The organism is Streptomyces coerulescens, from assembly GCF_042657965.1.
Lineage (GTDB): Bacteria > Actinomycetota > Actinomycetes > Streptomycetales > Streptomycetaceae > Streptomyces > Streptomyces coerulescens.
On the sequence record NZ_JBHSKM010000025.1, the window covers coordinates 1 to 56,687 of the forward strand.

The 56,687-nt window shown below is 71.6% G+C and carries 46 protein-coding genes; 30 read left to right on the forward strand and 16 right to left on the reverse strand.

The features are described from left to right. The 5 genes from ACFPQ9_RS32080 to ACFPQ9_RS32100 all read left to right on the forward strand — a co-directional run. On the forward strand, positions 1–510 hold a 510-nt coding region (locus tag ACFPQ9_RS32080), incomplete at its 5' end, for an alpha-glucosidase C-terminal domain-containing protein (RefSeq protein WP_465269589.1). A 5-nt stretch (positions 511–515) separates the two neighbouring features. Further along, on the forward strand, positions 516–2,234 hold the full coding sequence (treS, locus tag ACFPQ9_RS32085; protein WP_380861346.1) for a maltose alpha-D-glucosyltransferase: 1,719 nt from the start codon (positions 516–518) through the stop codon (positions 2,232–2,234). A gap of 41 nt (positions 2,235–2,275) precedes the next feature. After that, on the forward strand, positions 2,276–3,637 hold the full coding sequence (locus tag ACFPQ9_RS32090) for a maltokinase N-terminal cap-like domain-containing protein (protein ID WP_380861348.1): 1,362 nt from the start codon (positions 2,276–2,278) through the stop codon (positions 3,635–3,637). A 4-nt stretch (positions 3,638–3,641) separates the two neighbouring features. After that, the gene (gene glgB, locus ACFPQ9_RS32095; protein ID WP_380861350.1) at positions 3,642–5,858 is read left to right on the forward strand and encodes a 1,4-alpha-glucan branching enzyme; all 2,217 of its coding nucleotides are present in this window, start codon (positions 3,642–3,644) and stop codon (positions 5,856–5,858) included. Positions 5,859–5,973: 115 nt separating this feature from the next. Then, positions 5,974–7,878, forward strand: a complete 1,905-nt coding sequence (locus ACFPQ9_RS32100; RefSeq protein WP_380861352.1) for an AMP-dependent synthetase/ligase — start codon at positions 5,974–5,976, stop codon at positions 7,876–7,878. A 6-nt stretch (positions 7,879–7,884) separates the two neighbouring features. Here the strand turns inward: ACFPQ9_RS32100 and ACFPQ9_RS32105 are convergent, their stop codons facing one another. Together ACFPQ9_RS32105 and ACFPQ9_RS32110 are read right to left on the reverse strand one after the other, a co-directional pair. Then, on the reverse strand, positions 7,885–8,436 hold the full coding sequence (locus ACFPQ9_RS32105) for a fibronectin type III domain-containing protein (RefSeq protein WP_380861354.1): 552 nt from the start codon (positions 8,434–8,436) through the stop codon (positions 7,885–7,887). Positions 8,437–8,446: 10 nt separating this feature from the next. Continuing rightward, positions 8,447–9,049, reverse strand: a complete 603-nt coding sequence (locus tag ACFPQ9_RS32110) for a hypothetical protein (protein ID WP_380861356.1) — start codon at positions 9,047–9,049, stop codon at positions 8,447–8,449. A 311-nt stretch (positions 9,050–9,360) separates the two neighbouring features. Between ACFPQ9_RS32110 and ACFPQ9_RS32115 the strand changes: the two genes are divergently transcribed. The 4 genes from ACFPQ9_RS32115 (at position 9,361) to ACFPQ9_RS32130 (ending at position 14,097) form a co-directional block, all read left to right on the forward strand. Further along, positions 9,361–10,755, forward strand: a complete 1,395-nt coding sequence (locus tag ACFPQ9_RS32115; protein WP_380861358.1) for an NAD(P)/FAD-dependent oxidoreductase — start codon at positions 9,361–9,363, stop codon at positions 10,753–10,755. A 68-nt stretch (positions 10,756–10,823) separates the two neighbouring features. After that, complete coding sequence (locus ACFPQ9_RS32120) at positions 10,824–13,067, forward strand: FUSC family protein (RefSeq protein WP_380861360.1); 2,244 nt, start codon at positions 10,824–10,826, stop codon at positions 13,065–13,067. Positions 13,068–13,117: 50 nt separating this feature from the next. Then, positions 13,118–13,339, forward strand: a complete 222-nt coding sequence (locus ACFPQ9_RS32125; protein WP_380861362.1) for a hypothetical protein — start codon at positions 13,118–13,120, stop codon at positions 13,337–13,339. Positions 13,340–13,641: 302 nt separating this feature from the next. Continuing rightward, positions 13,642–14,097 carry a cyclic nucleotide-binding domain-containing protein gene (locus ACFPQ9_RS32130; protein WP_380861364.1) on the forward strand — a complete coding sequence of 152 codons (456 nt, stop codon included), beginning with the start codon at positions 13,642–13,644 and terminating at the stop codon, positions 14,095–14,097. Positions 14,098–14,100: 3 nt separating this feature from the next. Here the strand turns inward: ACFPQ9_RS32130 and ACFPQ9_RS32135 are convergent, their stop codons facing one another. Further along, positions 14,101–15,399 (reverse strand): MFS transporter, encoded by a 1,299-nt coding sequence (locus tag ACFPQ9_RS32135; RefSeq protein WP_380861366.1) that lies wholly within the window; start codon positions 15,397–15,399, stop codon positions 14,101–14,103. 79 nt (positions 15,400–15,478) lie between these two features. Further along, positions 15,479–16,093 (reverse strand): LysE/ArgO family amino acid transporter, encoded by a 615-nt coding sequence (locus ACFPQ9_RS32140; RefSeq protein WP_380861368.1) that lies wholly within the window; start codon positions 16,091–16,093, stop codon positions 15,479–15,481. 66 nt (positions 16,094–16,159) lie between these two features. Between ACFPQ9_RS32140 and ACFPQ9_RS32145 the strand changes: the two genes are divergently transcribed. Further along, a complete protein-coding gene (locus tag ACFPQ9_RS32145; RefSeq protein ID WP_380861370.1) occupies positions 16,160–17,068 on the forward strand; it encodes a LysR family transcriptional regulator ArgP in 909 nt (302 codons plus the stop codon). A gap of 67 nt (positions 17,069–17,135) precedes the next feature. On the opposite strand, the gene ACFPQ9_RS32150 is transcribed toward ACFPQ9_RS32145, so the two are convergent. Next, complete coding sequence (locus ACFPQ9_RS32150) at positions 17,136–17,843, reverse strand: TetR/AcrR family transcriptional regulator (RefSeq protein WP_380861372.1); 708 nt, start codon at positions 17,841–17,843, stop codon at positions 17,136–17,138. A 146-nt stretch (positions 17,844–17,989) separates the two neighbouring features. On the opposite strand from ACFPQ9_RS32150, the gene ACFPQ9_RS32155 reads away from it, so the two are divergent. Both ACFPQ9_RS32155 and ACFPQ9_RS32160 read left to right on the forward strand, forming a co-directional pair. Further along, positions 17,990–19,207, forward strand: a complete 1,218-nt coding sequence (locus ACFPQ9_RS32155) for a saccharopine dehydrogenase family protein (RefSeq protein WP_380861374.1) — start codon at positions 17,990–17,992, stop codon at positions 19,205–19,207. A 107-nt stretch (positions 19,208–19,314) separates the two neighbouring features. Then, positions 19,315–19,548, forward strand: coding sequence for a WhiB family transcriptional regulator (locus ACFPQ9_RS32160; RefSeq protein WP_380861376.1), 234 nt, complete (start codon positions 19,315–19,317; stop codon positions 19,546–19,548). Between the two features lie 33 nt (positions 19,549–19,581). Here ACFPQ9_RS32160 and ACFPQ9_RS32165 read toward each other — a convergent pair whose 3' ends face one another. Genes ACFPQ9_RS32165 through ACFPQ9_RS32175 form a run of 3 tightly spaced genes read right to left on the reverse strand, consistent with a single transcriptional unit; the run spans position 19,582 to position 22,865 of the window. Then, positions 19,582–21,405, reverse strand: a complete 1,824-nt coding sequence (locus tag ACFPQ9_RS32165; RefSeq protein WP_380861378.1) for a sensor histidine kinase — start codon at positions 21,403–21,405, stop codon at positions 19,582–19,584. Further along, positions 21,402–22,097, reverse strand: a complete 696-nt coding sequence (locus tag ACFPQ9_RS32170; RefSeq protein ID WP_380861380.1) for a response regulator — start codon at positions 22,095–22,097, stop codon at positions 21,402–21,404. Before ACFPQ9_RS32170 ends, ACFPQ9_RS32165 begins: the two co-directional genes overlap by 4 nt. 27 nt (positions 22,098–22,124) lie before the next feature. Then, entirely contained in the window at positions 22,125–22,865 is a 741-nt protein-coding gene (locus ACFPQ9_RS32175; protein WP_380861382.1) for a L,D-transpeptidase family protein, read from the reverse strand. 78 nt (positions 22,866–22,943) lie between these two features. On the opposite strand from ACFPQ9_RS32175, the gene ACFPQ9_RS32180 reads away from it, so the two are divergent. Continuing rightward, complete coding sequence (locus ACFPQ9_RS32180; protein WP_380861384.1) at positions 22,944–23,294, forward strand: DUF488 domain-containing protein; 351 nt, start codon at positions 22,944–22,946, stop codon at positions 23,292–23,294. Between the two features lie 11 nt (positions 23,295–23,305). Here the strand turns inward: ACFPQ9_RS32180 and ACFPQ9_RS32185 are convergent, their stop codons facing one another. Both ACFPQ9_RS32185 and ACFPQ9_RS32190 read right to left on the reverse strand, forming a co-directional pair. Continuing rightward, positions 23,306–24,979 (reverse strand): FAD-binding dehydrogenase, encoded by a 1,674-nt coding sequence (locus tag ACFPQ9_RS32185; RefSeq protein WP_380861386.1) that lies wholly within the window; start codon positions 24,977–24,979, stop codon positions 23,306–23,308. Positions 24,980–25,073: 94 nt separating this feature from the next. Next, positions 25,074–25,703, reverse strand: coding sequence for a TetR/AcrR family transcriptional regulator (locus ACFPQ9_RS32190; RefSeq protein ID WP_380861388.1), 630 nt, complete (start codon positions 25,701–25,703; stop codon positions 25,074–25,076). Positions 25,704–25,835: 132 nt separating this feature from the next. Here ACFPQ9_RS32190 and ACFPQ9_RS32195 point away from each other — a divergent pair, with 132 nt between their 5' ends. From ACFPQ9_RS32195 to ACFPQ9_RS32210, 4 genes are all read left to right on the forward strand, one after another. Then, entirely contained in the window at positions 25,836–26,465 is a 630-nt protein-coding gene (locus tag ACFPQ9_RS32195) for an alpha-ketoglutarate-dependent dioxygenase AlkB (protein ID WP_380861390.1), read from the forward strand. Positions 26,466–26,573: 108 nt separating this feature from the next. Beyond that, on the forward strand, positions 26,574–27,788 hold the full coding sequence (locus ACFPQ9_RS32200; RefSeq protein ID WP_380861392.1) for an acyltransferase family protein: 1,215 nt from the start codon (positions 26,574–26,576) through the stop codon (positions 27,786–27,788). Between the two features lie 50 nt (positions 27,789–27,838). Continuing rightward, positions 27,839–28,585: an MBL fold metallo-hydrolase gene (locus ACFPQ9_RS32205; protein WP_380861394.1), complete on the forward strand. Its 747-nt coding sequence runs from the start codon at positions 27,839–27,841 to the stop codon at positions 28,583–28,585. Between the two features lie 40 nt (positions 28,586–28,625). Beyond that, positions 28,626–29,861, forward strand: a complete 1,236-nt coding sequence (locus tag ACFPQ9_RS32210; RefSeq protein ID WP_380861396.1) for a DUF4032 domain-containing protein — start codon at positions 28,626–28,628, stop codon at positions 29,859–29,861. Between the two features lie 2 nt (positions 29,862–29,863). Here ACFPQ9_RS32210 and ACFPQ9_RS32215 read toward each other — a convergent pair whose 3' ends face one another. Continuing rightward, a complete protein-coding gene (locus tag ACFPQ9_RS32215; RefSeq protein ID WP_380861398.1) occupies positions 29,864–30,736 on the reverse strand; it encodes a universal stress protein in 873 nt (290 codons plus the stop codon). A 192-nt stretch (positions 30,737–30,928) separates the two neighbouring features. Between ACFPQ9_RS32215 and ACFPQ9_RS32220 the strand changes: the two genes are divergently transcribed. From ACFPQ9_RS32220 to ACFPQ9_RS32235, 4 genes are read left to right on the forward strand one after another with little or no spacing between them, the layout of a single operon-like run. After that, complete coding sequence (locus tag ACFPQ9_RS32220) at positions 30,929–32,605, forward strand: NAD(P)/FAD-dependent oxidoreductase (RefSeq protein ID WP_380861400.1); 1,677 nt, start codon at positions 30,929–30,931, stop codon at positions 32,603–32,605. Next, a complete protein-coding gene (locus ACFPQ9_RS32225) occupies positions 32,602–34,041 on the forward strand; it encodes an ATP-binding protein (RefSeq protein WP_380861402.1) in 1,440 nt (479 codons plus the stop codon). The genes ACFPQ9_RS32220 and ACFPQ9_RS32225 overlap by 4 nt, the downstream gene beginning before the upstream one ends. Continuing rightward, entirely contained in the window at positions 34,038–34,391 is a 354-nt protein-coding gene (locus ACFPQ9_RS32230) for a UBP-type zinc finger domain-containing protein (protein ID WP_380861404.1), read from the forward strand. Before ACFPQ9_RS32225 ends, ACFPQ9_RS32230 begins: the two co-directional genes overlap by 4 nt. 42 nt (positions 34,392–34,433) lie before the next feature. Continuing rightward, positions 34,434–37,376, forward strand: coding sequence for a helix-turn-helix transcriptional regulator (locus ACFPQ9_RS32235; protein ID WP_380861406.1), 2,943 nt, complete (start codon positions 34,434–34,436; stop codon positions 37,374–37,376). Between the two features lie 6 nt (positions 37,377–37,382). Here ACFPQ9_RS32235 and ACFPQ9_RS32240 read toward each other — a convergent pair whose 3' ends face one another. From ACFPQ9_RS32240 to ACFPQ9_RS32255, 4 genes are all read right to left on the reverse strand, one after another. After that, the gene (locus tag ACFPQ9_RS32240) at positions 37,383–38,573 is read right to left on the reverse strand and encodes an SGNH/GDSL hydrolase family protein (protein WP_380861408.1); all 1,191 of its coding nucleotides are present in this window, start codon (positions 38,571–38,573) and stop codon (positions 37,383–37,385) included. Then, positions 38,570–40,945 carry a glycosyl hydrolase family 95 catalytic domain-containing protein gene (locus ACFPQ9_RS32245; RefSeq protein ID WP_380861410.1) on the reverse strand — a complete coding sequence of 792 codons (2,376 nt, stop codon included), beginning with the start codon at positions 40,943–40,945 and terminating at the stop codon, positions 38,570–38,572. Before ACFPQ9_RS32245 ends, ACFPQ9_RS32240 begins: the two co-directional genes overlap by 4 nt. Before the next feature lie 62 nt (positions 40,946–41,007). Beyond that, entirely contained in the window at positions 41,008–42,816 is a 1,809-nt protein-coding gene (locus tag ACFPQ9_RS32250) for an alpha-galactosidase D (protein ID WP_380861412.1), read from the reverse strand. A gap of 23 nt (positions 42,817–42,839) precedes the next feature. After that, on the reverse strand, positions 42,840–44,027 hold the full coding sequence (locus ACFPQ9_RS32255; protein WP_380861414.1) for an ROK family transcriptional regulator: 1,188 nt from the start codon (positions 44,025–44,027) through the stop codon (positions 42,840–42,842). 250 nt (positions 44,028–44,277) lie between these two features. On the opposite strand from ACFPQ9_RS32255, the gene ACFPQ9_RS32260 reads away from it, so the two are divergent. The 7 genes from ACFPQ9_RS32260 to ACFPQ9_RS32290 all read left to right on the forward strand — a co-directional run bounded on the left by ACFPQ9_RS32260 (position 44,278) and on the right by ACFPQ9_RS32290 (position 52,937). Continuing rightward, positions 44,278–45,528 (forward strand): serine hydrolase domain-containing protein, encoded by a 1,251-nt coding sequence (locus tag ACFPQ9_RS32260; protein ID WP_380861416.1) that lies wholly within the window; start codon positions 44,278–44,280, stop codon positions 45,526–45,528. 89 nt (positions 45,529–45,617) lie between these two features. Beyond that, positions 45,618–47,009 (forward strand): CAP domain-containing protein, encoded by a 1,392-nt coding sequence (locus tag ACFPQ9_RS32265; protein ID WP_380861418.1) that lies wholly within the window; start codon positions 45,618–45,620, stop codon positions 47,007–47,009. 63 nt (positions 47,010–47,072) lie between these two features. Next, positions 47,073–47,750: an AIM24 family protein gene (locus ACFPQ9_RS32270; RefSeq protein WP_380861420.1), complete on the forward strand. Its 678-nt coding sequence runs from the start codon at positions 47,073–47,075 to the stop codon at positions 47,748–47,750. A gap of 204 nt (positions 47,751–47,954) precedes the next feature. Then, positions 47,955–49,007, forward strand: a complete 1,053-nt coding sequence (locus tag ACFPQ9_RS32275; RefSeq protein ID WP_380861422.1) for a tetratricopeptide repeat protein — start codon at positions 47,955–47,957, stop codon at positions 49,005–49,007. Beyond that, a complete protein-coding gene (locus tag ACFPQ9_RS32280) occupies positions 49,004–50,074 on the forward strand; it encodes a polyprenyl synthetase family protein (protein WP_380861424.1) in 1,071 nt (356 codons plus the stop codon). Before ACFPQ9_RS32275 ends, ACFPQ9_RS32280 begins: the two co-directional genes overlap by 4 nt. 137 nt (positions 50,075–50,211) lie before the next feature. Next, positions 50,212–51,171 carry a threonine/serine dehydratase gene (locus ACFPQ9_RS32285; protein ID WP_380861426.1) on the forward strand — a complete coding sequence of 320 codons (960 nt, stop codon included), beginning with the start codon at positions 50,212–50,214 and terminating at the stop codon, positions 51,169–51,171. 158 nt (positions 51,172–51,329) lie between these two features. After that, positions 51,330–52,937 carry a serine/threonine protein kinase gene (locus ACFPQ9_RS32290; protein ID WP_380861428.1) on the forward strand — a complete coding sequence of 536 codons (1,608 nt, stop codon included), beginning with the start codon at positions 51,330–51,332 and terminating at the stop codon, positions 52,935–52,937. Here the strand turns inward: ACFPQ9_RS32290 and ACFPQ9_RS32295 are convergent, their stop codons facing one another. Beyond that, entirely contained in the window at positions 52,938–54,374 is a 1,437-nt protein-coding gene (locus ACFPQ9_RS32295; RefSeq protein WP_380861430.1) for a serine hydrolase domain-containing protein, read from the reverse strand. A 178-nt stretch (positions 54,375–54,552) separates the two neighbouring features. On the opposite strand from ACFPQ9_RS32295, the gene ACFPQ9_RS32300 reads away from it, so the two are divergent. Continuing rightward, the gene (locus tag ACFPQ9_RS32300; RefSeq protein WP_380861432.1) at positions 54,553–55,524 is read left to right on the forward strand and encodes an LLM class F420-dependent oxidoreductase; all 972 of its coding nucleotides are present in this window, start codon (positions 54,553–54,555) and stop codon (positions 55,522–55,524) included. A gap of 97 nt (positions 55,525–55,621) precedes the next feature. After that, positions 55,622–56,665, forward strand: a complete 1,044-nt coding sequence (locus ACFPQ9_RS32305; protein ID WP_380861434.1) for a hypothetical protein — start codon at positions 55,622–55,624, stop codon at positions 56,663–56,665. Positions 56,666–56,687: the final 22 nt, after the last annotated feature.

A 56,687-nucleotide genomic window follows, 5' to 3' on the forward strand; every position in this document is an offset into this window, starting at 1 on the left:
ACCCTGTCCCCCACCTGGGGCATCTACAGCGGCTACGAACTCTGCGAGAACACCCCGCTACGCAAGGGCAGCGAGGAATACCTCGACTCCGAGAAGTACCAGCTACGCCCCCGCGACTGGGCGGCCGCCGAACGCGAAGGCCGCACCATCACCCCCCTCCTCACCCGCCTCAACGCCATCCGGCGGTGCCACCCCGCCCTCCACCGGCTGCGGAATCTCCGCTTCCACCAGGCCGACAACGACTCGATCATCGCGTACAGCAAACGCACGGGTCCGGACACGGTTCTGGTGGTCGCCAACCTCGATCCGCACCACACCCAGGAGGCCACGGTCTCGTTGGACATGCCGCAACTCGGCCTGGACTGGGACGCCTCTCTGTCCGTGCACGACGAACTGACGGGCGAGACCTACCGCTGGGGCCGGACCAACTACGTACGCCTCGAACCCGGCAGTTCGCCCGCGCACGTGTTCCACGTCCAGGCTTGGCCGGCGCAGATCGGAGGGTCCTGAGCGTCATGACCGTCAACGAGCCCGTTCAGGACACCTTCGAGGACACCCCTGCCAAGGATCGTGACCCCGACTGGTTCAAACGCGCCGTCTTCTACGAAGTCCTGGTCCGCTCCTTCCAGGACAGCAACGGCGACGGCGTCGGCGACCTCAAAGGCCTGACCGCCAAACTCGACTACCTGCAATGGCTCGGCGTCGACTGCCTGTGGCTGCCGCCCTTCTTCAAATCCCCCCTCCGCGACGGCGGCTACGACGTCTCCGACTACACCGCCGTCCTCCCCGAATTCGGCGACCTCGCCGACTTCGTCGAATTCGTCGACGCCGCCCACCAGCGCGGCATGCGCGTCATCATCGACTTCGTCATGAACCACACCAGCGACCAGCACCCGTGGTTCCAGGAATCGAGAAAAGACCCCGACGGCCCCTACGGCGACTACTACATGTGGGCCGACGACGACAAGGCGTACTCCGACGCCCGCATCATCTTCGTCGACACCGAGGCCTCCAACTGGACCTTCGACCCGGTCCGCAAGCAGTACTACTTCCACCGCTTCTTCTCCCACCAGCCCGACCTCAACTACGAGAACCCGGCCGTCCAGGAGGAGATCCTGGCCGCCCTCCGCTTCTGGCTCGACCTCGGAATCGACGGCTTCCGGCTCGACGCCGTGCCCTACCTCTACTCGGAAGAGGGCACGAACTGCGAGAACCTTCCCGCCACCCACGCATTCCTCAAGCGAGTCCGCCGCGAGATCGACGCGATGTATCCCGACACGGTGCTGCTGGCGGAGGCCAACCAGTGGCCGGAGGACGTCGTCGACTACTTCGGCGACTACAGCAGCGGCGGCGACGAATGCCACATGGCCTTCCACTTCCCCGTCATGCCGCGCATCTTCATGGCCGTACGACGGGAATCCCGCTATCCCGTCTCGGAAATCCTCGCCAAGACCCCGGCCATTCCCTCCGGCTGCCAGTGGGGCATCTTCCTGCGCAACCACGACGAGCTGACCCTCGAAATGGTCACCGACGAGGAACGCGACTACATGTGGGCGGAATACGCGAAGGACCCCCGCATGCGCGCCAACATCGGCATCCGCAGGCGCCTCGCCCCGCTCCTCGACAACGACCGTCACTCGATCGAACTCTTCACCGCCCTGCTGCTCTCCCTGCCGGGCAGCCCGATCCTCTACTACGGCGACGAGATCGGCATGGGCGACAACATCTGGCTCGGCGACCGCGACGCCGTCCGCACCCCCATGCAGTGGACCCCGGACCGCAACGCCGGCTTCTCCACCTGCGACCCCGGCCGGCTCTGCCTGCCGACGATCATGGACCCGGTCTACGGCTACCAGGTGACGAACGTCGAGGCGTCCATGGCCTCGCCGTCCTCGCTCCTGCACTGGACCCGCCGGATGATCGAGATCCGCAAGCAGAACCCCGCGTTCGGACTCGGCACCTACACCGAACTGCAGTCGTCGAACCCGGCCGTCCTCGCCTTCCTGCGCGAATACGAGGACGACCTGGTGCTGTGCGTGCACAACTTCGCCCGCTTCGCACAGCCGACCGAGCTCGACCTGCGCGAGTTCAACGGACGCCACCCGGTCGAGCTGTTCGGCGGGGTGCGTTTCCCGGCCATCGGCGAACTGCCGTATCTGCTGACCCTCGGGGGCCACGGCTTCTACTGGTTCCGGCTCACCCGAGTCGCATCCCGCATCGGCCGACGACTTTGAGCGTGAGCTTCGAGCGTGTGCCGAGGAAAGGACGCGTCACCATGCAGAAGACCGCATCTCCCCGACCCACCCGAACGGTCGACGCCAGCCCCATGGCCTCGCTGGCCGGGCTGCTGCGCGAGTGGCTGCCACGCCAGCGCTGGTTCGCGGGCAAGGACCGGCCCGTCACCGACCTCGCGCTGCTGTCGATGACGGAGCTGTTCCCGGGCTGTCTGCATCTGCTGGTGCACGCCGGTCACTCGGCGGTGCCCTCGCCCGGCGGCGCGCCCCCGGCCGGAGACTGCTATCAGCTGCTGCTCGGCGTACGGCAGCATCTGTCGCCACGCCTCGGGAAGGCACTCATCGGCAGGGCGGAGGAAGGTCCGCTCGCCGGTCTGACGGTCTTCGACGCGCTCCAGGACCCGCGTTCGGCCCAGCTGCTCCTGGACCGGCTGCGGCACCCCGGCACGGCCGGCCCGCTGCGCTTCGAGGGGGACCCGTCGGTGCCGGTGCCGGCCGGACTCGTGCCGCGGCTGCTGGACGCCGAGCAGTCCAACTCCTCGCTGGTGTACGGCGACGCGTTCATCCTGAAGCTGTTCCGGCGCATCCAGCCCGGCGTCAATCCCGACCTGGAGCTGTCCGGGGCGCTGGCCCAGCAGGGCTGCGGCCGTGTACCGGCTCCCGTGGCGTGGTTCCGCACGACGCACCCGTGGGAGGCGACGCTGGGCGTTCTCCAGCCGTTCCTGCGGGACGCCTCCGACGGCTGGACGCTGGCGCTCGGCGCGCTGGCCTCGGGTGACGACTTCACCACGGAGGCCCGTCAGCTGGGGCGGGCGACGGCGGAGGTGCACCTGGCGCTGGCGTCGGCGTTCCCCTCCGGGGCGCACGCGGAGAACTCCCGTACGGCGGCGGCGATGACCGAGCGCCTGGAGCTCGCCGCGCACTTCGTCCCCGCGCTCCAGCCCCATGTCCCCGGGCTGCGCACCGCCTTCGGCGCCCTCGCCGCCTGCGACCCCGGGCCGGCCGCCCAGCGCATCCACGGCGACCTGCACCTGGGTCAGGTGCTGCGGGCCGGCCGGGAGTGGTTCGTCATCGACTTCGAGGGCGAACCGTCCCGACCGCTGGCCGAGCGGCGTGGTGTGCACTCACCGGTGCGCGACATCGCCGGCATGCTGCGCTCCTTCGACTACGCAGCCCGCCAGCGCAGGCCGTGGCGGCCGGAGTGGGCGCGCCGCTGCCGGGAGGCCTTCTGCGCGGGCTATGCCGCCCGCGCCGGCTGGGACCCGCGCAAGAAGCACGGACTGCTCCGTGCCTACGAGACCGACCGCGCCGTGTACGAGGTGCTGTACGAGGCCCGGCACCGCCCCGACTGGTTGCCCGTACCGATGGCGGCGATCGAACGCCTCGCCGTGAGAGGAGCCTGACCCCATGGCCCTGCACGAGACCTCGCGGCCCGAGTCGGCCGGCGCCGGCCGGCTCGTCACCGCGCCCGTCCTCGATACGGCCGAGCGTGAGCGCCTGCTGTCGGGCGCCCACCACGATCCGCACGCCCTGCTCGGGGCGCATCCGGTCCCCGGCGGGATCGCGTTCCGGGCGCTGCGCCCGTTCGCACGTGCGGTGAGCGTCGTGGTCGAGGGCGAGCGCACCGCGCTGGTCTCGGAGGGCGGCGGTCTGTTCTCCGCCGTACTCGCCGTGGACGCGATCCCCGCGTACACGCTGCTGGTGTCGTACGCCGAGGACGGGTCGGACGAGCGTGAGGTGCACGACCCGTACCGCTTCCTGCCCGCCCTCGGCGAGTTCGACCTGCATCTGATCCGGGAGGGCCGGCACGAGGAGCTGTGGAAGGCGCTCGGCGCCGAGCCGATGACCCATCAGGGCGTGTCCGGCACCCGCTTCACGGTGTGGGCGCCGAACGCGCGGGGTGTGCGGGTCGCCGGGGACTTCACGTGCTGGGACGGGACCGCGTTCCCGATGCGGTCGCTCGGGGCGTCGGGGGTGTGGGAGCTGTTCCTGCCCGGCATCGGCGAGGGCACCCGGTACAAGTTCGAGATCACCTCCCGGCACGGTCACCGCTTCCTCAAGGCGGACCCCATGGCACGCCGTGCGGAGGTCCCGCCGGACACGGCGTCGATCGTGCACGCCTCGCACTACGAGTGGGGCGACGAGCAGTGGATGGCGCACCGGGGCGACGTCCCGGTGCACCAGGCCCCGTTCTCGGTCTACGAGGTCCATCTCCCGTCCTGGCGGCCGGGCCTGACGTACCGGGAACTCGCCGAGCAGCTCCCGGCGTACGTCAACTACCTCGGCTTCACACACGTCGAGTTCATGCCGGTCGCGCAGCATCCGTTCGCCGGTTCCTGGGGCTACCAGGTCACCGGCTTCTACGCGCCGACCGCGCGGCTCGGCTCACCGGACGACTTCAAGTACCTCGTCGACGCCCTGCACCGGGCCGGTATCGGGGTGATCGTGGACTGGGTGCCCGCCCATTTCCCGAAGGACGACTGGGCGCTGGCCCGGTTCGACGGGGAGCCGCTGTACGAGCCCGGGGACGAGCGGCGGGCCGAGCATCCGGACTGGGGGACGTACGAGTTCGACTACGGGCGGACCGAGGTACGCAACTTCCTCGTCGCCAACGCCACGTATTGGTGCGAGGAGTTCCACATCGACGGGCTCCGGGTGGACGCCGTCGCCTCCATGCTCTACCTCGACTACTCGCGGGACTCGGGGCAGTGGGCGCCGAATGTGTTCGGCGGGCGGGAGGACCTGGCCGCGATGGCGTTCCTCCAGGAGATGAACGCCACGGTGTACCGGCGCAACCCCGGGGTCGTCACGATCGCGGAGGAGTCGACCGCCTGGGACGGGGTGACCCGGCCGACCGACAGCGGTGGGCTCGGGTTCGGGCTGAAGTGGAACATGGGCTGGATGCACGACTCGCTCCAGTACATCGCCAAGGAGCCCGTACACCGCAAGTACCACCACAACGAGATGACGTTCTCGATGGTGTACGCCTACAGCGAGAACTATGTCCTGCCGATCTCGCACGACGAGGTCGTGCACGGCAAGCAGGCGCTGGTGTCGAAGATGCCGGGCGACTGGTGGCAGCGCCGCGCCAACCACCGTGCGTATCTGGGCTTCATGTGGGCACACCCGGGCAAGCAACTGCTCTTCATGGGACAGGAGTTCGCACAGGGCGCCGAGTGGTCGGAGGCACATGGTCCGGAGTGGTGGCTGCTCGATCCCGGGTACGCGTCGGCCGGCGACCATGAGGGCGTACGGGATCTGGTCGCGGACCTGAACGCGCGCTACCGGGCGACCCCGGCCCTGTGGGAACGGGACACCGACCCGGGAGGGTTCCGGTGGGTGCTCGGGGACGCCGGCGACGACAACGTCTTCGCCTTCCTGCGGTTCGGCTCCGACGGCACGCCGCTGCTCGCCGTCAGCAACTTCTCCCCCGTGGTCCGCCACGACTACCGTCTCGCCGTGCCCGATTCCGTGGTCGCCTGGCACGAGGCCCTCAACACCGACGCCGCGCGCTACGGCGGGAGCGACGTCACCAACCCCGGTCCCGTCAAGCCGGAGGACGGGCACATCGGCCTGACGCTGCCTCCGCTGGCGACGGTGTGGCTGCTGCCTGAACGGATGTGACGCCGGAGTTCTCCGTTCGTGACCCCATCCGGTCCCGGCTGGGCTAGATTCGGGCAGCGCCGATAACGGAACTCGTCGGTGACGTCACACCCGGTACACATCTGGAGCAGTGCACATGCGCGACCTCGGCCTCGCTCCCCCCAGTGTCACGCCCCTGACCGGCGGGCTCGCCGACAGTCTCTTCGAGATGGCGGCCGTCAACCCCACGTTGCCGATGCTCGCGCGCCGTCCCGACCCCTCCTCCCCCGTGTGGGAGGAGGTGACCGCCGTGGAACTGCGCGACGAAGTGGCCGATCTGGCCAAGGGACTGGTCGCTTCCGGCATCTCACCGGGCCACCGCGTGGCCATCATGGCGCGTACCCGGTACGAGTGGACGGTGCTCAGCTACGCGCTGTGGACGGTGGGCGCCGAGGTGGTCCCGATCTATCCGACGGCGTCGCGCGACCAGGTCGAGTGGATCCTGCGGGACGCCGAGTGCGTGGGCGTGGTGGTCGAGGACGAGCAGGCCGTCATGACCGTCGGCTCGGTGTGCGGCTCGCTGCCGCGGCTGCGGCACGTCTGGCAGCTGGACGCGGGAGCGCTCGCACAGATCGTGGAGCGGGGTGAGTTCGTCCCGCTCACCACGGTCGAGTCGCTGCGCCGCATCGTGCTGCCGGACTCCACCTCGCTCGTCTCCTACACGTCCGGCACGACGGGGCGGGCGCTGGGGTGCGCACTCAGTCACCGGAATCTGGCGAACCCGTGCGACACGCTGCTCGCGGGCTGGGGCCACAAGGTGGTGCCACCCGGAGGGCAGGCGTCCGTCCTCGCCTTCCTGCCCTTCTCCCATGTGTACGGCCTGCTGGTGCAGACCCTGTGCATCCGCGGCGGCATGCTGATGGGGCACGAACCCGACCTGCGCGAGGAGGCGCTGTCGGCCGCCCTGCGCAGCTTCCGGCCCACCTATTTCTGCGGCGTGCCGTCGATCTTCGAGAAGATCTACAAGAACGCGCTGCGGGTGGCCCAGCAGGCGGGCCGGGGTGCCCTGTTCGAGCGGGCCGCCGACACCGCCCGGGACTTCGCGGCCGCCCTGGAACGGCAGCGGCTGGGCGGCGGCCCGGGTCCCGGTTTCGATCTGCGGCTGCAACATGCCCTGTACGAGCGGACGGTGTACCGCAAGTTCCGCACCGCGCTGGGCGGCAGGGTGCTGCTCGGCTCGTCCGGCGGCTCTTCCCTGAACCGTGAGCTCTCCCTCTTCTACGAGGGTGTCGGCATCTATGTGAACGACGGGTACGGGCTGACCGAGACCAGCGGCGGGGTCACGGCGCAGCCGCTGGGCCGTGAGATGTCGGGGACGGTGGGGCAGGCGTTGCCGGGTATCGACATCCGGGTGGCGGACGACGGGGAGATCCTGGTGCGCGGGGCGTCGGTGTTCCAGGGCTATGTAAACGACGAGGCCTCGACGCGGGCCGCGCTGCGCGACGGCTGGCTGGCCACCGGGGATCTGGGACGGCTGGACTCCGACGGCTATCTGACGATCACGGGGCGCAAGAAGGACGTCGTCGTCACGAGCAGCGGCAAGAGCGTCTCGCCGGCGCTCCTGGAGCAGCGGCTGAGGATGCATCCGCTGGTCCACCAGGCGGTGGTCGTGGGCGACAACAGGCCCTGTGTCGGGGCCCTGATCACTCTGGACCCCGACTTCCTGTCCTACTGGCGCGATTCCCTCGCCGTGCGCAGCGACGCGCGGATGCGGGAGGCACGCGAGGAGAACGCGCTGCGCGAGGAGGTCGCCAGGGCCGTCGCCGCGGCCAACAGCGCGGTGTCGCGCCCGGAGTCGATCCGGGTGTTCCGGGTGCTGGCGGAGCAGTTCGACGTGGCCAGCGGTCTGCTGACGCCGTCGATGAAGCTGCGGCGGGACGAGATCGTGCGGCACTACGCGCTCCAGATCGACGCGATGTACCAGGCCCGCTCGCGTGTGCCGCGTGAGCAGCTGTCGGACGAGTTCGCGCACTGGGACGACTCGGACAACGTGTTCGGCTGAGCGCGGCTATTCGCCCGTGGTCAGCCGCACGATGTTCGACCGCTCCCCGAGGACGAAGGCACGGACGCGATAGGCGGCGTGTCGTTCCTCGGGCAGGGGGACGAAGTCGGTGGCCTCGGTGCCGGGGTCGAGGACGGCGACGGGGTCGTAGCGCTCGGCGTCCTTCTTGCGGGTCTCCAGGAGGTAGCCGTCCTCGGCCGAGGAGTCGTCGGTCCAGGTGAGGCGGATGCCGTCCGTCCGCTCGGTGAGGTGCGGTCTTGTAGTGGGGCCCCGGTAGGAGGTCAGCCGGTAGTGGAAGGTGGTGTGGGGCAGCAGGTCGGGGTGGCGGTAGCGGGTGACCTGGGGCGCGAGGTACTGAAGGACGGTGTATGGGCCGTCCTCGTCGGTCGCGAACTCCAGGACGTGGCCCGCGATCCCGGGTCGCTCGTCCCGCCAGGTCAGGTCGATGTCGGTGGCCGTGGTGAGGGCACCCCGCAGCGGCTGGTCCTTCTCGGCCGAGCAGGCCGGCAGCGCCAGGATCAGCGCTGCCGAAGCCGCGATACGCGCCTTTCCTCGCATACGGCGGCCGCTACTTGCGCCAGAAGTGGATGTTGCTCCACTCCACGGTGGCCGTCCCGTTGCCGCTGTTGGTGCGGTAGGCACCGAACTTGTCGTAGAAGCTGCCGCCGGGGCTGGCGTAGGTGTGCTTCAGCGAGCCGTTGATGTAGGTGCGGTGCTGGGAGCCGACCTGGTGGACGGTGTTGACGCGGACGGTCGCGCCGACGGTCCCGGCGTTCGAGAGCGTGGTGCCGCCGTGCACCGCGTACAGCCTGCCGCCGCGCTCGACGGCGAGCATGAAGTACGGGCCGGAGCCCGACTCGTGGAAGGTCTGCTTGAGGCTGATCCGGGTGCCGCTGAGGCTGGTGATGCGGAAGTAGCCCTCGAACTGGCGCGTTCCCCCGGTGTAGGTGGCATAGCGGCGTTCAGCCCGTTGGTCGCCGCTGGCGGTGGAGCAGGTGAGCCGGAAGGTCAGGCCGTCGATCTGGCCGCAGCCCCGTTCCTGCTCGGTGTAGCTGGAGGACACCGACTGCCAGCCCCCGGGCTCGACTTCGGCGAAGGCGTGCGGTGCGGCGAGCAGCGCCGTGGCGCACAGCGCCGTGCTGATGGTGAGGGTGCGCGGTCCTGGGCGCATCCTGCCTCCTGTCGGATGTGGGGGGTGACCACATGGTTCATGTACATGAATCGCGGTCCCTTATATGGATGAGCAGTACGGAAGTTAGGTCCGGACCAAGGGCCCGTCAAGAGATCCCGCGGACACGTCTTTCACTTCCGAACCGGTGTGCCCCGGCGCAGGTTGGGGCAAGGTGGCTCACGACGGGTTCATCTGCCTGCCGCGCCCGGCTGGCGGAACGACCGGTGGCACGGTGGGATCGAGGCGTGCGAAGCCGCGATCCAGGGGCAGGCGAACGTCGTCGAGGCAGACCGCCTGGAGCCGCAGAAGGGATGATCACCGTGACACGACCCAGGATCCTGGTGGTTGGCGCAGGCTTCGCCGGAGTCGGATGCGTTCGCCGGCTGGAACGCAAACTCTCCCCGGACGAGGCCGAGATCACCTTGGTGACGCCGTCCTCCTACCAGCTCTACCTGCCGCTGCTGCCCCAGGTCGCCTCCGGCGTCCTCACCCCCCAGTCGATCGCCGTGTCGCTGCGCCGCAGCCGCAGGTACCGCACCCGGATCATCCCGGGCGGCGCCATCGGCGTGGACCTCGCGTCGAAGGTCTGCGTCATCCGCACCATCACCGACAAGCTCCTCAACGAGCCGTACGACTACATCGTGCTGGCCCCCGGCAGCATCACCCGGACCTTCGACATCCCGGGACTGACCGACAACGCCTACGGCATGAAGACGCTCGCCGAGGCCGCCTACCTGCGCGACCACGTCATCTCGCAGCTGGACCTCGCCGACGCCAGCCAGGACCCGGACGAGCGGGCGGCGCGGCTCCAGTTCGTGGTGGTCGGCGGCGGGTACGCCGGCACCGAAACCGCCGCGTGCCTGCAGATGCTGACCCACAACGCGGTCAAGCGCTATCCGCGGCTGGACCCGAAACTGATCAAGTGGCATCTGATCGACATCGCACCGCGGCTGATGCCGGAGCTCGGCGAGAAGCTCGGCACCGACGCCCAGGAGATCCTGCGCAGGCGCGGCGTCGAGATCTCCCTGGGCGTGTCCATCGCGAAGGCGGGCCCCGAGGAGGTCACCTTCACCGACGGCCGGGTGATTCCCACCCGCACACTGATCTGGACCGCCGGCGTCGTCGCCAGCCCGCTGATCGCCACGCTGGGCGCGGAGACGGTCCGCGGCCGGCTCGCGGTCACCGCCGAGATGAACCTGCCCGGCCACGACGGGGTGTTCGCGCTCGGCGACGCCGCCGCGGTACCCGACACGGCCAAGGACGAGGAGGGCGCCGTCTGCCCGCCCACCGCCCAGCACGCGATGCGCCAGGGCAAGGTCGTCGCGGACAACGTCATCGCGGCCCTGCGCGACCAGCCGCTGCGGCCGTACCGGCACAAGGACCTCGGGCTGGTCGTCGACCTCGGCGGTCGTGACGCCGTCTCCAAGCCCCTCGGCGTGGAGCTCAAGGGGCTGCCCGCGATGGCCGTGGCCCGCGGGTATCACTGGTCGGCGCTGCGCACCAATGTCGCCAAGACCCGGGTCATGACGAACTGGCTGCTCAACGCGGTCGCCGGGGACGACTTCGTGCGGACCGGATTCCAGTCCCGCACCCCCGCCAAGCTCAAGGACTTCGAGTTCGTCCACGCCTACATGACGCCGGAGGAGCTGCGGGCGCAGGTCGACGGGAAAGGCGCGGCCGGCGCGGCCGAGGGGACGGCCGAGTGAGGTGACGGTGCCGGGCGGGCCGCGGTGCGCGGTGGGAGCGGGAAGAGAGCGGGAGTGAGTACGGCGGCGTGAGGGCAGCGGGAGGGCCGGTCCGGGCGCGGCTGCGCGACCGTGCCGCGGCCTCGGACCCGGGTCTGCTGAGACTGACGGCCGGGCTGCGCACGGCGGGCTCGATCGCGCTCGCGGTCGCCGTGCTCGCCCTGTTCGGCACCGACGTGACCCATCTGGTGGCGGGGGCGCTGGCGGCGATGGTCTCGACCTTCGCCATCCGGGAGAAGCAGCGCGGGCAGCAGGCTGTCACGCTGGCGCTGGGGCTGCCGGTGGCGCTGGCGTCGATGACGTTGGCGGCCGCTCTGCACAGCAATGTCCTGGCCGGCGACCTGGTCTTCGTCGCGCTCATCTTCTGTGCCGTCTACGGCCGCCGGTTCGGCGACCGGGGCACCGCGCTCGGTCTGATCGGCTTCCAGATCTACTTCGTGTCCCTGTTCGTCGGCGCCTCCGTCGGTGAGCTGCCCGAGCTGTTCCGCGCGGTCGCCGTGGCCTTCGGGTGCGGCGCGCTGGTGCGGTTCGTGCTCGTACCGGAGACACCGACGGGCGTGCTGGAACGGCTGCGCGAGGCATTCCGTGCCCGGCTGGCCCAGCTGCTGTCCGCCCAGCTCGGCCTGCTCGACGCCGGGCCCGAGGACGCCGACCGGGCCCTGGAGCAGGTGCGCGAGGGCACCGCCCGGCTGCACGAGACGGCTCTGCTGATCCAGGGCCGGCTGGAAGGGGGGACCGCCGACGAGCGGGTGGCCGCTCTCGTCCAACGCCGTGTGGCGGACGCGGAGATCGCCGCCGAACGGCTGGGGTTGTCGCTGCTGCGGGCCCGTGGGGCCGAGCGCGTGGACACGCTCGCCATGCATCTGCCGGGCGCGCCCGTCCCGGCGGGCGGGCGGCAGCCCGTGCGGGACGAGGCGACGGAGACACTGCGCCGGGACCTTCATGTGCTGCGGCTGCTCGTGCTGCGCCCAATCGAACAGGCGGCCGGTACCTCGGTCGCCCAGCTGCGCAACCGGCTCCTCGGCTACCGCGACGAGGACAACCTGCCGGTCGCGTCGCCCGCCGTGCAGGACGTGTTCCGGGCCGTCGGCGAGGCCGCCCGTGCGGTCCTCGGGCTGCGGATCGCGCTCGGCGGGGCCCAGGACGAGTCGGACGACAGCCCGGCGACCGCCCGCTCGCGCGAGGAGCTCGACGCCGAGGACGCGGTGCTCGACGCCGACGAGGAGACCCCCGCGGAGGAGGAGACCGGGCTGCGCCGGCCCACCACGCGGGCCGCGGTGCAGGTCGCCGTGGGGTCGACGCTGGCCATCGTGGGCGGCGAGCTGCTGTCCCGGGACCGCTGGTACTGGGCGGTGCTGACCTGCTGGATCGTGTTCCTCAACACCGCGTCCACGGGCGAGATCCTGGTCAAGGGCTACCGCCGACTGCTGGGGACCGTCCTCGGCGTCCTGGCCGGCATCGTGCTGGCCGGCGCCGTCGGGCACAACACCTGGACGGCGTTCGCGCTGGTGCTGCTGTTCGTGTTCGCGATGTTCTACTCGGCGCCGCTGTCGTACACGGCGGTGTCCTTCTTCGTCACGGCGGCGCTGGGTCTGCTCTACACCCTGCTGCACACCTACAGCCTCTCGGTGCTGGTGCTGCGCATCGGGGAGACGGCGCTCGGCGCGGCCTGCGGGGTGATCGCGGCGGCGTTCGTGCTGCCGGTGCAGACGGACCGCCGGACCAACGACCTGCTCGCCACCGTGCTCGAACGCCTCGGCGACGTCACCCGCAGCGCCGTCGACCAGCTCAGCGGCGAACCACCCGCAGACCTGCTCGACGAGGCACGCGACCTCGACCAGGCGCTGGCCGACCTGCGGGCCGCCACCAAACCCCTCACCCACCCGGTCACGCCGCTTCGGGCCCGCCGGGAGACCGCCCGCTATGTCGTCGCGCTGCTGGAGACGTGCGCGTTCCACGCCCGTTCGCTCGCCGCGACCGCCGAGCTGCTGCCCACCCACCCCTCGATCGCGGCCGACCCCAGGCTGCGCCGGGCCGCCGGCCGCATCGAGCACAACCTCCAGGCGATCGGCGCCCACGTCGGCGACGAACACTCCACCGCCCAGATCGAGACCGGCCCCAGCATCGCCTCCCTCCTCGGCCCGAGCACACCCGGCATCCCGCGTTACGGCCGGATCACCGACCGTGTCCTGCGCCATCTGCAACGTCTCGACGAAGGCGTGACCGGTCTGGCCCGCCCGCTGGGGGTACCCGTGAAGGCACCGGACGGATGACCGTGCGGCGCGGAACGCACATCGGGGCGATTCGCGGGTACGCGGTTGTCATGACCGATGTCGTGGACTCAGACGAACTGCTGCGACGGATGCAACGAGCCCGGGCCAGTGCCCGGCAGGAGGAGCGTTCCTGGCGGAAACGGAGCGAGCAGCTGAGGTCGACCGACCCCGAGGCGGCTCGCGATGCCGCCGTACGGACTCTGGCGTACGAGAGCGTGATCACGGTGCTGGACGAGATCCTGACCCCTGGCAAGCACTCCGACCAGGGATGAAACCCGGATCCGAGTGAAACCGGTCACGTGCCCGGGTCTCGGTTACGCGGAATCCGGCAAGATGGTTTACGGTTCATACATACGTGGTCACGGGGTGGATCGAACAAGTCCCCCGTGCACCACCGCATACGGCCCTGGCTGGCTTCCCCCGTCCAGCCAGGGCTTTTTCATGCCCTCGGCGGCCCGTCCCGGGATTCCCGGCCGAAACCGCTCTCCGCCGAGGTGCTCAGCGCGGCCGCACGGGCTGAAATGGACGCAGGGAACGCACCGGAACCTCAGTCCTCGGCGAGGAGCCCCGTGTCATGACCAAAGCGATCAAACTGCTCACCGCCCTTCCGCCGCCGCAGCGCCAGCGCCTGATGTCGCTCTCCCGGGAGGTCTCCTTCCCGGAGGACGCCCGGATCTTCGAGGCGGGCGGCACGGCCGACCGCTTCTGGGTCATCCGCTCGGGCGCCGTCTCCCTCGACCAGCGCGTGACGTCCCTCCAGCGGGTCACCGTCGCGAGCCTCGGGGCCGGTGATCTGCTGGGCTGGTCCTGGCTGTTCCCGCCGTACCAGTGGGACTTCGGCGCGGAGGCCTTCAGCCCCGTGCGCGCCTACGAGTTCGAGGCGGAGGCGGTGCTGCGCCTGTGCGAGGAGGACACACAGCTCGGGATGCTGCTGGTGCGGTACGTCGCCGAAATCCTCGCGCACCGGCTGGAGATGACCCGCGGCAAGCTGATGGAGCAATACGGGCAGCACCGGCGCAGCGTGCTGTGAGCGTCAGACGCGGTAGCGCCGCAGGGCGGGCAGTGCGGCGGTCAGGCCCAGCATGAGGACGATGACCAGCAGGCCGCCGCCCGCTGTGGCCGTTCGGGGACTGAAGGACGAGCCCGCCGTGCCGTGCAGGACGTCGGCGAGACGCGGGCCGCCCGCGACGACGACCGTGAACACCCCCTGCATCCGGCCGCGCATCTCGTCGCTGGCGGCGGACAGCAGGATCGCCCCGCGGAAGACCATCGAGACCATGTCGGCGACCCCGGCGAGGGCCAGGAACACCACCGCGAGCCACAGACTGTCGCTGAGCCCGAACGCGGTGATGGCCGCGCCCCAGGCGACAACCGCGCCGATCACCATCCAGCCGTGCCGACGGGCCCGGGAGAAGGTGCCGGAGAACAGGCCGCCGGCCACCGCGCCGATCGGGATCGCCGCGAACAGCAGACCGAGGGCGAGCCCTTCGCCGTACGACCCGTAGGTCTGGCCCGCGAGTTGGGGGAACAGGGCGCGGGGCATGCCGAAGACCATCGCGATGATGTCGGCCAGGAAGGACAGCAACAGCACCTTGTGCAGGGCGATGTAGCGGAAGCCGGCCACGATCTCCCGTATGCCCGCGCGGCGTTCGGCGGCGGCCTTCAGGGGCGGCAGCGCGGGCAGCTTGACGACCGCCCAGACGGTCACGCACAGGGCGAGCGCGTCGATGAGATACAGCTCCGCCAGGCCGATCACGGGGATGAGCACGCCGGCCAGTAGCGGTCCCATGACCTGGCCGGTCTGCATGACGGTCGAGCCGAGGGCGTTGGCGGCGGGCAGTTCGTCGGCGGGCACCAGGCGGGCGATGGAGGCGTTGCGGGCCGGGGAGTTGATCCCCCAGAACGCCTGCTGCACGGCGAGCAGCACCATCAGCGCCGCCACCGACTCCATGCCGGTGACGGCCTGGAGCCAGAACAGCAGCGAGGTGACGGCTATGCCGGCGTTGGTGACGAGGAGCAGTTTGCGGCGGTCCATGCTGTCGGCGATGGCGCCGCCCCACAGGGCGAACACCACCAGCGGCAGCAGTCCGGCGAGGCTCGCGGCGCCGACCCAGGCCGAGGAGCCGGTGATGTCGTAGATCTGCTTGGGCACGGCGACCGCGGTGAGCTGGCTGCCGACGGCCGTGACGATGGTCGAGGACCACAGCCGGCGGAAGGCGGGGCGGCGCAGCGGGCGGGTGTCCATCGCCCAGCGGCGCCGGCCGCGCCGGGCGGGCGGCTTCGGGGAAGGATCCTTCTTCTGGGGTTCGGTACTGCTCTCGCTGGTGTCCACGCGATCCCTGGATGCTCGTTACATCTTTCTCGTCCGGAGATCACTATGGCAGCACCGGCCAGGTGTTCGGATCGGCGTCTCAGGTTCCGGCTATGAGGGAGGCGCCGAGGGCGATCATCGTCGCGGCGATCACCCCGTCAAGGACCCGCCAGGCGGCCGGCTTGGCGAGGTGGCGGCTCAGCAGTCGCGCGCCGAAGCCGAGCGCGGCGAACCAGACCAGACTGGCGAGCGCGGCGCCGAGGCCGAAGGTCCAGCGCAGCGGGCCGCGGTCGGCGGCGACCGTGCCGAGCAGGAAGACGGTGTCGAGGTAGACGTGCGGGTTGAGCCAGGTCATGGCGAGGCAGGTCAGCACCGCCCGCCGCCGTGACCCCGCCACGTCGCCCTCGGTCACCAGGGCACCGCCGGGCTTGAAGACCCGGCGGGCGGCGAGCACGCCGTAGCCGAGCAGGAACACCCCGCCGACCCAGGCGACCGCCGTGAGCACCCCCGGCCAGGCCACGACCACCGCGCCGACGCCGGCCACGCCCAGGGTGATCAGGAGCGCGTCGGACAGGGCGCAGATGCCGACGACGGCGAGGACGGCGTCCCGGCGGATTCCCTGGCGCAGGACGAAGGCGTTCTGGGCGCCTATGGCGACGATCAGGGAGAGGCCGGTGCCGAATCCGGCGGCCGCGGTGGTCAAGGCGTTTGTCATGCCCTTCACGCTAGGGAGACGATCTCTTGACGTACAGCTAAAGATTCTTACGTATCCTTAGCTGTCGTGAAGACCGAGCTGACCGAGCTTCCCCTGGACCAGGTGCGGACGCTGCTGGCGGTGGTGGACGAGGGCACCTTCGACGCGGCCGCCGCGGCGCTGCATGTGACGCCGTCGGCGGTGAGCCAGCGCGTGAAGGCGCTGGAGCAGCGCACGGGGCGGGTGCTGCTGGTGCGCACCAAGCCGGTGCGGCCGACCGAGTCGGGCGAGGTCGTGGTCCGCTTCGCCCGTCAGCTGGCCCGGCTGGAGCGCGACGCCCGGGCCGAGCTGGGGCTGAGCGGCGCCGGGGAGGCGACGCGGGTGTCGGTCGCGGTCAACGCCGACTCACTGGCGACCTGGTTCCTGGGCGTGCTCACGCGCGTGCCGCAGGAGCCTCGGCTCTGCTTCGAGCTGCGGCGGGAGGACGAGAGCCGGACGGCGACGCTGTTGCGGGAGGGGCTGGTGATGGCCGCGGTGACGTCCTCGCCGGACCCGGTGGCGGGCTGCTCCGTGCGATCGCTGGGGCGGATGCGGTATCTGGCGGCGGCGAGCCCGGAGTTCGCCGAGCGGCATCTCGGCGGTTCCCTGCGGGAGGCGCTCGCGCGGGCGCCGGTGATGGCGTTCGACCGTAGCGACGATCTGCAGGACGCGTTCGTCCGGCGACTGCTGCACTCCCGCACCGGCGCGAGTGCGGTACGGCATCACGTGCCGACCTCGGAGGGTTTCCTCGCGTCCGTCGTGGCCGGACTGGGCTGGGGCCTCATCCCCGAGGCGCAGGCGCACGCGCCCCTGGCGGACGGGCGCCTGGTGCAGCTGGCGCCGGACCGTCCGGTCGACGTGCCGTTGTACTGGCAGCAGTGGAAGCTGGACTCTCCGGCGTTGGCGGCGGTGACGGAGGCGGTTACGGCAGCGGCAGCGGAGGAACTGCGCGGTTGAGTGGGTCGTTGTTCGGCTGCGGCGCCGTCGGGGCCGGTCGCGCAGTTCCCCGCGCCCCTTGAGGGAGTCAGCCGTGCCGTGCCTCCCATTGGGCTGCGGCACTGTCCAGCAGCATCTCCAGCGCCGTCGGATACGCGCTGGTCACCATGCGATTGGCCAGCAACGGCGCCGCCTCCGCGATCCGGGGATGCGTGGCGCGCGGCAGGCGGGCGTACGTCGAACGCCACTTCTCCTCGTCTGCGCGCAGTGACTCACGGGGCAGCGCCAGCGATGCCGCGTCCAACGCCGCGAAGGCCAGGGTCTGGTCGATGAACGCGTGATAGATCCGCACGGTGTCCGCCAGCGAGAACCCCGCCGTGCGCAACACGTCCAGCACCGTCTCGTCGGCGGCGAGTTCGTTCGCCCGCCCGGTGACCCGGCTGGTCGTCAGCACCGCGGCCTGCGGATGGGCGACGTACGCGGCGTGGATGCGCAGTCCGACGGAGCGCAGGTCCTCGCGCCACTCCCCCGTCGGCTCCCAGCCCTGAAGCGCCTGCCCGATCAGCGCGTCGCCGATGGCCAGGGTCAGGTCGTCCATGCCGCGGAAGTAGCGGTACAGCGTGCTCGGGTCGGCGTCGAGGGCCAGGCCGAGGCGGCGGGCGGTGAGACCGGCGCTGCCGTGCTCGCGCAGCATCCGCAGCGCCGTCTCGACGATCAGCCGCTCGGACAGCACGGTGCCGCTCTTCGTGGGACGCCTGCGGCGCCGCTTCTCCTCCGGGACGACCGCTTTGGGCACGATGCTCTCCGTCCTGGTGCCGCTCCGCCGAACACCCCGCCTTATGCCAACGCCATTGACCTTACGTGAGCGGCAGGCGTTCTATCTGGGCGGGGCCCCACCACGTCGTAGACCTTTCCCAGACCTTCAGCCGAGGGAGTCTTGTCATGCGTGTACTGCTCGTGGGTGCCGGCGGGGTGGGTACCGCCATCACCCGGATCGCGGCCCGCCGTCCGTTCTTCGAGGCGATGGTGGTCGCCGACTACGACCTCGCGCGTGCCGAGGCGGCCGTGGCGGCGCTCAGGGGCGACGCCCGTTTCCGGGCCGAGCGCGTGGACGCGAGCGACGAGCCGGCGGTCACCGCGCTGCTGGAGCGGCACGCGTGCGACGTGCTGCTCAACGCCACCGACCCGCGTTTCGTGATGCCCCTGTTCCAGGCCGCGCGCTCGGCCGGGGCCACGTATGTCGACATGGCGATGTCGCTGTCGCACCCCCATCCGGAGCGGCCGTACGAGGAGTGCGGGATCAAGCTGGGTGACGCCCAGTTCGAGCAGGCCGCCGACTGGGAGAAGGCGGGGATGCTGGCGCTGGTAGGCATGGGCGTGGAGCCCGGCCTGTCGGACGTGTTCGCCCGGCACGCCGCCGACGAGCTCTTCGACGAGATCGAGGAGATCGGGGTCCGCGACGGCGCGAACCTCACCGTCGACGGCTACGACTTCGCGCCGTCCTTCAGCATCTGGACGACCATCGAGGAGTGCCTCAACCCGCCTGTCGTCTACGAGGACGGCCGCGGCTGGTTCACCACCGAGCCGTTCAGCGAGCCCGAGGTGTTCGACTTCCCCGAGGGCATCGGCCCGGTCGAGTGCGTGAACGTGGAGCACGAGGAGGTGCTCCTGGTCCCGCGCTGGGTCGACGCGAACCGGGTGACGTTCAAGTACGGCCTGGGCGAGGAGTTCATCAACACCCTGAAGACGCTGCACCTGCTGGGCCTCGACCGCACCGAGCCGGTGACCGTGCCGAGCGCCGACGGGCCGGTGCGGGTCTCGCCCCGGGACGTCGTGGCCGCGTGTCTGCCGGATCCGGCGACGCTGGGCGAGCGGATGCACGGCAAGACCTGCGCGGGCACCTGGGTGCGGGGCGTCAAGGACGGCGAGGCGCGCGAGGTGTACCTGTACCACGTGGTCGACAACCAGTGGTCCATGAAGGAGTACGGCTCCCAGGCCGTGGTGTGGCAGACGGCCGTCAACCCCGTCGTCGCCCTCGAACTCCTCGCCGGCGGCGCCTGGTCGGGCGCCGGCGTGCTCGGCCCGGAGGCCTTCCCGGCGCGTCCCTTCCTCGATCTGCTGACCGAGTACGGCTCCCCGTGGGGCATGCGGGAACAGTGACCGGATTCGCCGGTGTCCGACCGGGTTTCACTTGCGCATCGACAGGCGACTCGAAAACGAGTAAATGCATCCACCGAGGGCACGTTCGACGATCGCAGGTGACTTTGATGGACGACTGGCGAGACCACGCCGCCTGCCGCCATGAGGACCCCGACCTCTTCTACCCGATCGGCACGTCCGGTCCGACCGTGTTGCAGACCGAGCAGGCGAAGGCCGTCTGCCGGCGCTGCTCGGTCCGGGACCAGTGTCTGCGCTGGGCACTCGACATGGACCAGTTCACCGGGATATGGGGCGGCACGAGCGAGGCGGAACGACGGGCGCTGCGGCAACGGGCCGGATGACTGGACCGTCGGGACCGGTGGCGGCCACCGCCCTCACGCGGGCGGGGCCGCTCCCGGCAGCCGCAGGCTGAACACGGATCCGGCGCCGGGTTCGCTCGCCGCCTCGGCCGTACCCCCGTGCGCGGCGACCAGATGCCGGACGATCGGCAGTCCGAGCCCGCTGCCTCCGGTACGCCGGCTGCGGGACTTCTCGGCCCGCCAGAACCGGTCGAAGACGTACGGCAGGTCCTCGGGGGCGATGCCGGTCCCCGTGTCGGTGACGTCGAGGACGACGTCGTCTCCGTCGCGGCGGGCGGTGAGTGTGACGGTGCCGTCGGCCGGTGTGTGGCGCAGGGCGTTGGAGACGAGGTTGCCGAGGGCCTGGCGCATACGGACGGGGTCGGCGTCCAGCCAGGAAGTACTGTCCGCCTCGGTGCGCAGGGCGACGCCGGCCGTGTCCGCGGCGACGCGGTGGGCGGCGGCGACCTGGTCGAGGAGTTCGTCGGCGCGGACGCGTTCGCGGTGCAGACGCAGTGTGCCGGCGTCGGCGGCGGCCAGGTCCTGGAGGTCGTCGATGACGCGCTGGAGGACGAGGGCCTCTTCGTGCAGGGAGGCGAGCAGGGCGTGATCCGGGTCGACGACTCCGTCGCGGGTGACCTCCAGCCAGCCGCGGATGTTGGTGAGCGGGGTGCGCAGCTCATGGGCGACATCGCTGACCATCGCCTTGCGCTGCGCCTCCAGCCGCTCCCGGCGCTCGGCGAGTTCGTTGAAGGCCGCGGCGAGGATGCCCGTCTCGTCGCGGGTGGTGACGGGCACCCGCGCATGCAGTTCGGGCGGCTGCTGGGCGGCCTCGGTCAGCGCCCGCAGCGGCCGGACGAGCCGGGTGGCGACGACGGCGGTGACGGCCACGGTGACCGCCAGGACGAGTCCGGCGGCGCCGACGACCTTGGCCTTGTTCGCCGACGACATGTCGAAGCGGACGGCGGTCGTGTCCCCGCCGCCCAGGAACAGCTCGGCCACGGGGGCGACGTACGGGTCGAGTTGGGCGTGGCGTGCCTCGTCGACGCAGCGGTCCGCCTCCCGCACGGCCGTACGGTCGTCGGTCCCCTTGGTCTTTCCCAGGAGGTAGCGGGTGCCGAGCCGCTGCTCGGTCACGTCGACCGTGACGAACGGCGGCGTCCCGGCGTTCAGTCCACGCCGGTCGAGGCACTTCCGAGCACGCTCGGACAGGTCGGACAGGGCCTTGTTCTCGGTCGGGGTCGTGGTGTTGAGCAGCCCGTCGGCGCACTCGTCGGGCACGACGCCGCCCGCGACGGGCCCGTCGTGGTCGGTGACGACCGGCCGGCCGCTCGGCGTCTGCACGACGACGGCGTCGTAGCCGTTGCGGGCGAAGCACCGCTGCCGCGTCGAGGCGAGCTTCTGCAGCTTGGCCCGTTCCTCGTCGGTCACCCGGTACGGTCCCACGACCCGGGGGTCGACGCCGCCGCGCTGCGCTCCGCGCTCCGTGTAGGTGTCGATGTGCAGGGGGTCGACGGTGGCGGCGGCGCGCGGCGGCAGCGAAGTGCCGGCCGGGGCCGAGTCGGCGATCGTCCTGCGGTCGGTGGTGGTGAGGGCGATACGGCGGCCGGTGCGCGCGGACAGCTCACGGACCGTGTCCCCGACGCCCTTCCAGTCCGGGTGGGTCGCGGCGTACCCGCTGAGCCGGGCGAGGACGTCCATGTCCTCGGCGAGGACCTGGCCCTGTTCCTCGCGCAGCGCCCGGGTGGTGGTCTCCACCGCCAGCCAGGCCGTCGCCGCGACCGAGCACACGGCGATCAGCACGGAGGCGATCAGCAGCCGGACCAGAAGCCGCTTGCGCAGCGGTACGGTCCGGGTCATCCGCGGCCGCCGCTGAGCTTGTAGCCGACGCCGAACACGGTCAGCAGCCGTACGGGGCTGCGCGGGTCGGCCTCGATCTTCTTGCGCAGGTTCATGATGTGGACGTCGACGGCCCGCTCGGTGGATGCCCGGTCGGTGCCCCGGGTGCACTCCAGCAGCTGCCGCCGGGAGAAGACGCGTTCGGGTTCGGCCACCAGGGCCAGCAGGATCTCGAACTCGGCCGGCGTGCAGTCCACCGCCGCCCCGTCGCACCGCACCTCGTGCCGCTCGGGATCGACGGCGATCCCGGCGGCCCGTACGACGGGGTCCTCCCGCCGGCCGGCGGCGTGCCCGCTGCGGCGCAGCACCGTGCGGATGCGGGCCATCAGCTCCCGCGGGCTGTACGGCTTGGTCATGTAGTCGTCGGCGCCGAGTTCGAGGCCGAGCAGGACGTCGTCCTCGGCCGAGCGGGCGGTCAGCATCAGCACCGGAATGTCGTCGTCCCGGCGCAGCACCCGGCACACCCCGAAGCCGTCGATGACCGGCAGCATCAGGTCCAGCACGACGAGGTCCGGCCTGAGCCGCCGGGCGGCGTCCAGGGCGGCCGACCCGTCGTGGACCACGGTCGCGGTGTGGCCCTCCGACAGCAGGGAGCGCCGTATGAGTTCGGCCTGCATCTCGTCGTCCTCGGCGACCAGCACATGTGCGCACACGCGGCGGATCCTAAGCGGTCGGGGAGGTCAGCGGGCGAGGGACTTGGCGTCGCCCATGACGACGACGGGACGCAGATCGGGGTCGAGGGCGCGCAGCAGTTCCCTCATGTGCTCGCGTGCGATGCTGACGCAGCCCTGTGTGGGCCCGCCGTGGTCGACGTGCAGCCATATGCCGCCGCCGCGTCCGGCGCCGAGCGGGCGGGTCCAGTCCAGGGGTGTGGTGCCCGGCTCACGGTTGTAGTTGATGGCGATGACGTAGTCGAAGGAGCCCGCGAGGGGCTCGCCCTCGAAGCCGGTGCCGTTGATGGTGAATCCGGGGCCGTGGTCGTAGGGCAGCCTGGCCCCGGGGTCGCGCAGCAGGCCCCCGGCGTCCGTGAGCGTGAAGACGCCGATGGGTGAACGCAGGTCGCCGGCGCGGTGGTTCCCGGTCCAGCCGCGCAGGGCGTTGTGCGCGGGCCACTCGGCGCCCGCCTCCCAGCCGATGTCGCTCCGCTCGTACAGGACGACCGTCGACTGCGAGGAGTTCCTGCCGCTTCCGGTGACGACGACGGCCTGCCGGGCCTCGTCGGGCACCTTCGCCCAGGTCTCGGGGCCGAGTCCGGGCAGTTGCTGCGGGGCCACTTCGAGGGCGACGTCGGGCAGCGGCGTGCCGGCCGGGGGCCGGGTGGCGGCCGGCTTGTGGTCCGGCGCCGCCGCGGCACCGCCGCCGCAGCCGGTCAGCAGCAGGGCGGCGCCGAGCAGGGCGACACGGGACTTGTACGTGATCATGCGTCGACCATGACCCACACTTGTGAGGAACTCGTCAGGTTCCACGAGTGCCCTTGTTCCGCCCGGAAAGGCCCGCCCATGAGCGTCCGCATCCGTCGCGTCCACGAAGCCCCCGAGCCGGAGGACGGCGTGCGCGTCCTGGTCGACCGGCTCTGGCCGCGCGGTCTGTCCAAGGACGCGGCCCGCGTGGACGAGTGGCCCAAGGGGCTCACCCCGTCCACCGAGCTGCGGCGCTGGTACCACGCGGGCGAGGGGTCGTACGAGGAGTTCGCGGAGCGCTACCAGGCGGAGCTGGCCGCCCCCGAGGCGGCCGAACTCCTCGATCATGTGCGGGAGTTGGCGGGCCAGGGCGAGGTGACCCTGCTCACCGCGTCGAAGACTCCCGCGGAGAGTCACGCTGCGGTGCTGGCCCGCCTCCTCCAGGCGTAGGGCGAGTCGCCTCAGGCCGTCTGCCGCGCCGCCGCCCGGCCCGCCGCCCGGCCCGAGAAGAGGCAGCCGCCGAGGAAGGTGCCCTCCAGGGCGTTGTAGCCGTGGACACCGCCGCCGCCGAACCCGGCTACCTCGCCGGCCGCGTACAGGCCGTCGATCGGGGTCCCGTCGGCGCCGAGCGCGCGCGAGTCGAGGTCGGTCTGGATGCCGCCGAGGGTCTTGCGGGTCAGGATGTGCAGCTTGACGCCGATGAGGGGGCCGGCCTCCGGGTCGAGGATGCGGTGCGGGGTGGCGACCCGGCCGAGGCGGTCGCCGATGTAGCGGCGGGCGTTGCGGATGCCCTGCACCTGGGAGTCCTTGCTGTACGGGTTGGCGATCTGGAGGTCGCGGGCCTCGATCTGGCGCCGGACGGTCTCCGCGTCGAGGAGCGCCTTGTCCGTCAGCTGGTTCATCCTCTCGACCAGTTGCTCCAGGTTCGGGGCGGTCACGAAGTCGGCGCCGTTGCGCAGGAACGCGGCCACCGGGCCCGGGGCACCCTTGCCGAGCACGCGCTCCCTCAGGAACCCGGCGCGGTCCTTGGCGGTGATGTCGGGGTTCTGCTCGGAGCCCGACAGCGCGAACTCCTTCTCGATGATCTTCTGGGAGAGGATGAACCAGGAGTGGTCGTGGCCGGCGATGTCGGGGTCGGTGCGCAGGTGCTTGAGGGTGCCGAGGGTGTCGTAGCCCGGCAGGCACGGGTCGGGCAGCCTGCGGCCGAGGGCGTCGAACCACATGGACGACGGGCCGGGCAGGATGCGGATGCCGTGGCCGGGCCAGATCGGGTCCCAGTTCTGCAGGCCCTCGGTGTAGTGCCACATGCGGTCGCGGTTGACCAGTCGTACGCCCGCCTGCGCGCTGATGTCGAGCATGCGCCCGTCGACGTAGGCGGGGACGCCGGTGACCATCTCGGTGGGCGGGGTGCCGAGCCGCTCGGGCCAGTAGCGGCGGACTATGTCGTGGTTGGCGCCGATGCCGCCGGTGGTGACGACGACGGCCCGGGCGGTGAGCTCGAACTCGCCGATGTGGTCGCGGTTGGAGGAGACACCGCGGGGCGAGTGGTCCTCGGCGAGCACCGTTCCGCGCACGCCGCGCGCCGTGCCGTCCTCGATGACCAGCTCGTCGACCTGGTGACGGTGGTAGAAGGTGAGCAGTCCGTCGCGTGCGGCCTGCTTGGCGTACCGCACGAAGGGCTCCACGACGCCCGTGCCGGTGCCCCAGGCGATGTGGAACCGGGGCACGGAGTTGCCGTGGCCGTCGGCGCGCAGGTCGCCGCGCTCGGCCCAGCCGACCGTGGGCAGGAACTTGATGCCGTGCGTCTCCAGCCAGGCGCGCTTCTCACCGGCCGCGAACTCGACGTAGGCGCGCGCCCAGCGCACCGCCCAGGAGTCCTCGTCGTCGACCCGGTCGAACCCGGCGCTGCCCTGCCAGTCGTTCCAGGCCAGGTCGAGGGAGTCCTTGATGCCGAGTCGCCGCTGCTCGGGGGAGTCCACGAGGAACAGTCCGCCGAAGGACCAGAAGGCCTGCCCGCCGAGGTTGGCGGCGTTCTCCTGGTCGACCAGCGCGACCCTGCGGCCCCGGCTGGTCAGTTCGCTCGCGGCGACCAGGCCCGCGAGTCCCGCTCCGACGACGATGACGTCGGCATCCATGGCGACCGTCCCTTCCTCAACTTGGTGGTGGCGCTGTTCGGTACACGGTGGTGGCGCTGTTCGCTGGTCCGGTGGGCGGATGTTGCGGCTGCCGCTAGGCCGTCGTGTCGCCGCTGCCGTCGGTGAGCAGTGCGGTGAGGAGCTGGCCCAGCCAGACGCGGGCGTGCTCGACGTCCCGGTCCAGCAGCAGCTGGGTGGTGACGCCGTCGTACGCGGCGACCACCGCGTGGGCGGCGCCGTCGATGTCGCCGAGCACGGCGGGCAGTGCGGTGTCGCCGCCCGCGCGGGCGAGCCGCTCGGCGATCGCGCCGCGCAGCCGGGCACGGTGTTCCAGCAGGGTCCGCGCGACGGCCGGGTCACGTGCGGCGTGCACCAGGAAGTCGGTCTTCACCAGCAGCCAGTCGCGGTCCAGCAGCAGCACCTCGGTCACCCGGTCCACGGCGGCGGGCACGTCCAGGCCGGGTCCGTCGAGGGCGAGGGCCCCGGCCACCTGGTCGGCGATCAGGTCCGCGCGCTCCTGGTAGAGGGCGAAGAACAGCTCGTCCAGGCTGTCGAAGTTGGAGTAGAACGCGCCCCTGCTGTAGCCGGCGGCCTCGCAGACCTCCTCGATCGAGACCCGCCCGAACCCCTTGGCGGCGAACACGGCGAAGGCGGCGTCGAGCAGATTGGCCCGTGTGCGGACGCGGCGCTTGGTGACGCGTCGGGTCGTTTCCTCCACCACCATGGCCGGACCTCCATTCGATACGGGAATGTATCCGATACACCCGTGTATCCAAAGGGTCTGTCGGAAACTCGGCTCGACACGAGGCACCCACCCGAAGGGAACAGATTTTCGATTTCGGGGTACGCTGGACGCATGGCCACGCACCTCCAGGGCTCCCTGTTCGACCAGACCGACGAGCTGCGGCTCGGCTCCCTCGCCGGGATCCGCCGTACGCGGCTCTCCCACGGCGCCTGGATCGACGTCCTGCCGGGCTGGCTCAGCGGGGCGGACGAGCTGTTCGATCAGCTGGCCTCAGAGGTGCCGTGGCGCGCCGAGCGGCGCACGATGTACGACCACGTGGTCGACGTACCGCGGCTGCTCGCCTTCTACGGAGCCGACGACGCCCTGCCGCACCCCGTCCTCGCCGAGGCCCGGGACGCACTGTCCGCGCACTACGCCGAGGAGCTGCGCGAGCCGTTCACCACGGCGGGGCTGTGCTACTACCGCGACGGCCGGGACAGCGTGGCCTGGCACGGGGACCGCATCGGGCGGGGCGCGCGCGAGGACACCATGGTCGCGATCCTGTCGGTGGGCGCGCCCCGGGATCTGCTGCTGCGCCCGATACGCGGCGGCGGCGACACGGTACGGCGTCCGCTGGGGCACGGCGATCTCATCGTGATGGGCGGCTCCTGCCAGCGGACCTGGGAGCACTCGATACCGAAGACCACCCGCGCCACGGGACCACGCATCAGCGTGCAGTTCCGCCCGCACGGCGTGCACTGAGGCGGAGAGGCGGCCGCTTCCGGTGCACGCGGGGGCTGCCTCCGGCGGACGGTGCCGGAGGCAGCCCTTCCTCTGGGCGCGGCCCCGCCGCGCCCCCACACTGTCCGGATGAGCACGCAGACGCAGCTCCCGGCCGCCGCTCCCCGGCGCACCGAACTCGACGCGCTGCGCGTGTTCGTCGTCCTCGGCCTGGTCTTCTTCCACTCGGCCCTGGTCTTCTCGCCGGACGACGACTTCTACGTGAAGAACGCGCAGACGACCGAGGCCGTCACCGTGTTCGTAGGGCTCGGGGTGGTGTGGGCGATGCCCATGCTGTTCCTCGTGGCCGGGCTCGGCTCCCGGTACTCCATCCGTCGGCGCGGAGCGGGGCGGTTCGCCCGGGAACGCCTGCTGCGCCTGGGCGTTCCGCTGGTCCTCGCGACGCTGCTGCTGTGCCCGCTCCCCCAGTGGCTGCGGCTGCGGGCCGCCGACCCCGGCTACGACGAGTCGTACTGGCGTTTCTGGCCCCGTTTCCTCACCGTCCGTCCGGACGCGGCCGACCTCCCGTTCGTCATCGACGGCGAGCACTTCGAGACGGGCCATCTGTGGTTCGTCGTACTCCTGTTGACCTTCAGCCTGCTGCTCGCCCCGGTCGCGGCGCCGCTGGCCGACTCGGCGCAGCGGATCGGACGGGCCGTCGAACGTCGTCCGACGCTGCTGCTCCTGCCCACCATGCCGCTCGCCGCGATCAACGCGTTCCTCGGCATGGAGGAGGGCTTCGCCGGCTGGAACCGCTGGGCCTACCTGGTGTTCTTCCTGTTCGGGTACGCCCTCGCCGACGACGACCGTGTCCGTGCCGCCCTGCGCCGGCTCGCCGTGCCGGCGGGAGTGGCGGGGCTCGCCCTGTTCGCGGGGACGGCACCCGGATTCATGTCCCTGGACGAACCGTTCACCGCGTGGAGCCCCTTCGCCCTGGTGACCCGGGCGCTGTTCGGAGCGGCGGGCTGGTGCTGGGTGGTGGCGATCCTGGGGCTGCTGGACCGGCGGCGCGAGCCCCGGCCGCCGTCGCGCGCCATGGTGTACCTCGGGATCGCCGCCCTGCCCGTGTACGTCCTGCACCAGCCGGTCGTCGTGGCGCTGGCGTACGGCGTGGTGGGCTGGTCAGTGCCGATCGTGGTCGAGTACGCCGTGATCGTGACCGGTTCACTGGTGGTGATCCTCGCGCTGTACGAGGGTGTGGTGCGCAGGACGCGGCTGACGCGGCTCCTGTTCGGGATGCGTAAGGCACCGGCCGCCTCGCCGCCCGTCCACCGTCCGGACCCCCCGGTCACACCGGCGCGTTGATCTGCTTTGCTGGGTCCGTCGGGCCACGGACCTCACCACGCGGGGCGATCATGCGGGCAGATGTGCAGCAAGTCGCGGACGGCACCTATCTGGTGCACGGCAGCAACACCAACTGGGTGATCCTGACCGAGGGGGACGCGGTCACGCTGATCGACACCGGGTACCCCGGCGACCGGGCCAAGCTGCTCGCCTCGCTCACGGAGGTCGGCAGCGCGCCGGAGGCCGTCGCGGCCGTACTGATCACCCACGCGCACACCGACCATCTCGGCAACGCCGAGTATCTGCGCGGCACGTACGGCACGCCGATATACCTCCACGAGGCCGAAGTGCCGCATGCCCGCCGGGAGTTCCTGCACCAGGTGAGCGTCGGGACCGTCCTGCGCAACGGCTGGCGGCCGGGTGTGCTGCCCTGGGCGATCCACGCGATCCGCTCCGGCGGCACCGCGCACGTCCCGGTGACCTCCCCCGAGCCGTTCCCGTCGGCCGGCCCGCTGGACCTGCCCGGCCGCCCCGTCCCGGTGCACACGCCCGGCCACACCGACGGCCACTGCGCCTTCCACCTCCCGGACGCCGGTGCGGTGATAGCGGGCGACGCGCTGGTGAGCGGGCACCCGACCTCGCGGATCAAGGGGCCCCAGCTGCTGCCGGACATGTTCCAGCACGAGCGCGCCCGCGCCGTGGCCTCGCTGGCCGTGTTCGAGGGACTCAAGGGCGACGTCCTGGTACCCGGGCACGGGCCGCTGCATCGGGGCCCGGTGCGGGAAGCTGCTCTTCAGGCCCGGGAGCACGCCCTCTAGGGTGAGCTGACGATCACCGCGAGGCGAGGACGAACGGCCCATGGCACTCCAGATCAGCGCGACGAATCCGGAGCATCCCGCCCTTCTGCTGGAGCTGCCCTGGCAGCTGCCGCTCGAGGAGTGGCCGGACGAGGTCCTGGTCCCGCTGCCGCGCGGTATCTCCCGGCACATCGTGCGCTACGCCCGGGCCGGCGACGAGGTGATCGCCGTCAAGGAGCTCGCCGAACGCCCGGCCCTGCGCGAGTACGAACTGCTGCGGGATCTGGACCGGCTCGGCATCCCGGCCGTCGACCCGCTGGCCGTGGTCACCGGCCGCACCGACGCCGCCGGCGCCCCGCTGGAGTCGGTGCTGGTCACCCGGCACCTGCGCGGCTCACAGCCGTACCGCTCGATGTTCGAGACGACGATGCGGCCCGCGACCATGCACCGGCTGATGGACGCGCTGGCCGTGCTGCTGGTCCGGCTCCACCTGGCCGGGTTCGCGTGGGGTGACTGCTCGCTGTCCAACACGCTGTTCCGGCGCGACGCGGGCGCCTACGCCGCCTACCTCGTGGACGCCGAGACCGGCGATCTGCACCCGCAGCTCAGCGCGGGCCAGCGCGACTACGACTTGGACCTCGCCCGGGTCAACATCAGCGGCGAGCTGCTGGACCTGGAGGCGTCCGGGGCGCTGCACCCCTCCGTCGACCCGATCGAGTTCGGCACCGAGATATGCGCCCGCTACCAGGGCCTGTGGCAGGAGCTGACCCGCACCTCCGTCTATCCGGCGGGCAAGTACCACTACATAGAACGCCGGATCCGCCGCCTGAACGACCTCGGGTTCGACGTGGCGGAGATGCAGATCGAGCACGCCACGAACGGCGACACGGTCACCTTCGTGCCCAAGGTCGTCGACGCCGGCCACCACCAGCGTCAGCTGCTGCGGCTGACGGGCCTGGACACCGAGGAGAACCAGGCCCGGCGGCTGCTGAACGACCTGGAGAGCTGGATGGCCACCCAGGACGACTACGACCCGGGTGACCCCCTCGGCGCCCGCCCCGAAGTGCTCGCGCACCGCTGGGTGCGGGACGTCTTCCGGCCCACCGTGCGGGCCGTGCCGCTCGACCTGCGCGGCTCCATGGACCCCGCCGAGATCTACCACGAGCTGCTCGAACACCGCTGGTACATGTCCGAGCGCGCACAGCACGACATCGGCCTGGACACGGCGGTCGAGGACTACATCAGCACCATCCTGCCCACGGCCCGGGAGACACTGCGGCCCACCGTGTCCGACTGAACTCAGTCGTGCGGGACCACGGCCACCGGGCAGTCCGCGAGGTGCAGCATGCCGTGTGCCACGGAGCCGATCCGGGCGCCCACGGCCGTACGGTGCGCACGGCGCCCCACGACCATCAACTGGGCCCGCCCCGACACCGACAGCAGCACCTGCCCGCCGCTGCCCATCTCCACGTGTTCGACGACGGGGACGTCGGGGAAGCGCTGCCGCCACGGCCGCAGCGCCTCACCGAGAGCCTGCTTCTCGTACGGCTCCAGTCCGCCGGCCTCGTCGAGCAGCTTCAGGGAGCCCGGGCTGTAGGCGAACAGCGGCGGCAGCGTCCAGGCCCGCACCGCGCGCACGGTGGCGCCGCGTGCCGCTGCCGTCTCGAAGGCGAACCGCAGCGCGGCGGCGCTGTCCTCGGGGTCTCCCTGCTGACCCACGACGACCTCGCGCCCGGCGGCCTCGCCGGACGGCTCGTCCCCGGCCTGTACCCGGACGACGGGGCGGGTGGCGCCGGCGATCACCTGCTGGCCGACGGAACCCAGCAGGAAGCCGACGACCCGGCCGTGGCCGCGCGAACCGAGCACCAGCATCTCGGCCTCGCCCGCGGCGGCGATGAGCGTCTCGGCGGGCGGGCCCTCGATCACATCGGTGGTCACGTCCAGGCCCCGGTGCCGCTCGGTGACGGTGCGAGCCGCCTCGGCGAGCCCGTCGCGCACCCACTGGGCCTGGGTGTCCGCGTCCCCCACGTCGATCGCGTCGTGCGGCTGGAACCGCCAGGCGTGCACCACCCGCAGCGGGAGCTCCCGGCGGACGGCTTCGCGGGCGGCCCAGGCCAGCCCGGCGAGGCTCTCCTCCGATCCGTCCACCCCTGCGGTGATCGGGCGCGTCATTCCGGCTGCCTCCTCGTGTCACGGTCACATCGATGGGGCCCAGTCTTCACCACGCCCCCTGGCCGAGGCTGACACCGGCAGGGTCCGGCATACCCGCGCGGGGCGGGGCGATCGAACATACGATGGGCAGGACCGGGCCGGTGACGACGGGGACGCCGTGCCCCGACACCGGACCCTCGGGGTGGGAGACGTATGACACAGGCCGCCGAAACAGCGCGGACCGTCATCCTGACCGTGGACGACGACCCGGGAGTCTCCCGGGCGGTCGCCCGCGATCTGCGGCGGCGCTACGGCGAGTCGCACCGGATCGTGCGCGCGGAGTCCGGCGAGTCCGCGCTGGAGGCGCTGCGTGAGCTGAAGCTGCGCGGTGACCTCGTCGCGGTGATCCTCGCCGACTACCGCATGCCGCAGATGAACGGCATCGAGTTCCTGGAACAGGCCCTGGACGTGTACCCGGGTGCGCGGCGGGTGCTGCTGACCGCGTACGCCGACACGAGCGCGGCGATCGACGCGATCAACGTCGTCGACCTCGACCACTACCTCCTCAAGCCGTGGGACCCGCCGGAGGAGAAGCTCTACCCGGTCCTGGACGACCTCCTGGAGGCGTGGCGGCGCAGCGACTACCGGCCGGTGCCCAGCACCAAGGTGGTCGGTCACCGCTGGTCGGCGCGTTCCTCGGAGGTGCGGGAGTTCCTGGCCCGCAACCAGGTGCCCTACCGCTGGTACTCCGCCGACGAGCCGGAGGGGCGGCGGCTGCTGGCCGCCGCCGAGCAGGACGGACAGCGGCTGCCGCTGGTGGTCACGCCCGACGGGACACCCCTGGTGGCACCGGAGGCACCGGAGCTGGCCGCCAAGGTGGGGCTGGCCACGACGCCGACCGCGGACTTCTACGACCTGGTCGTCATCGGCGGCGGACCCGCCGGGCTCGGCGCGGCCGTCTACGGGGCCTCGGAGGGGCTGCGGACCGTGCTGGTGGAGCGGTCGGCGACCGGCGGACAGGCCGGGCAGAGCTCCCGCATCGAGAACTACCTCGGCTTCCCGGACGGCGTGTCGGGCGCCCAGCTCACCGACCGGGCGCGGCGGCAGGCGGCCAGGTTCGGCGCCGAGATCCTCACCGCGCGCGAGGTGACGGGACTGGAGGTCAGCGGCGCCGCCCGGATCGTACGGTTCTCGGACGGGTCCGCGGTCGCCGCGCACAGCGTGATCCTGGCGACCGGCGTGTCCTACCGGCAGTTGCAGGCTCCGGGCTGTGCGGACCTGACCGGCCGCGGGTTGTACTACGGCTCGGCGCTCACGGAGGCGCCCGCCTGTCAGGGCCAGGACGTGTACATCGTCGGCGGCGCCAACTCCGCCGGACAGGCGGCGATGTATCTGTCGCGGGGTGCCAAGTCCGTGACGCTGCTGGTGCGCGGGGCGTCGCTGTCGGCGTCCATGTCGCACTACCTGGTCCAGCAGATCGAGGAGTCGCCGAACATCTCGGTGCGCCCCCGGACGGTCGTCGAGTCCGCGCAGGGCTCCGGCCACCTGGAGCAGCTCACCCTGCGCGACATGGACAGCGGGCGCACCGAGAGCGTCGACGCCCAGTGGATGTTCGTGTTCATCGGCGCGGCCCCGCTGACCGACTGGCTGGATGCGACGGTGCTGCGGGACGAGCGCGGGTTCATCCTGGCGGGCCCCGACCTCACCTCCGACGGACGGCCGCCGGCCGGCTGGGAGCTGGACCGGCCGCCGTACCACCTGGAGACCAATGTCCCCGGCGTGTTCGTGGCGGGCGACGCACGCTCCGAGTCCGCCAAGCGTGTCGCGTCCGCCGTCGGAGAGGGAGCCATGGCCGTGATGCTCGTCCACCGTTATCTGGAGCAGTCATGAGCGGGCAGTCGATGACGTGCGAGCCCGCCGAGATCGGCTCGCTGTTCCTGTTCGAGAAGCTGACCCCCGAGCAGCTCGGCCGGCTGTGCAGCGAGGGGCGGGTGGAGCGGTTCGAGCCCGGGCCCGTGTACACCGAGGGTGACCCCGCCACCTGCTTCTACGTGATGATCGAGGGCACGGTCGTGCTGTACCGCAAGGTCGGCGGGGACGACGTGGAGGTGACCAGGACGTCCCAGCGCGGGGTGTACGCCGGATCCATGCAGGCGTACCTGGGCGACCGGGTGCGGCAGGTCTACAACAACTCCATGCGCGTGACCGAGCCGACGCGGTTCTTCGTGCTGCCCGCGGACACGTTCGCGGACATCATGCAGGAGTGGTTCCCGATGGCGGTGCATCTGCTGGAGGGCCTCTTCTTCGGTTCGAAGAGCACCCAGCAGGCCATCGGGCAGCGCGAACGGCTGCTGGCGCTCGGCTCGTTGTCGGCCGGGCTCACGCACGAGCTCAACAACCCCGCCGCCGCGGCCGTACGCGCGACCGCGACGCTGCGCGAGCGGGTCGGCAAGATGCGGCACAAGCTGGCGATCATCGCGCAGGGTTCGTACTCCCCCGAGGTGATGGCGAACCTCATCGACCTCCAGGAGCGCACCGCCGAGCGGGTCGCCAAGGCGCCCACGCTCAGTCCGCTGGAGGCCGCCGACCGGGAGGACACGGTCACCGACTGGCTCGACGACCACGACATCCAGGAGGGCTGGCGGATCGCGCCCACCTTCGTCCAGGCCGGTATCGACGTGGACTGGCTGGACCAGGTCGCGGCGGCGGTGGACGCGGAGATCCTGCCGAGCGCGATCGGATGGCTCAACTACACGGTCGAGACCGAGCTGTTGATGGACGAGATCAACGACTCGACCACCCGCATCTCGCATCTCGTCGACGCCGCCAAGCAGTACTCCCAGCTCGACCGCGCGCCCTTCCAGAACGCCGATGTCCACGAACTGCTCGACAGCACCCTGCTGATGCTGTCGGGCAAGATCGGCCGGCGGATCGACGTCGTCAAGGACTACGACCGCACGCTGCCGAAGGTCCCGGCGTACCCGGCGGAGCTCAACCAGGTCTGGACGAACCTGATCGACAACGCGGTCTCGGCGATCAACAGCGCGGGCGGCGAAGGCACACTGACGGTGCGCACGGCATCGGACCACGACCGGCTGCTGGTCGAGTTCCGCGACACGGGCGTCGGTATCCCGGCCGAGAACCGGGGACGGATCTTCGACCCCTTCTTCACCACCAAGCCGGTGGGCGAGGGCACAGGGCTCGGCCTCGACATCTCGTGGCGGATCGTGACCAACAAGCACCACGGCACGATCCGGGTGGAGTCCGAGCCGGGCGACACGCGATTCCAGGTGCTCCTTCCGTTCACGTCCGAGGAGGCTTCATGACCAGCGCGAACGGCATCGATCCCAGCGCCACGCCGAGCGGCAGCGGCTGTACGGAGTGCGACGAGGCCGGCGGATGGTGGTTCCATCTGCGCCGGTGCGCGCAGTGCGGGCATGTGGGCTGCTGCGACAGCTCCCCCGCGAAGCACGCGACGGCGCACTTCCGCGACACCGGGCACCCGTTGGTGCAGAGCTTCGAGCCCGGTGAGGCCTGGTACTGGAACTACGAGACCAACGAACTGTTCGAGTCGGGGCCCGAGCTGGCGCCCCCGGCGAGCCATCCCGCGGACCAGCCGTCGCCGGGGCCGGAGGGGCGGGTGCCGGCGGACTGGGCGAAGACGTTGCGGGCCTGAATCCCCGCGCCGCTGAGGTCGGCACAGTGACAGGATGTCTGCATGTCACAGGCCTCCTTCAGTACTCCGCTCATCGGGCGGGACGTCGAACTCGCTCGGCTCTCCTCGGTGCTGGAGCGTGCCCGGGGCGGAGAGGCCGGGGCCGTTCTGGTCGCCGGGGACGCCGGGGTCGGCAAGACCCGGGTGCTGGACGAGGTCGCGGGGCGTGCCGCCGCGGACGGCATGTTCGTGCTGACCGGGCACTGCGTCGACCTCGGCGATGTCGGGCTGCCGTATCTGCCGTTCACCGAGGTCCTCGGGGTGCTCGCCGGTGACGAACGGTTCGCGGGGGTTCTCGAGGCGCATCCTGTCGTGGGCCGGCTGCTGGGCGGTGGCACGGATGCCGTGAGCGACCGGCTGCGGCTGTTCGAGGGCATCGCCGGGCTGCTGGCCGACCTCTCGGAGATCGGGCCGGTGCTGCTGGTCCTGGAGGATCTGCACTGGGCCGACCAGTCGTCGCGGGATCTGCTGCGGTTCCTGCTGAGCCGGGGCATCCTCCAGCGGGCGGCGGGCGGGGCGCCCGGACACCGGCTGGCCGTGTTCGCGTCGTACCGCGCGGACGATCTGCATCGCCGTCATCCCCTGCGGCCCCTGCTCGCCGAGCTGGTGCGGCTGCCCGCGGTCGAGCGGCTGGAGCTGCGGCCGATGGCCGACGCATTGGTCGCACGGCTTGTGCGTGCCGTCCAGCAACAGCCGCTCCCCGAGACGACGGTGCGGCGCATCGTGGAGCGGGCCGAGGGCAACGCCTTCTACGCCGAGGAGCTGGTCGCCGCCACCGACACGGAGGCCGGCGGGGTGCCCAGCGGGCTGGCCGACGTCCTGCTCATCCGGTTCGAGCAGCTCTCCGACACCGCCCAGCAGGTGCTGCGTACGGCCGCGGTGGCCGGGCGCCGGGTCGAGCACGACCTGCTGCGGGGTGCCGTGGGGATCCCGGAGGAGGAGCTGGAGTCGGCACTGCGCGAGGCGGTGGGACGGCAGTTGCTGGTTCCGCGCGACGACGACACGTACACGTTCCGGCACGCGCTCGCCCGCGAGGCGGTCTACGCCGATCTGCTGCCCGGTGAACGGTCCCGGCTGCACGGCGCGTTCGCGCGGCTGCTGGCGGGGCGCGGCCGTTCGCAGGAGTCGGCGGCGGAGCGCGCCCATCACGCGCGCGAGAGCCATGACCTGGCCGGTGCCCTGGCCGCCTCGCTGGAGGCCGCCTCGCACGCGCACCGGGTCGGCGCGCCGGCCGAGGAGCTGCGGCAGCTGGAGACCGCCCTCGATCTGTGGTCGTCGGTGGAGCCGGCGGCGCGGCCCTCGGGCGAGGGCAACGACCGGGTGACGCTCACGCTGCGCGCGTCGGCCGCCGCCGCGCACGCCGGTGAGTCGCACCGGGCGGTCTCCCTGACCCGCTCCGCGCTCGCGGGCGTCGGCCAGGACACCGACGCCGAACTCGCCGCCCGGGTGCGCTACACCCTCGCCGGCAATCTCCTCGACGTGGACAGCCTGACGGCGGCCTACGCCTACAGCAGTGAGGCGCTCGCCCTGATCCCGGCCGAGCCGCCGTCACGGACCTGGGTGTGGGCGGCGGCCACCCATGTCCTCGCGGCACGCCAGGTCGGGGAGAACGACACGGCGTTGCGCGTCGCGCGCGAGGCGCTGCGCATCGCCGAGCAGCTACAGCTGACGGACGCCCGCGCGGACCTGCTGACCTCGCTGGCCGTGTTCGAGGGCGGCGGCCGACGCACCCCGCAGGGGCGGGAACGGCTGCGCGAGGCGCGGGAGCTGGCGCGGCGTTCGGGCAACGCGCCGGTGGAGATGCGCGCCCTGTTCCATCTCGCCCTCGGCTGCTTCGAGTCCGGTGACCTGGCGGAGTGTCTGCCGTGGCTGGCGGAGGGGCTCGACCGCGCCCGGCGTGCGGGGCTGCTGTCCGCGCCCTATCCGCTTGCGATGCGGCATCTGCAGCTGCTGGTGCTGTACACGCTGGGCCGCTGGGACGAGTGCCTGCGCGCGGCGGCCGCCGATGCCGAGGTGCTGCCGGCGGCGGGCGGTTATACAGCCGGTCCGGCGCTGTACGTGGCGCTCGCGCGCGGTGACTTCCGGGCCGCCGAGCGGGCCGGTGCCCTGCTGGAGGGGCCCTTCGACTGGATGGGCACGCTGGTCGCGGGCATCGCGCTCACCGACGCCGCCGCGCTGCGCGGTGACGCGGAGGCGGCCGTGGAGCGGATGCGGGCCACCGTCGCCGCGCTCACCGACGACGCGGGGACGTTGCCCGACGCCACCGTCCGGCTCGCCGCCCTCGCGCTGTCCGCGGTTGCCGACCGGGCCGTCGAGCTGCGGCTGGCCGGCGACGAGGCGGGGGCGGGCGGTTGGGCGGACACGGCGACCGAACTGGTCGGGCTTGCGCGGACCACGGCCGTACGCGGCGAGGTCGGCACACCGCAGGGCCCGGAGGGCATGGCGTGGCTGGCGCGCGCGGAGGCGGAGTGGACGCGGGCCGTCGGCGGGCCGGACGCGGCGGCGTGGGGGAAGGCGGTGGCCGCGTTCGACTACGGCGACGACTACGAGCGCGCCCGGTGCCGGCTGCGCCACGCCGAGGCCCTGCTGGCGGCGGACGACCGGGAGACCGCGGCCGCCGAGGCCCGGGCCGCCCGGGAGACGGCGGCCCGGCTCGGTGCGACACCGCTGCTGGAGCGGGTGGATGCCCTGATCCGCCGCGGCCGTCCGGCGGAGGCCCGGGCCGACCGCTCCTCCCCGCTGACAGCCCGCGAGCAGGACGTCCTGCGGCTGCTCGCCCTCGGCCGCAGCAACCGGCAGATCGGGGAGGAGCTGTACATCACCGCCAAGACGGCGAGCGTCCATGTCTCCAACATCCTCGGCAAACTGGGCGCGGCAAGCCGGACCGAGGCGGTCGCGATCGCCTATCGAAAGGGCCTGATCACCCGTGAGGAGGCCGTGGGCTGACGTCTGTCACCCGCTGGTGTCGCAGGCGAGGGCGGTCAGGTCGACGGCGTCGGCCATCGCCTGCATGCCCTTGTCGTTGGGGTGTATGTGGTCGCCGCCGTCGAGGACGGGCAGCATCCTCTCCTGGTCGTAGGGGCTGCGCAGGATGCGGTCGAAGTCGGTGACGGCGTCGAACTCGCCGCCGGTGCGGATGAAGGTGTTGACCTCCTGGCGTACGGCCTCGCCGGCCGCGTCCCATTCGTGCCAGCCCTTGAACGGGCCGACGGTCGCGCCGACGACGCACTTGCCGGCCGCGTGCGCCCGGTCGATGATCTCGCGGTAGCCCTCGATCAGGTCGTCGGCCGTGACGCCGGTGTGGGCCTTGATGTCGTTGACGCCCTGAAAGAGGAACACGGTCCGCACACCAGGCTGGGACAGCACGTCCCGCTCCAGCCGGTTCAGCGAGCTCTGCCCGGCGCCGTCCGCGAGGACCTTGTTCCCGGAGATCCCCTCGTTGGCGACACCCTTGACCGCGGTATCCGTCTTCTGGAGCCGACGGGCGAGGTAGTCGGGCCAGCGGCGGTTCAGGTCGGACGTGGACTGCCAGCCGTCGGTGATGGAGTCCCCGAGCGCGACCACGGCGCCGGTGCCCCTGGAGGCCTGCACGGAGACGGCATCGAGGTAGAACCAGGACCCGGTCGGGATGGTCCAGGGGGTGCCGCTGTCCTCGGCGGTGTGGTCGCCCTGGGTGGCGTACGACGTCTGCATGGCCATCCAGTGCCCGCTCGCCGGGCCGGCCGCGTCGGGGCTGTGCAGGCTGACGACGAGGTGGGACGCGGTGGGCAGCTTCCCGGGCAGCGGGTCGCTCCACACGGTGGCGCCGGCCGGCACGGTGACGGTGCGCGCGCCGCCGAAGGCGAGACGCCGGTTGCTGCCCGGCCGCAGTTCGGCGCCCTGCTTCTGCAGGCCCGCGTAGGCGCTGTCGAAGGTGATGGGCCGGTCCCCGAAGGCGTTGGAGAGCCGGACCCGTACGCCGGTGCCGCCGACGCTGGTGTGCACGACGAGCCGGTAGCTGCGGCCGGCTACGCCGTCGGACATCCGGTCGGCGCTCGCCGCCCAGGTGACGACGCCGCTCGCGCCGCCGGTCGCCTCGGCGGGCGCGGACTGACAGGCCGCGACCGTCAGCAGGACGGCGGCCAGGGGCAGTTTGGACCTCACCGGGCGAAGTCCTTCAGGGTGACGGACGCGCCGGGCCGCAGCGAGACCGTGCGGGACGCCTCGCCGTGGGCGACCGTCGTGGTGCGGCCGCCGACGCTGCGGATCCGCGCCTCGGTCGGCCTGCCGTCCCGCCAGTGCAGGTCGACCTCGAAGCCGCCGCGCACGGGGACGCCCTTGACGAAGCCGGAGACGGCCCAGGCGTCGGGCAGGGCCGGAAGGAGTTCGATGTGTCCGGGCCGGGAGTACACAAGCATCTCCACCATCGCGGCGGGGGTGCCGAAGTTGGCGTCGATCTGGAAGATGCCCCGGCCGCGCTCCACCTCGTAGATGTCGAAGAGGTTGAAGGCCGTGCCGTTGCTGCCGTCGACGGAGGGGCGGAGGTTGTTGACGATGAGCTGGTAGGCGTTGTCCGCGTTCTTCAGGCGGGCCCAGCACAGGCTCCGCCAGGCGTTCGCCCAGCCGAAGCTCTCCATGCCGCGTGCGGTGAGCAGGGCGGTGGCGCCGGCGACGAGGTCGGCCGGGGTGGAGCCGTCGGGGCGGATGCGGTCGCCCGGGAAGAGGTTGATCAGCGGGGACAGATGGCGGTGCGTGGTCTCACCCAGGTTGTCCGGCGACATCCACTCCTCCAGCCGGCCGGTGGTCGGGCTGACCTGCGGCAGGTACAGGTTTCTGCGCAGGGACGCGATCGTATCCGCGTAGTCGGTGTCCCGCCCGAGTTCGGCGGCGGCGGTGCAGTAGTTCCCGAACAGCATCCACACGACTTCCTGAGCATAGGTGATGCCCTTGGCGTCCTGCGGGCCGTGTTCCGGGGACCAGTCGTTGTCGTCGACGAGCACTTCCTTGGAGGTGCCGGGGAGGGTGATGGTGAGCAGCCGTGCCTCCCAGAACTCGCAGGCGCCCTTGAGGAGGGGGTAGATCTTCTCCAGGTGCTCACGTGACCCCGTGTACTCGTAGTGCTCCCACAAAGTGGTGCACAGCCAGGCGTTGCCCGCCGGGTGCCACCACCAGCCGCTGCCGCCGTAGGGGTTGGTGGAGAAGGCTACGGCCCAGCCGGCGTTCTTGCCGCTGGAGTTGCGGTAGCGGTTGCGGGGGTCGTTGTACAGACGGCGGGTGAGGTCGTTCCAGGAGGGGAGCTGGGCGACGCAGTAGTCGGTGAACGCGTCGAAGCACGGCGACAGGCCCGTGCGGTCGGCCATCCAGTAGTTCATCTGGATGTTGATGTCGGTGTGGTAGTCGCCCATCCAGTCCGGGTCGTTGCCGTCCAGCCACAGCCCCTGGAGGGCCAGCGGCAGGCTGTCGCGGGAGCCGCAGATCATCAGGTAGCGGCCGAACTGCAGGTAGGCCGCCTCCAGTTCGGGGTCGGGCTCGGGGTCGCGGCTACGGGCGTGCAGCCGCTCCCAGGTGTCCAGTTCGCGCTGGTCGGCGGTGGATGTGCCCAGGGAGAGGTCGAGTCGTCCGTACAGGGCACGGTAGTCGGCGACGTGGGTGCGGCGCAGAGCGTCGGCGGACTCCGCGGCGGCGGCACGGACCTTCGTACGGGCGAGTCGTTCGGGGTCGAGCGAGGGGTCGCGGAAGCCGGATTCGGCGTCGGGCGCGTAGTTGGTTCCGGCGGTGACGACGACGGTGAGGTCCTTGCAGCCGGTGAAGTCGATCCGGGTGCCGTCGACGGTGACCTTGCCGCCGGTGCCGCGGGCCTTGACGGCGGCGCCGTAGCGCAGGCCGTTGGGGAGGGTCGCGCCGAACGACTCGGCGGCGGTGGGGTGTTCGCCGTGGGTGCCGGTCAGCGTGATCGTGCCGGTGTAGCGGCCGCCGCCGCTCTGGGTGAAGCGCAGCACGATGACGTCGTCGGGCCGGCTGGCGTACATCTCGCGCCGGTAGGTGACGCCGGAGCGGACGTAGGAGCTGGTGACCAGGCCCTGGGCGAGGTCGAGGGTGCGGCGGTATCCGTTGACGCCGCCGAGGTCGTGGTCGGGGATGTCGACGGTGAGCTTGGCCAGCAGGGTGAACGATCCGAAGTCGGCGCGGCCGTACGGGAATTGGCCGTCCTGGTCGAGGGTGTCGTTGAGACCGCCGGTCCACATGGTGGCGTCGGTGATCAGGAGGAGTTCGCGGCCGGGGTCGTTGCTCGCGAGGGCGCCGATGCGGCCGTTGCCGACGGGCAGGCCCTGTTCGATCAGTGAGCCCTCGTCGCCGGGGGCCCGCCACCACAGCCGGTGGCGGGCGGTGTCGGCGGGCAGCGGGGCTTCGGCGGGACGGACGGGCGCGGCGGTGGCGGTGAAGGCGGGCAGCGCGCCGAGGGCGGCGGTGAGGCCCGCGGTGGTGGCCAGGGAGAGGACGGCTCTTCTGCTCGGTTCGTTCGGGCTGGTGTCCATGTGCGGCTCCGGGGTCGTCCGGGCCGGGGCCCGGCGCGCGGCCGGACCCCGACGGAGGGAGATCAGAGGGACTTCGGTACGTCGATCCGGTCAATGTCCGGCGCGTAGCCGGTGCCGCTGTCGAAGGTGACCGTGTTGGCCCCGGCCTTGAGCTTCACCGGCACGTAGACGCTGTTGACGGTCCCCCAGTCGCCGGTGGAGGGGAGCTTGTGCGAGGTGCCGCCGCCTCCGTTGGCGGAGACGAGGACCGAGCGTGCGTCACCGCTGACGTAGGCGACCTTGATCTGGTAGGTGCCGGCCTTGGCCACGACGACGTCGTTGATGTCGGCCTTGCCGCCCACGTAGAGGTTGCCGACCTTGTTTCCGCCCGAGCAGGCGGAGCAGTCGGCCACGGAGGCGTTGCCGCTCAGGCTGCCCGCCTCGGCCTCGTACGCGGTCCAGGTGAGGTCGGTGCCGCGCGGGGTGACGGTGAACAGGCGGGAGCCGTGGGCCGGCAGGGCCTGGGTGATCTTGTCGGTGTAGGTGCCGAGGCCCTCCTTGTTCCACACGTCGCGCACCGATGCCCTGCCCTTGAAGCCGAGGGTGGACCAGTTGGCGGTCACCGAGGCGGGCGCGTCGGAGAGGTTGAACAGGGCCACGGTGTAGGTGCCGTCGGGGTTCTTCGCGGCCCACACCTGCTGCGGGTCGGAGGCGGTGACGGGCTCGGCGGGCGGGGCGCTGCTCTGATTGATCGCGATGACCTCGCGGTTGGTCAGCAGCGACAGGCCGTAGGAGTCGAGCTTGGTGATGTCGTCGCCGGTGAACAGCGGGGACTTGGCGATGGCCCAGAGGGTGGCGTAGCTCTGCCGTTCGGCCTTGGTGAGGCCGTCCATCTCGCCGTTGCCGACGTTGAGGGAGTCGAGGTCGTTCCAGCCGCCGGGGCCGGCGTGGTCGGTCCAGGCGGGGGCGTCGTCCCAGCGGTCGTCGACCGAGTTCTCCCAGGTGACCAGGGTGTTGCAGTAGCACTCGACGTCGGTGTCGATGCGCCAGCCGTTGGAGTACTTCTTCCAGTCGTCGACGTGTCCGTAGTCCAGGGACCAGGACAGCTCCAGGTGGATCGGGCGGCCGGTGGTCCTGATGGCCTTCTGCCAGGCGGCCACGTCGGCGACGTTGTTGTAGTTGTCGCCGTTCTTGAAGGAGCCGGGGCCGACGCCGTCGAGCTTCAGGAAGTCGTAGCCCCAGTCGGCGAACATCTGCGCCTGGGAGTCGATGTACTTCTGCGCGCAGGGATCCGAGAAGTCGATCTTGTAGGAGCTGTCCCAGCCGTTGGTGGTGCGCAGGTCGTCGTGGACGATGTCGCCGGTGGTGCAGCCCTCGGCGTTCCAGATCGGGCTCTTGCCGTCGTTGTACGCCCCTTTCTCCAGGCCGACCGGGAGGTAGATGCCGGCCTTCAGGCCCTTGGCGTGGATACGGTCGGCGACGGCCTTCATGCCGCTGGGGAAGCGCACCGGGTCGGCCTGCTGCCGGCCGTACTTATCGAACTGCGACTTCCAGGACCAGTCCATCCACCAGCCGGCGTCTATGTTGACGTACTCGTAGCCGTACTTCTTCAGCTTGGCCGCCATGGCGTCGGTCTGCTTGAGGACGTTGGCCTCGGACAGGTAGCTGTAGTCGCCCTTCGGGTTGAGGCCCGGGTACTTCGACGACTGCATGGTCCAGCTGGTCCAGCCCATGTAGGGCTTGGCGGCCACCTCGGTGGTGGGAGCGGCCGGGGGTGTGGTGGTCTCGGCCTGCGCGGTGGGGACGGCGGCGGTGACACCGGCGGTGAGGGCGAGGACCACCATGGCTCTCAGGGCGCGTGCGGGCATGACGGAGTACGAGGATGACCTCATGGGTCGGGCCTCCCTGGGTCGGTTCAGCGGTTCTGGCGCTGGTCGTCGGCTCGGATGAAGGACTGGATCGCGGTGGCCGCGGCCCCGCGCGCCCACTCCTCGAAGGGCAGCGGGCGGGTCTGAACGTCGCACTGGGCGGCGGTGCCGAACGCGGCCGTGGCGAACGCGTCGCGGATCTGTTCGGCGAACAGGTCGTAGGCGGCGAGGCCCTCGCCGGAGATGATCACCCGCTCGGGGCCGAGCAGGTTGGCCACGGTGGCGATGCCCCGGCCGATCGCCTCGCCCGCGCGGGCGTAGGCCTCACGGGCCGCGGCGTTCCCCCGGTGGGCGAGCGCGGCGGCCTCGGCGGTGTCGGTGACCTCGACGCCGGTGCTCTCGCGGATCCGCCGCACGATCGCGGCATCCCCGGCGATGGCCTCCACACAGCCGCGGTTGCCGCAGTGGCAGGGCGGTCCTGCCGGGTCGACGGTGACATGGCCGATCTCCCCGGCCACGCCGTGCGCCCCGGCGACGACCCGGCCGTGCACCACGAGGCCGCAGCCGATGCCGGCGCCGACGGTCACCACGGCGAAGTCGGACAGCCCCACGCCGGCGCCGAACCACTGCTCGGCGACGGTGAGGGCCCGTACGTCGTTGTCGACGGTGACCGGCAACCCGGTGGTCGCGGCGGCGAGTTCGGCCAGCGGCACGTCCCGCCACTCCAGGAACGGCGAGTACCGGACGACTCCGGCGCCGCGGTCCACGTCTCCGGAGACGGCGATGCCGAGTCCGAGGACGGGCACCCCCAGGTCGCCCGCCTCCGTGAGCAGTTCGCCGACCAGCTCGGCGACCGAGGCCAGCACGCCCTTCGGCTCCCGGTCAGCAAGCGGGGCGTGGCGGGCGACGCGGATACGGCAGCACAGGTCGGTGAGCACGCCGATGATCTCGTCGCCGGTCACCTTGAGGCCGATGAACAGCGCCCGTCCCCCGTCGACCCGCACCGGATTGGCGGGGCGGCCGAGCGCGGGGCGGGCGGACTCGTCCACGTCCTCCACCAGGTAGCCGGCCTCGATCAGAGGCCGTACCGCCTTGGTGACGGCGGCCGGGGACAGTCCCGCCCGCCGGGCCACCTCCAGCCGGGTCACGGGCCCATGGCTGAGGACCGTGGTGAAGATCTGCGAGGCGGCCGGCGTGTTCGCCGGGAACGTCTCGGCGGGGTGGATCGAGGACATGACCGGAACCTAGAGCCCTTATTTTCCGCCGTCAATAAAAGAAGCAGGATTCGTTCGGCTGCTCGGGATCCGGCCGTTCGAGGACTCCTACCCGGTGATCGAGGTCTGTCCAACTGTGCGTCGTCTGTGGCGATGTGACGGGATGCGAGAAGGTTGCCCCGCACGCGGATGATCGTTCTCGTATCGGCAGCGCCTTTGTACGGCAGCACGTCGGTACGGCAGCACGTCGAAGGAAACGGGAGGAACTCGCATGGTCTCAGCAGCGGTGGTCAGAGGTACGGCGGTGGCGGCGGCCTTTGTGTCGCTCATGGTGGTCCCCGCGCATGCCGCGCCTCTGGAACCCGGCTCCGGCCGGGCCGGCGCCCCGGCGGCCGCATCGCCGGCCCCGGACGTCACGGGTCTGTGGAACATCCTGCGGACGGCGCGACAGCACGGCGCACCCGGCGCGATGGCGCGTCTCGAGGACCGCGACACGGTCCACTGGGCGGCCGTGGGCGTCGCCGACCGGAAGACCGGACGGGCCCTCAGCAATAGCGACCGGTTCCGCATCGGCAGCATCACCAAGGTCTTCTCGGCAGTCGTCCTGCTGCAACTGGCCGAGGAGAAGAAGCTCAAACTCGACGCGCCGGTCGAGCGCTATCTGCCCGGACTGCTCCCGGACAAGCGCATCACGGTGCGCCATGTGCTCAGCCACCGCAGCGGCCTGTACGACTACACCAACGACATGTTCGCGCGGACCGTTCCCGGCTTCGAGGCGGTCCGCAAGAAGGTCTTCACCTACCGCCAGCTGGTGAACCGCTCCCTGGCCAAGCCGCGGACCACCAAGGCGGGCGGGGCGTACTCGTACTCCAACACCAACTTCGTGGTCGCCGGCATGCTCATCGAGAAGCTCACCGGGCATGCGGTGGGGACCGAGTACCGCAACCGGATCATCAAGCCGCTGATGCTGACCGACACCTTCTACGTGCACCCCGGCACGAAGATCCCCGGCCGGTACACCCGCGGCTATCTGACACCGGACACCGCGGGCGCGGCGCTCGTCGACGCCACCGAGCAGACCGCGTCCTGGGCGCAGAGCGCGGGCGCGGTCATCTCCAGCACCCGGGACCTCAACACCTTCCTGTCGGCGCTGCTCCGCGGCCGGCTGACCTCCCGTACACAGCTGGCCCAGATGCAGCGCTGGGTGCCGTCCGGCAGCACCCAGGCGTACGGGCTGGGGCTGCGGCGGCGCGATCTGTCGTGCGGCGTCTCCGTCTACGGCCACACGGGTGCCGTCCAGGGCTACTATTCCTACGCGTTCGCGTCCAAGGACGGCAAGCGCACCCTGGCCGCGCTCGCCACCGCGTCCAACAACGGCACGGTGCACAACACGATGCTGCGCACCCTGGAGTCCGCGTTCTGCGGCAAGCCGGCGAAGAAGGCGCGGCCTGCCGCCACGCCCGTCGAACGGCACGAGGACGTCGCACCGGGCAACCGGTTGAACGTCGACGACAAGGACTGAGGCAGCACACCGGGTGGGAACCCTCGGGATCCGGCGCACGTTTTCCGGACATCCCCACCGGATCCCGAACCACCCACCAGGACGTGCCGATGAGCGAGTTGGTCCCCGGGGGCAATCTGCCCCTCCCGGGCGGCGGCGTGACCGTCCGGGTGCCCGGCCCCTTCGACGTGTCCGCGCTCATCACCGACGACGGCGGCAAGGTACGGGGCGACGCCGACTTCGTGTTCTACAACCAGCCGTCCGCACCGGGCGCCCGCCTGCACGGCGACACGCTGACCCTCGACCCGCCGCGTCTGCGCTCGGGGGCCACCCGGGTCACGGTGGTCGTCAGCCCCGCCGACCCCGGCACTCCCCTGGGCCGGCTGCCCGCGCCCATGCTCCAGGTGACCGACCCGGGCGGGCGCCCGATCGCCCGGTTCGCCCCGCCGCGCCCGGGGCCGGAGACCGTGCTGCTGCTCGCCGAGGTCTACCGCCGTGGCGGCGGCTGGAAGCTGCGCGCCCTCGGGCAGGGCTACGCGGACGGACTCGCCGGGCTCGCGCGCGACTTCGGAGTGGACGTGATCGAGGACGCCACGCCCTCGCCGGACCGCCGGACGGCAGCTCCGCCCATGCCCAGCGCTCCACCGATGCCGATGCCGATGCCGACGTCACGGTCCACGATGCAGACCCTGGCCGCATTGACCGTCCCGGACTTCCCCTCCCCCGCCCAGGACGGCTTCCTGGGTCCGGTCAACTCGGCCCGCGCGAGCGTCGGTTCACCGCCCGTCGCCCTCGACTCCCGTCTCGCCTCCGCCGCCCGGGCCCACGCCGCCGCCATGGCCGCCGCCGGCCGGCTCGGTGTCGAGGTCGGGGACGGCGTCTCCGTGTACCAGCGCGTCACCGCCACCGGATACGCCTATGTCACCATCGGCGAGCACCTGGTCTCCGGGCCGCGCACGGCCGCAGAATTCGTCGCGTACTGCCTGCGCACCGAAGGTCCCCGCCGCACCCTGCACGACGCGTCCTTCACACACGCCGCCGTGGCGCAGGTCAACGGCGGTCGCTCGGGCGACACCTACTGGACGGCACTGTGGGCCAGGCCGCTCATGCCGGGCGATCTGCCCCGCACCGCGGCCGAGGTCGTCGACCTCACCAACCGGCATCGGGCCGGGGCCGGTCTGCGCCCCCTGTCCGCCGATCCCGCGCTGACCTCCGCCGCGCAGTCCTACAGCGCCGACATGGCGGCCCGCGCCTTCTACTCCCACACCTCGCCCGAGGGCACCCAGCCGTGGGACCGGGCGGCCGCCGCGGGCTCGCGCATGCGCGCGATCGGCGAGAACATCGCGTGCGGTCAGCGCTCTGCCGCCGAGGTGGTGGAAGGCTGGATGAACAGTCCGGGACACCGCGCCAACATCCTCAAGGGCGACTTCACGCACATAGGCATCGGCTTCGCGGGCGGCGGTCCGGCGGGCACGTACTGGACGCAGCTCTTCGGCGGCTGACGGGCCGGCCCGCGACACGCCGCGATCTAGGCGGAACGGGGTCGTCCGGGACACGATGCCCGCATGAAGGGTGACCTCTTTTCCAGCGAGCACATGGTCCAGCCGGCCACGGCGCCGGGCATGACGATCGAGAACGCCAAGTGCATCAAGTACGCGGTGAACGGCGAGATGCACGCCCGCCAGGGCGCCATGGTCGCCTACCGCGGCAACCTCCAGTTCGAGCGCAAGGGCCAGGGCGTGGGCGGCATGCTCAAGCGGGCCGTGACCGGTGAGGGGCTGCCTCTGATGGCGGTGCGTGGACAGGGCGAGGCCTGGTTCGCGCACGAGGCGCAGAACTGCTTCATCGTCGACGTCGACCCCGGCGACGAGTTCACGGTCAACGGCCGCAACGTGCTGTGCTTCGACGCCTCGTTGTCGTACCGGATAGCGACGGTGAAGGGGGCGGGCATCACCGGCGGCGGCCTGTTCAACAGCGTGTTCACCGGCCAGGGCAGGCTGGGGCTGATCTGCGACGGCAACCCCCTGGTCATCCCGGTCTCACCGCAGTACCCGGTGTACGTCGACACGGACGCGGTGGTCGGCTGGACCGCCGGCCTGCAGACCTCGCTGCACCGCTCGCAGTCCCTCGGCTCGATGCTGCGCGGCGGTTCCGGGGAGGCCGTGCAGCTGATGCTGCAAGGTCAGGGCTATGTCGTGGTGCGCCCGAGCGAGGCGACACCGCAGAAGCCGCAGCAGCACTGAAACGGTCCCGCGAGGTGATCTGCGCCTCACGAGCAACCCACTCCGCCCTGCCGACGTCTTGATCGACAACAGGTGAAGCCCTGGCCGAGCATATGGCCAGGGCTGGTTCTCAACGCTCTATACACACCATGTATACCGATGACGTATACGCACCATGTATACACAGCGCGTAGACACGGCGTGTATATCGATCGAAAGGCATCGATGTACGGCAAGGCATTCGCCCCGGAGTACCAGGGCGCCCTGACCACTCTGTCCGTGAACGCGTCGCTCACCGACGTTCTGGCCGCCGGCACCGAGCAGTTGAGAGCGGCCGAGCGGTCCGGAGAGCACGGTGAGGCGGCCCGCTCCGGGCTCGCGGTCGCCGAGGCGCACCGCCGGCTGGGGCAGATCGGGGACGCCGACCGCGCCTGGAAGGCCAGCTACCGCGCCGCCCGGGAGGCCGACGACCGGGGGGCGATGGCCTGGGCGCTGTGGAGCGGCGGCACACTGGCCCGCCAGCGCGGCGCGTTCCCGCTGGCCCGTCGGCTGCTTCAGCTCGCGGCCGACCTCGGCGAGCGCGGCGGCGACATCGTCGTACGCGGCTACTCGCTGGCCGGGCTCGCGGAGACCGGCCGTATCCAGGGCGACTACGCGGCCGTCCACCGGCTGCACGAGCAACTGCTGGCCGAGGCCCGGCGGCGCGGCGAGGCCCGGCACACCGTGTGGGCGCTGGAGGGCATCGCGCAGATCCACCGCAACACGGGCTCCTACGACACCGCGTATGCGCTGTTCGAGGAGGCGGCCGAGATCGCCGCGCGCGCCGAGGACCGCCGTGGCCATGCGTGGGCGCTGCGCGGACTGGCCGATGTCGTCTCCGTGCGCGACGGCGACGTGGAGCGGGCGCTGGCCCTGCTGTCCGAGGCGGAGACCACATGCCGCGCGATGAAGCTGTCCAGTGCGCTGGCCTACAACCACAAGATGCGCGGCAACGTCCTCTACCGGGCCGGGCGTTACACCGAGGCGCGGGCGATGTACGAGCAGGCGCTGTCGGAGTTCCGTGCGATGAGCGAGCCGCGCGGGGAGGCGCTGTCCCGGCTGGGGCTGGCGAAGTCGCGTGCCCAGCTGGGCCGTGACCGCGCGGAGACCGCCGCCGAACTGGCCGAACTGGCCGATGTGCTGGAGCGGATCGGGCTGCGGCACGCGCGGGAGATGGTGGGACGGGCGCAGCGGGAGTTCGGCGTCGCCGAAGGCGTCGAGGCGGTGGGCGCCAGGTGACGGCCTTCTCCTCGGCGCTGCGGGCTCCCTCCGGCGCCCACCTGCGCGCCTCCACGATCCACTTCCCGGTGGAGGCCGGCCAAGTCCTGGACCGCTGCCGGGCCTTGGTGCGGCCCGCACTGCAGGAGGCCGTGGAGCGGACCCATCCATGGGTCGGTGAAATGGCCGCGTACTCCTTCGGCTGGTGCGAAGTCGGTGGCGCGCCGACGGCGGCCTCCGGCGGCAAGGGCGTCCGGCAGGCACTCGCCGTGCTCGGCGCGGAGGCCGCCGGTGCGCCCGCTCCGGCGGCCGTGCCCGGCGCGGTCGCGGTGGAGCTGGTGCACGCCTTCTCCCTGCTGCACGACGACATCATGGACGGCGACGAGGCACGACGCCGCCGCCCCACGGTGTGGAAGGCCTACGGCACGGGACCCGCCGTCCTCGCCGGGGACGCGCTGTTCGCGCTGGCCGTCGAGACGCTCGCCGCGGCGCCGGAGGGCCCTCGGGCGGTACGGCTGCTGTCCGTGGCGTTGCAGGACCTGGTGCGCGGACAGGCGGACGACCTGCTGTTCACCACGCGCCCCTGGACCGGACCGGAGCGGGTGCGGCCGGACGAGTACCGGACGATGGCCGAGCACAAGACGGGCGCCCTGCTGGGCTGCGCGGCCGCGGTCGGCGCCCTGCTCGGCGGCGCATCGCCCGCGACCGTCGACGCACTCGACCGCGCGGGCCGGCATCTGGGCATCGCCTTCCAGGTCGTGGACGATCTGCTGGGCATCTGGGGCGACCCCGCCGTCACCGGCAAACCGGTCCACGGCGATCTGCGGGAGCGCAAGAAGACGTATCCCCTGCTGGCCGCGCTCGACACGCCTGCCGCCGGCCGGATCACCGCGCTGCTGGAGTCGGCCGGGGATCCCGGCGAGGTGGCCGCTCTGATCGAGGAGGCGGGCGGGCGCTCCGCCGCGCTCACGGAGGCACGGCGTCATGTCGCCGCGGTGGAGGCGGCACTGACCGACGTACCGCTTCAGGCCGGGCCCGCGGAGGAGCTGCGCTCACTGCTCGACTTCCTCGTGCGGCGCGATCTGTGAGAGCCCGGTCCGCGCAGGCGGCGGTGATCTTCGCCGCCGCGGCGCAGCCGCCCGCGCCACCGGGTTGACCGGCGGCATCTCGCGCGTCAGGGTGCCCACGGCGTGGATCCCCGCCCCACGCCGGAAAGGTGCCCGCCTTGATCGGGATCTCGGACGTCGAAGCCGCGGCCGGCCTCATCGCCGGACACGTCGTACACACCCCGACCGTACCCAGCCCCGGCCTGTCGGCCCTGCTCGGCGTCCCGGTCACGGCCAAGCTCGAACTGCTCCAGCGCACCGGGTCGTTCAAGGCCCGCGGGGCGACGGCGAAGCTGCTGTCGCTGAGCGACGAACAGCGGGCCGCCGGGGTCGTGGCGGTCAGCGGTGGCAACCACGGCATCGCCCTGGCGATGACCGCCGCTGTCCTCGACGTGAAGGCCACGGTGGTCATGCCGCGCTCGGCACCCGCGCACGCCGTGCGGATCGCCGAGGACGCCGGGGCGTCGGTGCGGCTGACGGAGGACATGGCCGGAGCGTTCTCGCTCGTCACCCGGCTGCGGGACGAGGGGCTGACCCTGGTCCACCCCTTCGACGACCCTCTGGTGATCGCCGGGCAGGGCACCGTCGGACTGGAGCTGGCCGCCGACGCCGGTGAGCTCACGGACGTGATCGTCAGCGTCGGGGGCGGCGGACTCATCGCCGGGGTCGCGACGGCGCTGCGGGACCGGCGTCCGGACGTGCGGATCTGGGGCGTGGAGACCGAGGGCGCCGAGGCGATGTCCCAGGCGCTGGCGGCAGGCGGTCCGGTACCGGTGGCGCTGGCCTCGATCGTGTCGACGCTCAGCGCGCCGACCGTGTCGCAACTGACGTACGACCATGTCTCCGCGCAGGTCGACGAGGTGCTCGTGGTCCCGGACCGGGAAGCGGTACGGGGCGTGCTCGACCTCGCCGAGCACGCCAAGGTGTGGACCGAGCCGGCCGCGGGCTGTCTGCTGCCGGCCGCCCGGCGTGTCCTGGAGCGGGTCGGGGAGGGCGCCCGGCTCGGGATGGTCGTGTGCGGAGGCAACGCGACGACCTCCGACGTGCTGCGCTGGGCGACGGATTTCGGACTTCACTGAGGCATTCGAACCCAATTCACTCGGCCTTTTCGTCTGCTTACTCATGCGTCAGAAAGCAAATGAAAAGAAACGCCCTTTGGTTGAGGTTTTCGTTGAACGCTTCCCGTGACGCCTCGCGTACTTCCTGTGGGAAATGAGAGCCAGCGGTTCAGCGAGGGATGGCCATGGTCAAGGCGCGCGTCTCCACAGCCGAGTTGGTCGCCGGAAGGTACCGCCTCGTCGATGTAGTGCATCGCGAGACGAACCGCGTCGGCTACTACGCCGAGGACCTCGAAACCGAACGTGCGTGCCTTCTGACCCAGATCGGACTTCCCGAAGACGCGGGCCCGGACGACGCGCGCCGGGCCACCTCGCGCATCCTGCGCACCTCGGAGCGGATAGGGCTGCTGCGCCCGGGCCGGGTGGCCACCGTTCTGGACGTCGTCGAGGAGTCCGGCGGCCTGTGGATCGTCACCGAATGGATCGACGGCACACCGCTGGGGGAACTCCTCGCCCAGCAGGGCACGTTCAACTATGTGCGGGCCGCGCGGATCGGTCTCGAACTGCTCGATGTGCTGGAGGCCGCGCATGTCGCGGGCATCACGCACGGCGAGCTGAGTCCGGGACAGGTGTTCGTGGGCGCCGACGGATCGGTCGTGGTCACCGGTTTCGGTCTGGCCGGAGCGACCCTGGCGCCCCGGGTCGCCGCGCCGTCGTACGCCTCGCCGGAGCAGGCCCGCGACGAGCGGATCGGGCCGGCGTCCGATCTGTGGGCGCTGGGCGCGATTCTCTACACGATGGTCGAGGGACGCCCGCCGTACCGCGAACGGGACCGGCCCGAGAGCACGTTGAAGGGAGTCGACCGGCTTCCGTTGCGCGCCCCGGTGCGCGCCGGGCCGCTCACCCAGGCCGTGCAGGGGTTGCTGCGCAAGGACTCGCGGGAGCGGCTGAGCAGACCGGTGGTCCGCGAGGCCCTGACCCGGGTCGTCAACGACGGCCCCGTGACGGCCACGCAGGCGATCCAGCGCCCCCGCCTGCGCGGTCGATACGCCGTGGCGCCCACCTGGGGCAGACGAGCCATGGTCATCGGCACGGCGCTGGCCGTGGTCACCGTCGCGGCCGCCGTCCTCGTGGTGACCAACGGCACGCAGGACGACTCGGACTCCTCGGCGACGGGTACGGCGAGCGGCCCGTCCGCCACGGCCGGCTCATCGGCCGCCCCCTCCCCCAGCGCCTCCGCCTCCCCCACTGAGCAGGAGACGGGGTCCGGAGCGGGGGCCGGGTCGGGCTCGCCCACCGCCTCCCCCTCCGGCACGGCGCTGCCCGACGGATTCCGGACGTACACGTCACCCGACGGCTTCTCCATCGCCCTGCCCGAAGGCTGGAAGCCCGTGGCCACCAGCCGGGCCTCGGACGTGGCGTACCGCGTCTTCTTCGGCGCCGAGGGAGACGATCGCAGGCTGGTGATCACCTACAGCGAGGCGCTGGGGGCGGACCCCGTCGCCGTGTGGCGTGACGACGTCCAGCCCGATCTGGAGGAGCGCGGCGGTTTCCAGCGGATCGGCGACATCGAGGCGACGACGTACCAGGGGTACCGGGCCGCCGACATGGAGTGGGTCTCGGACAAGGACGGCACCCGGTTCCGCACCTTCGGGCGCGGGTTCCTCCTCGACGACCACCGCGGTTACTCGCTGCGCTGGAAGACGCCGGAGGAGGAGTGGGACGACCCCGCGAACCGGAAGGCCCTGGAGATCTTCCTGCGGACCTTCCGGGTTCCCGGCGACTGATCAGGCCGACACGCGGGGGGCGCTCATCGCCCGCAGCGACCGCCCGTGGAGCGGCTCCGTGCGCCAACGGGCCGTGAACGTACGCTCCTTGAGCGAGCAGCTGACGTCCAGGTGGTGCGGGGTCTCCAGGAAGGCGATGTCCATGACGAGGGTGTCCGCGTCGGTCCAGCCGCCGCTCACCGCGGTGGGCACCGGTCCCTCGGTGACGGTCCATCCGGTGTCCCCGAGCCGTGCGTGGAGGGGGTGCCCGTCCTCGGTGAGCGTCAGGGTCCAGCCGTCCGTGCCGGGCGCGAGGTCGATCGACGTCAGCTTGGGCAGCGGCCCGCAGACACCGCCGTCCGGTGTGAACGCGGCGGCGGACCAGGCCTCGGCCTCCTCGGGCGGCGCCGGCTCACCGGCGGCGGGCGGCAGCGCCAGGCCGGCCAGCCGCTCCGCCAGCGCCGCGTCGGCCGACTCGCCGCCCGTCAGAGGCAGGGGCCCGAACGCGGGCAGCAGATGCTCCCAGATCAGGTTCAGCACGGTCTGCATGTCCCAGGTGTCCGCCGTGGTCGCGATCACGGCGTCGTGCTCGGGCAGCACGATGCAGAACTGGCCGAGGGCGCCGTCGCCGCGATATCCGTGCCGGGACATCCAGAACGTGAAGCCGTAGCCCCGCTGCCAGTCGTCCCCGGGCATCACACCGGCGTTCTCGACCTGACTGCGTGTGGCCTCGGCGACCCACGACTCGGGCAGCAGCCGCTCGCCCTCCCAGACGCCGCCGTTCAGATACAGCTGGCCGAGCCGGGCGACGGCGTCGGTGGTGGCGTGCAGTCCGCTGAAGCCGAGCTCCCGGCCACTGCGGTCGCACAGCCACGCGACCTCGCCGATACCGAGCGGATCCAGCAGGCGCGGGCGCAGATACTCGGTCAGCGACTGGCCGCTCGTGCGCTGGACGATGGCGGAGAGCGTGAAGGTGGCGGGCTGGTTGTAGGCGAAGACCGTGCCCGGATCGCGCTGCGGCGGCACCAGCAGGAAGCCGCGCACGAGGTCCTCACGGTCGCGTTCGCGCGCCTCGAAGACGGTGTCCGTCTCGTGCCCGCTGGCCATGGACGCCACGTGCCGCACCAGCATGGCGCGGCTGCGCGGGTCGGCGATGTCGGCGTCGAGCTCGGGGAAGTACGAGATCACCGGGTCGTCGAGCCGTATCAGTCCCTCGCCGGCGGCGATCCCGGCGGCGGTCGCGGTGAAGCTCTTGCTGATCGAGTAGAGCAGGTGCGGGCGTTCGGCGGTGTACGGCGCCCACCAGCCGGAGGCGACCAGATGGCCGTGCCGCAGGATCATCAGGCTGTGCGGCTCGATGGTGGGGGCGGCGTCGAGGGCGTCGAGGAAGGCGAGGACACCGGCGGCGTCGACGCCCTGGGCGGCGGGGGTGCTCGAAGGCAGCGCGCGGGCAGACATACGTGCATCCTCCCTCGACATCCCGGCGTCGTCCCGGAGTCCTCGCACTCCGGTCCGTGAGTCCTGGCACTCCGGTCCGTGAGTCCTGGCACTCCGGTCCGTGAGTCCTGGCACTCCCGTCCGGGAGTCCGCCCCGTCCGTCCCGTTTTCGACGCTCATGTCCGGGGACTCGGGCCGTATGGTGAAGATCGGATACACGATGATGACCGAGCAGGCCGGCCCCCGTGACCTGGTGGACCACCTGGTCCGCGCCGAGGAGGCCGGCTTCGACTTCTCCGTGGCCTCGGACCACTACTTTCCGTGGCTGCGTGCGCAGGGTCACTCGCCGTACGTCTGGAGCGTGCTGGGCGCGGCCGCGCAGGCGACGCGGCGGATACCGCTGATGACCTATGTGACCTGTCCGACGGTCCGCTACCACCCGGCGGTCGTGGCGCAGAAGGCGGCCACGATGCAGTTGCTGTCCGAGGGCCGGTTCCGGCTGGGGCTCGGCTCGGGCGAGAACCTCAACGAGCATGTGGTGGGCGGCGGGTGGCCGTCGGTGGACGTACGGCACGAGATGCTCGAAGAGGCGGTGGAGATCATCCGGGCGCTCTTCGGGGGCGGCCATGTGAACCATCGCGGCACACACTTCGACGTGGAGTCCGCCCGGCTGTGGGACCTGCCGGACGAGCCGCCGCCCATCGGTGTCGCCGTCTCCGGGGAGCAGTCCTGCGAGCTCGCGGGCCGGCTCGGCGACCTGGTGATCGCCACCGAGCCGAAGGCGGACCTGCTGGAGGCGTTCGACCGGCACGGCGGCGAGGGCAAGCCGCGGGTGGGGCAACTGCCGGTGTGCCACGACCCCGACCCGGACGCCGCGCTCAAGCGCGCCCACTCCCAGTTCCGCTGGTTCGGCGGCGGCTGGAAGGTCAACTCGGAACTGCCGCACCCGGACTCCTTCGAGGCGGCGACCCGGTTCGTCACCCCGGACGACGTCGCCGACTCCATCCCGTGCGGTGACGACCCTGACGCCTTCGTGAAGGCCGTGCGCCCGTACGCCGAGGCGGGATTCACCGAGATCGCCCTCGTCCAGATCGGGGGCGAGGCGCAGTTGCCCTATCTCGACTGGGCGCGGTCGACACTGCTGCCCGCGCTGCGGGAGGCCCTGGGCTGACCTCACCCGCACCGCCGCACGGGCACCGGGCTCGGGTGCCATAGGCTGCCGGTCTGCACTTTTCGCCTTCCGAGCAGCTCGTACAGGAGAGTCACCCGTGACACTGGCGTTCGTCCCACCCGAGACGTCCTCCGCATCCCCGGCCCCGCTGTCCGACCTCGTCGCGCGGGACGCGCGCGAGTTCGGGGTCTACGCGCGGACCGGCGGCTGGGCCTTCGGCCTGATGGTGGCGCGCAGCGTCCGGCCCGGCGGGCAGGGCGCCGACGAGACGCCGAAGGTGTCCGCGAAGGAGTTCGCCGAGCTCGCGGGGTGCTCCGCCGAGCGCGTCATGCGCTACTACAAGGCCTGGGACCGGGCCGCCGACGACGGTCTCGTCCCGCAGTTCGAGGCGCTCGCGCCGGGCCAGGAGGTCGAGCTGCCCGACGCCGACGTGTGGCTCAGCTACTACGTCTCCCGCAACAGCGCCACATCCGAGCGCGGTACCGCCATCTCCGAGGCCGCCGAGGCAGAGGGCATCCGCCCGACCAAGGCCCTGGAGGTCGCCGAGAACCCGACCGCGCTGCGCGCCGCGATCCTCGCCGACCCCTCCACCGCCCGTGCGGCCCGCCAGGCGCTTCTGGACCGGGTGCGCGAGGACCCGGACCTGCAGGCCGAGCTGGCGCGGGACGTCGTACGCACCGACGACCTGAAGAAGGCCGTCGCCACCGAGAGCCGGGCGGCGGACCGGATCGGTTACGTCCGTCAGATCGCCGAGTCGGGTCAGATCAAGACCCCGGCCGGGCAGACCGTCGAGGCGCCCGTGGACCTGCGCCAGGAGGCCGAGCGCCATCTGTCGCTCATCGACGAGCTGGAGGAGGACGAGGACACCGGCGAGTGGGCCACCGACGCCTACGACACCATGAAGTCCCTCGTCGTCGAGGCCGTGGAGGCCGACCCCGAGCTGCGGGTCCAGGAGCGGCGGACGAAGTTCTACAGCAGCCTCCAGCGGGCGACGAAGGTCTTCGAGGAGCTGACCTTCGACGATGTGCAGGAGTTCGTCGAGGACGACATGGTCCAGCAGTTGGAGGAGCTCCAGCAGGCCATCTCCAGCTGCATCTCGGCACTGCGCGGGGCGCGGGGGGACAGCGAGCAGGCGCGGTAGCCGCGCTCAGCCGGTCGGGCCG

Coding starts and splice junctions, on each gene's coding strand:
- ACFPQ9_RS32195 (WP_380861390.1), top strand. CDS start 25,836: ATGGCCACGCACCTCCAGGGCTCCCTGTTCGACCAGACCGACGAGCTG.
- ACFPQ9_RS32140 (WP_380861368.1), bottom strand. CDS start 16,093: ATGACAAACGCCTTGACCACCGCGGCCGCCGGATTCGGCACCGGCCTC.
- ACFPQ9_RS32210 (WP_380861396.1), top strand. CDS start 28,626: ATGGCACTCCAGATCAGCGCGACGAATCCGGAGCATCCCGCCCTTCTG.
- ACFPQ9_RS32090 (WP_380861348.1), top strand. CDS start 2,276: ATGCAGAAGACCGCATCTCCCCGACCCACCCGAACGGTCGACGCCAGC.
- ACFPQ9_RS32155 (WP_380861374.1), top strand. CDS start 17,990: ATGCGTGTACTGCTCGTGGGTGCCGGCGGGGTGGGTACCGCCATCACC.
- ACFPQ9_RS32175 (WP_380861382.1), bottom strand. CDS start 22,865: ATGATCACGTACAAGTCCCGTGTCGCCCTGCTCGGCGCCGCCCTGCTG.
- ACFPQ9_RS32250 (WP_380861412.1), bottom strand. CDS start 42,816: ATGAGGTCATCCTCGTACTCCGTCATGCCCGCACGCGCCCTGAGAGCC.
- ACFPQ9_RS32105 (WP_380861354.1), bottom strand. CDS start 8,436: ATGCGAGGAAAGGCGCGTATCGCGGCTTCGGCAGCGCTGATCCTGGCG.
- ACFPQ9_RS32260 (WP_380861416.1), top strand. CDS start 44,278: ATGGTCTCAGCAGCGGTGGTCAGAGGTACGGCGGTGGCGGCGGCCTTT.
- ACFPQ9_RS32230 (WP_380861404.1), top strand. CDS start 34,038: ATGACCAGCGCGAACGGCATCGATCCCAGCGCCACGCCGAGCGGCAGC.
- ACFPQ9_RS32205 (WP_380861394.1), top strand. CDS start 27,839: ATGCGGGCAGATGTGCAGCAAGTCGCGGACGGCACCTATCTGGTGCAC.
- ACFPQ9_RS32115 (WP_380861358.1), top strand. CDS start 9,361: ATGATCACCGTGACACGACCCAGGATCCTGGTGGTTGGCGCAGGCTTC.
- glgB (WP_380861350.1), top strand. CDS start 3,642: ATGGCCCTGCACGAGACCTCGCGGCCCGAGTCGGCCGGCGCCGGCCGG.
- ACFPQ9_RS32270 (WP_380861420.1), top strand. CDS start 47,073: ATGAAGGGTGACCTCTTTTCCAGCGAGCACATGGTCCAGCCGGCCACG.
- ACFPQ9_RS32200 (WP_380861392.1), top strand. CDS start 26,574: ATGAGCACGCAGACGCAGCTCCCGGCCGCCGCTCCCCGGCGCACCGAA.
- treS (WP_380861346.1), top strand. CDS start 516: ATGACCGTCAACGAGCCCGTTCAGGACACCTTCGAGGACACCCCTGCC.
- ACFPQ9_RS32110 (WP_380861356.1), bottom strand. CDS start 9,049: ATGCGCCCAGGACCGCGCACCCTCACCATCAGCACGGCGCTGTGCGCC.
- ACFPQ9_RS32190 (WP_380861388.1), bottom strand. CDS start 25,703: ATGGTGGTGGAGGAAACGACCCGACGCGTCACCAAGCGCCGCGTCCGC.
- ACFPQ9_RS32165 (WP_380861378.1), bottom strand. CDS start 21,405: ATGACCCGGACCGTACCGCTGCGCAAGCGGCTTCTGGTCCGGCTGCTG.
- ACFPQ9_RS32290 (WP_380861428.1), top strand. CDS start 51,330: ATGGCCATGGTCAAGGCGCGCGTCTCCACAGCCGAGTTGGTCGCCGGA.
- ACFPQ9_RS32180 (WP_380861384.1), top strand. CDS start 22,944: ATGAGCGTCCGCATCCGTCGCGTCCACGAAGCCCCCGAGCCGGAGGAC.
- ACFPQ9_RS32265 (WP_380861418.1), top strand. CDS start 45,618: ATGAGCGAGTTGGTCCCCGGGGGCAATCTGCCCCTCCCGGGCGGCGGC.
- ACFPQ9_RS32295 (WP_380861430.1), bottom strand. CDS start 54,374: ATGTCTGCCCGCGCGCTGCCTTCGAGCACCCCCGCCGCCCAGGGCGTC.
- ACFPQ9_RS32160 (WP_380861376.1), top strand. CDS start 19,315: ATGGACGACTGGCGAGACCACGCCGCCTGCCGCCATGAGGACCCCGAC.
- ACFPQ9_RS32100 (WP_380861352.1), top strand. CDS start 5,974: ATGCGCGACCTCGGCCTCGCTCCCCCCAGTGTCACGCCCCTGACCGGC.
- ACFPQ9_RS32235 (WP_380861406.1), top strand. CDS start 34,434: ATGTCACAGGCCTCCTTCAGTACTCCGCTCATCGGGCGGGACGTCGAA.
- ACFPQ9_RS32125 (WP_380861362.1), top strand. CDS start 13,118: ATGACCGATGTCGTGGACTCAGACGAACTGCTGCGACGGATGCAACGA.
- ACFPQ9_RS32220 (WP_380861400.1), top strand. CDS start 30,929: ATGACACAGGCCGCCGAAACAGCGCGGACCGTCATCCTGACCGTGGAC.
- ACFPQ9_RS32130 (WP_380861364.1), top strand. CDS start 13,642: ATGACCAAAGCGATCAAACTGCTCACCGCCCTTCCGCCGCCGCAGCGC.
- ACFPQ9_RS32255 (WP_380861414.1), bottom strand. CDS start 44,027: ATGTCCTCGATCCACCCCGCCGAGACGTTCCCGGCGAACACGCCGGCC.
- ACFPQ9_RS32215 (WP_380861398.1), bottom strand. CDS start 30,736: ATGACGCGCCCGATCACCGCAGGGGTGGACGGATCGGAGGAGAGCCTC.
- ACFPQ9_RS32300 (WP_380861432.1), top strand. CDS start 54,553: ATGGTGAAGATCGGATACACGATGATGACCGAGCAGGCCGGCCCCCGT.
- ACFPQ9_RS32225 (WP_380861402.1), top strand. CDS start 32,602: ATGAGCGGGCAGTCGATGACGTGCGAGCCCGCCGAGATCGGCTCGCTG.
- ACFPQ9_RS32245 (WP_380861410.1), bottom strand. CDS start 40,945: ATGGACACCAGCCCGAACGAACCGAGCAGAAGAGCCGTCCTCTCCCTG.
- ACFPQ9_RS32275 (WP_380861422.1), top strand. CDS start 47,955: ATGTACGGCAAGGCATTCGCCCCGGAGTACCAGGGCGCCCTGACCACT.
- ACFPQ9_RS32185 (WP_380861386.1), bottom strand. CDS start 24,979: ATGGATGCCGACGTCATCGTCGTCGGAGCGGGACTCGCGGGCCTGGTC.